Here is a 40,758-nt window from a genome sequence, read left to right on the forward strand (position 1 = left end):
ATTCACAATGCAGGTCGATACATTCACAATGCAGGTCGATACATTCGCAATGCAGGTCGATAAGCTAGGTAATTAAAAATTTTTTGATACACAAAAAGTGTTAATTATTTATCTGAAAAAAAGAGGTTGCTTATATATGAATAAATATCATTCTATACTACAAAAATTATGCAACCGAGAGTTTGGGCTTGTAGCATTGGATTGGCTTTGTCTTGGCTGATATCACCAGTTATGGGTGTAGAAGCACTCAAGCTTCCCAGTAGACAAGCACAAAATTCTACAATTGCGAAACCAATTATTGTCAGTAAAGCAGAATTTGGGGTTCTCAGGGTTGAAAAAGGTGGGGAGACTACCCTCATCCCCACAAAAAAAGTGCCATTTCAAGAGGGAGTTGCATATGGTTGGCGGATTCAACTTAAGGACTACAAAGGTGAGGTAACATGGCGAGAAGTTCTTCAGTTGCCAAAACCTCCTGAAAGTTGGGCTACAAGTAACACTGAAAATTTCTCATTGTCACCTGATGGTAGAGCAGCAAATATTCAACGCACAGATAAAATCAAAGATGGTCTGATCAAGAACTCTTGGACGATCGCCAACGGTGATCCTATGGGTAAGCATAAAATAGAAGTCTATATTGGCGATCGCAGTATTGCTACTTTTGAGTTTGAGATAGTTCCTCCCATCAGACCACAAAAGCCAACTCCAAAATCCAAAATCGAGTGACCGGAATTTGAAAAATGATTGCGACAGATAGATTTATTCTCATATTAGTTGTCGCATTACTTGGAGCAACGGCGATCGCCAAACTTTTTTTGATCAAGACGCGCAAGCCATAAACCAAACACTGGGAAAAAGTTTTTTCCTCTCTGATCGAGCTAATTAAGACTTAGAATCTAAGCTGTAGTTTTAGTAGTTAGTAGTTGTCCGTTGTTTGTTGGTAGTTATTTGTCCTAACCATCAGCAAACAACCATCAACAAAGAACTAACCACCAACCATTTAAAACTCTATACTTTAAATTCCAAGTTTTTTAGGTACTTCTGCATGGCATTGGATATTTCCGCTTTGCCCTTGGCGTTTCTATTTACATCTCCTGGCCCGATATTTGTCAAACTAGGGCCAATCACTATTCGTTGGTATGGTTTGTTAATTGCTTCAGCAGTCTTACTTGGCGTGACTCTTTCGCAGTACTTAGCAAAACGCCGTAATGTGAATCCAGAGTTATTGAGCGATTTGTCAATTTGGCTAGTTATTGGGGCGATTCCAGCAGCCAGACTGTATTACGTTTTGTTTGAATGGCCAGAATACGCTCAACATCCGGAGCGGATTATCGCCATTTGGCAAGGGGGTATTGCTATTCATGGGGCGATTCTGGGAGGTCTGTTAGCAGCTTTAATCTTTGCCAAAATCAAGGGGATATCTTTTTGGCTATTGGCAGACTTAGTGTCTCCTTCGCTAATTTTAGGGCAAGCGATCGGACGTTGGGGAAATTTCTTTAATTCAGAAGCGTTTGGCGCGCCCACCAATTTACCCTGGAAACTTTATATTCCGCCAGAACGCCGTCCACCAGAATTAGCTAATTTTGAATATTTTCATCCCACCTTTCTGTATGAATCAGTGTGGAATTTAATGGTATTTGCCTTACTGATGATATTGTTTTTTAGAGCTTTGCGAGGTAAACCACGTTCAAAAACAGGTACGCTATTTATGGTTTACTTGGTAACTTACAGTTTGGGGCGCTTGTGGATTGAAGGTTTGCGAACAGATAGCTTAATGCTTGGACCTTTGCGAATAGCACAAGTGGTTAGTTTAATCGGCATTATTTTGGGGTTGAGTGGTTTAGCTTGGCTATATATTACTAAACGTCCATTACCAGATGTAGTTTCGACTTCTCAAGAGTGAGGGGATCGGGGATTGGGGATTGGGGATCGGGGATCGGGGATCGGGGACAAGGGGAGGTGGGGACAGGTCGAATATTTTTCATAGATTCACCGCGTCTACCGCTCTTCCTTGTCACCGCGTCTGTTCCCGATGCTCAACGACTCATGACTATTGTACAGACGCGAGGAATATCGCGTTTCTAATAATGACCAATGACCAATGACTATTGTACAGACGCGAGGAACATCGCGTCTCTACCAATGACCAATGACACTTGACCAATGATTAAAAATAAAAAATGCCCCAGAGTTTTCTCTAGGGCTTAACCAGGGTGCATCTACCATTCATATCTACTAGATAGGGAGAGTCGATCCGGAAAGATACTGAGAAAATCTCAAAAAAAATTTTTTTTATGATTTATCTGATTATTTTATGCATAATTTACCTATGAATTTAAGTAATAAAAATAACTTGTTAAAATTAAATTCATGTGTGTATATTGTCGGAGCAGGTCCTGGAGATCCTGAACTTTTAACCATTAAAGCGCAAAAAATCTTGATGGCTGCTGATGTAATTTTATTTGCTGATTCTTTAGTGCCTCAACAAATTTTGCAATTCTGTCGCCAAGATGCAGAGATTATTCCAACTGCGAACAAGACTTTAGAAGAGATTTTGCCACTGATGATAGAACGAGTGCGATCGCACCAGTCTGTTGTCCGTCTTCATTCTGGTGATCCTAGTCTCTATAGTGCGATTCAGGAACAAATGCAGTTTTTAGCTGAAGCAGAAATCCCTTTTGAAGTTATACCTGGTATTAGTGCTTTTCAGGTTGCTGCTGCGAAACTGAAAGTAGAACTCACGGTTCCTGGTTTAGTCCAAACAATTATCCTGACACGAATTAGCGGACGCACAGAGGTTCCCACAAAAGAAGAATTAAGTTCTTTAGCTGCACATCAAGCTAGTTTGTGCCTTTACCTGAGTGCGCGTCACATCGAAGCAGCCCAAGCTAAATTATTAGAACATTACCCACCTGACACACCTGTGGCTATTTGCTATCGTCTGGGCTGGCCTGATGAAAAAATTTTGGTGATTTCTCTTGACAAAATGGCTGATTGTACTCATCAAGAGAATTTAACCCGTACCACACTCTATGTGATTAGCTCTGCACTCAAACAAGGTATTGGGCGATCGCGCCTATATCATCCTGAACATACTCATCTATTTCGTCCTCAAGAATAATAAAACTTCTGGTTGAAACTTGAGGGATATGTGAATGGGGAAGAGTAAGGGGAATTGAAAAATCTTTTCCCCTTTACCCTAAAGATGCACCCCAATTCACATCAATTATACCTTTGGCAAGAGGTTTATTCTCTTCATAAAAATATACCTGTACTACAGTTGCTTCTGTTCGTTAGACTTAGCAGTGTAGAAAAAATATTAGGTAGATTAACCGATGCTTGACGAACAGGCAAAAAAAACCATGCTGTTGAAAATACCCCACGGACTCTATATCTGTGGTGTTAAAGATGGGGAACAAATCAATGGTTTCACAGCTAGCTGGTTAATGCAGTCCTCATTTAAACCCCCATTAGTTGTAAATTGTGTCAACCAAAAGTCTATTTCTCATCAGATGATTAAAAACAGTGGGGTATTTACAATTAGCTTCTTGGAAGAAGGACAAAAAGACTTAGCACAAAAGTTCTTCAAACAAATGCGTCGTGTGGGCAATAAATTTGAGGATGTAGAATTTTATCTAAGCGAAACAGGTTGTCCGATTATTTCCGATTCTTTGGGGTATATTGAATGTCAAGTTGTTGATGCAGTGATGAAAGGCGATCATACTGTATTTATAGGTGAAGTGATAGCTGCTGGTGTACATCGTGAAGGTAAACAGATACTACTGGAAACAACAGGTTGGCAGTATGGTGGTTAGTGGTTAGTAGTTTATAGAAAAATCATCAACAATCAACAATCAACAAAATCCCAAATTTGTGTTATGCCTTTGATTTAAATCCCCGACTTCGCAGGAGAAGTCGGGGATCTTCTATCTCAGGAATAATTTAAGAAAGCTATAACAACTAATTAGAAAGTGAAGGTGGTACGAAGTGTACCAACATAAACTGTCTCGTTGTTGTCATTATGCTCAGGATTTAAGATGACCAGCAAACCAGGAGTGAAAGCGATATTGTCGTTCAACTGGTAACGATAGAGTGCTTCTATGTGGTAAGAATTGTCATCATCTTCACGCGCATCGATATCATTATCGGTAACTTTAGGTGGTTGACCAAACTGAAAACCAAGTAAGTTACCTTCTTTACCGAAGTCTTTGAAAGCTACGTTCGCCATCCAATAGAAAGCATCCGCATTGTCACCTTCATTAGGACCACTCTTAGCTTCCGCGTTGGTGAAACCAGCCCAACCACCAACAGTCAACTTAGAACTGGGCTTGAAGTTAAGTTCTGCACCGTAGTGGTTTGCAGCAGTAGCAACATTACCAAAAGGTTGGTTGGCATTTCCACTACCTGTAGCTCCAAACAGGCTAACACCGCCAACACTATTTTGATAACTACGGGCGTAAGTCAAACCAACATTGAATGCTCCATTTGGTTGGAAACCAAGTTGAGCAAGGGCTGCATAATTACCATCAAATAGACCTGCTCCATCAAGAGGACTACTAGCTACGTTATTATTTCCACCAGCTAGATAACCCACAGACGCACTGAAAGCAGATCCTTCAGGTTTAAAATTAACGGTTATACCTGCACCACCGGAACCTTGGCGGTAAATGGGGCTGAAGCGACCATAGCGGGAAATCGCACCTTTTCCTGAACTAGCAAATTCAGAGAAGTTAGGAACGTTTTCAAAGAATTCACCGTTATTGGCGTCTACTTTGATACGAATAGAATCACTGAGGTTGAAAGCGTAGTTGATTTTATCGATTTGAACTTCATTGCTAGTGTTATTGTCATAGGCGAGGCGCGCCATGTTAGTACCGGTTGCTGTTCCAAAGTTAGGTACATTGCCAGCCTGTAAACGAATTTGCAATTGGTCTGTGCCGATGAAGCTACTGTTCAAACTTAGGCGAACCCGGTTTGAGAAAGTAAAATTGTCATCTACATCATCACCAGTACCGTCAGCTTTCTCATCTCCAAAACCTGCACCGAAGTTGAAGATAGCTTCCCCAACTAACTTTGTAGTAGTGGAAAACTGATTTGCTTCCAACTCAGCAGTGCGAGCTTCCAAAGCGTCTACACGACCGCGCAAAGTAGCTAGTTCCGCAGAAAATTCTTCTTGCAAACGCTGTAGGGTAGCCAAGTCTTCCTTTGTTACCAATTCAGCTGTTGCTGTAGCAATCAGTTCATTAACCCGATCCAAACAAGCATTCAAACCTGCGGCAAATTCATAACGGGTCATGGGACGGTTCCCACGGTAAGTACCGTTGGGATAACCTGCAATACAACCGTAGCGCTCTACTAAAGACTGCAATGCTTGAAATGCCCAGTCTGTAGGCTGTACGTCAGAAAACTGAGAAACAGATGTTACTTGGCTCATGCCCTCAGTTGATCCTTGGGATAACCGAGATACAGAAGTCACATCTTGACTAATTTCTTGGTTTACTTCTGCTGCAAAGGCGTTATTGGCTGCAAATAATGTGGCCGCAAAAACAAGCGGACCCAGCTTTAGGGCATTCCAGAATGGTTTTGTCATTTTGTTAGTCTCACTCACACCTACTGGTTCAATCATGGTATATTTGCTCAAAGAAATTCTTAATTAAATTTACTTGAGTTTTGAACCATGATTTTCAGTAACAATTGTACCAAAAAAAGCGGTGATTAACGCAAGTACCGACCGCTATTTTTAATAGTTATTTCATTACTTTATTTGGTAAACATAAAATAATTCTGCGTTTATGACGTAACAGATTACCTTCTTCCTCAAATTGTTGCAGAAGGCGAGTTACTGTGACTCTTGTTGTATTTAATACTTCTGCCATTTCTTGATGAGTCACGTTGAGTTCAATCAGCTTACCTTGTTCTACATCCCGGCCAAATTTTTCACTTAACCAAACCAAAAATTGCCACAAACGTAGAGAAATTGGTTTTCTATGTACAATGCTTAAAAGTTCCTCTGCTTGTTGAATATGAGTGATGAGAGCATTAACATCTTGATTCCAATGATGCGGTGGCACTACACTGACTTCCACACTGGTTAAACATTCTATTTGGTAAGGCTTGACTCTAGAAAGAGGATAACCAATTAAATCCCCTGGTCCCCAATAACCCAAAGTAATGAATGTTCCATCTTCACTCCATGTCAAGGTACGCACTGCTCCACGCTCGACTCGCCATAACACATCATTACGAACTGGTATCACTTCTCTGCGAGTAAAGATTCTTTGGGGTAAATTTGATGATAAGCTAGACTTATGTGATGCAATTGGGTTTTGTGTGCGACTGCTAGAATAAACCATTGGTGTTGTTGGGTTAGGATTATGATCAAGTTAAAGAAATTAGATAGGTAACTAAAAGTTAGTGGCTGTGTCATATGTTATTTGCCACAGACGTAAACTCTTAGCAAAAGTCATGAAAAATTGGCAAGCCAAACTAGTTAGTATTAAAAATCATAAATTTAGACCAAAAGATAGGTGTCAGAGGTGATAAATTTTTGTAACCTCAAAAATGCTTGCTAGATTTTGAAACAAAATACATATAAATTACTCCGAAAATAATTTTTGTAATATGGCTTATAACCATGCAGTTGATTGATTCTCCATCGCTTAGTGATGATTTTAGGGTTGTATGTCATACAAATTTGCTTGCGTATATAAAGTTAATAAAAAACGTTGTTTGGTAAACTTTGTACTTTTGTAACTAATCTGTTAAGTTAATTTGAAGGCGTGAATTAAGTGCTTACTACAAAGTTTACTTGTAAAGACGCAGCAAAATTAATCAAATGTGCTGTTAATTGCTTAATTCTTGATTAATTATTATTGCATTCTATATTAATTGAGAATTATTATCAAATAATTTTGCTTATAGCAATGATAACAACCGCAAAATCGGGAGACGTATCACTCGTCTTTGTAAACTAATCCCAGTAAGTTGAAACTTCACGAGTTTGCAAGAATACTTCACAGGAATTAACTAATCAGGGGTTCAGGGAGCTATCAGTCCCGCGCTGTATGCGAAGCAGCATCAGCGTCGGGATACATTAACTCCCCGCGCTTGTCGATGGGGTACCTTGCGGTAAGCAAGCTACGCTACGATGCCCCTGAGACAAGCATTTACCATCAGCTAGAGCTTGTGGTAAACCATACCTACGCTGACAATGAACTACACAAGCCACTGTTTAGATGACAAATACGATTATGTGGTACTTGGTTAATGTAATATTCAAAGTTTAAGAACAGGTAAGCTTTACATAAAATGTAAGTTAGATTACAAATCATCTACTGTTCTTGAAAAGTTGGTTTAGGCTAACGTTATGGTTATCGTTAACTTTGGAAGTAATAAGAACTCAAATTCCTGCTTTGTCATCCATTTTTGACAATACGCCACTTCCTCAGATAATGAAACTTTTGTTTTTTTTTATGCCTATTCCCGCACCAGTCCATATGAATTCCCCTTCCACTGAACCTATAGATACTGAAGAACCGACTTTTTCTCATATTCCTGTCTTACCTCAAGCAGTGATTGAGGGTTTAGCGGTATGTCCTAGTGGACATTATTTAGATGCAACAGTGGGAGGTGGAGGTCACACTCGTCTAATTTTAGAAGCTGCAACCGATGTGCGAGTCACTGCTGTTGACCAAGATGAGGATGCTTTGGCGGCGGCACAGAAGGAATTAGCTGAGTTTGGAGAACGTGTGACATTCATCCACAGTAATTTTGCTGCTTACGAATTTCCATCTAGTAGTTTCGCTGGTATTCTCGCTGATTTGGGAGTGAGTTCTTACCATCTGGACACAGCAAACAGGGGTTTTAGCTTTCGCCATGAAGCTAATTTGGATATGCGAATGAATAAACAACAATCTCTGACAGCAGCAGATGTGATTAATGATTGGGATGAAGCTGAATTAGCAGATATTTTTTTTAAATACGGAGAAGAAAGACTCTCACGGCGCATTGCTAAACGCATTGTCGAACAGCGTCCGTTTGAGACGACTACACAGTTAGCACAGGCTATAGCCTACAGTGTTCCGCCTAAATACCGTTATGGCAGAATTAATCCTGCGACTCGTGTTTTCCAAGCGCTGCGAATTGTGGTCAACGACGAGTTAAAGTCTTTAGAAACCTTAATAGCCAAAGCACCACAGGCACTTGTACCTGGTGGCAGAATTGCGATTATCAGTTTTCATAGCTTGGAAGACCGTTTGGTTAAACATGGTCTGAGGAACTCACCTTTTTTGCAAGTTTTGACAAAAAAGCCAATTACTGCACAAGAAGAAGAAATAGTCAATAATCCTCGTTCTCGTTCTGCGAAATTAAGGATAGCTCACAAGGTGAATAAGTAAACAAATTATCAATAGTATTTGAGATTGTTCAAAATTTGCTCAAATATGTATTCATTGATAGTTTTTGCTACTTTTTTTCACAATCTTGTAGCGGTAATTACTTAAAAAATTAACATGGGATTTATACTTTAGACATATGTAAATCAAGCCTTCAAAACAGTAATTTCTTAAAAAGAACAACATCATAGAAGCCTTTATTGGTTCCGATAACACAAACCAGCCTGCATTTTTGGGGTGCAACTAGTGGATGAGAGAATTCAATAATTTCTTTTTGGCTTAGCGACGCCTTTATAGGGTATCCCTTAAAAGAGGCTGGTCTTCCATTTCTTTATTTACTCAGTATATGGACATAATTCAACGTGAAAGATATGATATTTTTAGTTTGTAGTAAGTGCAAATTTTACTCATTACTAGAAACTTTTGTTTGTTTATGTTCATCTACTTATTTCTGAACCCAACAAAAAAATTTAGGTAAATACTCAGTAATGATGAACAAAAAATGGGCAACCAAGCGAATCACACTGAACCTAGCTTCAGGTGAAGCCGAAAAGCTGGAACGATACTGTCAACAAACTGGAAGACCAGCAACAGATGTGATTCGGGAACTTATTCGAGGATTACCAATACAATTGCAAACTGATTTAAACCCCATTGAACAGAATTACTCAACTACAATCGGGCAACTGCGAATATAATTTATAATTCATAATTCATAATCAAAAATTATGAATTATGAATTACTTCTCATGGATGATTGTTCTGAATGACCCTTGGTAACTCAACACGAAAAGTGGAACCTTCGGCGATTTTACTTTCCACAGTAACACTACCTTTCATCAAGCGAACTAATTGGTCTACAATTGCTAGTCCCAAACCAGTACCACCGTGTTTGCGTGTGAGACATTGGTTCACTTGCCGAAATTCTTGGAAAATATTCTTTAAATCAATTTCACTAATGCCTATACCTGTATCTTTGATGATTAGCATTACTCTGTCTTGAATTTCTAAGACTTCAACATTTACATTACCTACATCCGTGAATTTAATCGCATTGGAAAGCAAATTAACTAGAATTTGGCGAACGCGATCGCTATCATTAATAATTTGAGTATCTGTGAGGTTAATATAAACATCTATAGTAATATTTTTCTGCTGGGCTAAACAATGTAATTCTTGAACTGTTGTTGTTACCAATTCAACCAAATTAAATTCTTCCAGATTCAACTCCAGCCGTCCAGCTTCCAGCTTAGAGAAATCTAGTATATCCTCAATCAGCACTAGCAGGCGTCTAGCACTGGATAAAATACGTTCTACCATACTTCTTGCCTGCGGTGGAAACTGATTGTACGGGTGACGTAGCAGTAGTTGGGAAAAGCCCAAAATCGCATTCATTGGGGTACGCAGTTCATGAGACATTACCGCCAAAAACTGTGATTTGAGCCTTGTAGTTTCTTGTAATTGCAAATTTTCATTTCTAATCGCCTGTAACTGTTCTTCTGCTTGCTTACGGGCGGTAATATCCCTAATTAACCAACGCCAACCTTGAGGATTACCCTCGCGATCGCATACCATAGTTACACTAATAGCAGCATGAAATTCATTTCCCTCACGTGTTTGCATATGAATTTCCCAATCTTGAATTTGTTTGAACTGCTGCAAACGAATTAGCTGGAAACGAAACGCACGACGCTGATTTTCGGGAACAAAATTGATTAGTAATTTGCCTTTGATGTATTTTTGTGATATTTTAAATAAACTAGTAGCAGTGCGATTTGCTTCTAATACTTTCCCTTCAGTATTAGTTAATAAATAGGCATCTGGGGCAAAATCAAATAGTTCTTTGTAGCGTTGACGTTCTACTTCCAAGGCATATCGAGTATTTTTTAATTCTTCATTCTGTTGGCGTATTTCTTCTTCTGCTACTCTGAGTTCTTCTAATGCTGTGTTAAGCTCCTCAAGAGAATCATGCAGAATTTCTGATGGCAGTAATTCTGAAGTTTTGGCATTATTTTTTAGCACATCAGCACGTTGACGCACAGCCTTTATTTGTTGTGTAAATTCGGAGGCATTCACAACTGAAACTCCTAGTGGTTCTTGCTGGTTTCCTATTTTTTAATTAAACTATGTAAAATTATCAGATTAATTAGCATTATAAATGCTAAATAAAAGACTCTGAGGTATTAAATTTTTCTGGTGAAACTGATTTATTAATGAAATTCGGGGAGAAAGAGGTAAGTAATGTTGGCATATTCAAGTAAATTGAGTTAAAAAAATTTGTTAAAGTTTTTTGATGGAATCAGGACTTACGCAAGATGTGACCGAAAACTTTATTCTTGCGTAGAGGTAATTCATGAATTACCTCTACTTTCGTTATGTTTTGCGTAAGTCCTGGGAATTTTCGATGGCAGATCTTGCAATAAGAGAATCATAGCTTCTAAGATTAATTATTTAACAAAATTTGCCCCTGTATTAAATCTGGTTTGAGTGTGTAAAGAAGATTTAAGCTTTTTTTAACTTCATGCTTGCAAAATTTTAATTACAAACCGAAAGCTCTAATTTTTGTCACTTTATTTAACATACTAATTGGGTTTTGGCAGCTTCTCACCCCCCGCCCGTTATAAATTATGGCAAAATTTGATCCTCCAAAAGTTTAAATATTGCTCATCAATTTTAATTTGGAAATCAATGCAATTTTTACAAGCAACCTCATCTTTAAAAGATATGTACGCCTTTCAATTGATCAACAGTGACATATATATAATTGCTTTTATATCTTCTTAGCGAATGATAAAAAACAGTTTCTAAAGTATGAGATTGAGACTCTACCAAGACCAATGACAAATGACCAATAGACCTCTTGCAAAAATATTTTTACCCCACCCTAACCCTCCCCGTTTACGGGGAGGGAACTAAATCTTCCCCCCGTTCGCGGGGGGATTGAGGGGGGTTCATTCGACTTTTGCAAGAGGTCTAATGACCAATGACCAATGACCAATGACGACCCCAACTAATAAACTTTTGTTGGGCCGACTTACTTATTCGTTTTTGTCAATTTCCTCCATTAACAAGATTACCCCTTGAATATCTCGTGTGGTCGAAGCACGTAGAGGTGTACAGGAAATTTTGCACAAAATTGCTTTACCACGTCGATTTGTGGCTTCTAGTGTCAGTTCTATCTCTGGCGACTCTCCTAATAAACAGGCGCGGATGGGCTGACGGAGTTGTTGAACTGGTAAACCAATGTCCAGATTCAGGAAGTGTTTATCTTTCACTTCATCAGCGCGGACACCCCAGAAGTCTTCGGCGCGATAGTTCCAAATTTGGATGTGTAGGTCTTGATTGAGAACGGCCACACCGCTGTGCAAACCAGCCAAAATCGATTCTAAAAAAGTGTTGACTTGAACGAGTTCATCACTACGCTGACGCATTTCGTCGTTGAGCGCGTGGAGTTCTTCGTTGGTGGATTGGAGTTCTTCGTTCATTGTCTCCAATTCTTCATTGGTGGATTGGAGTTCTTCGTTGGTGGTTTCGAGTTCTTCGACTGTAGATTGGAGTTCTTCGTTGGTGGTTTCTAGTTCTTCGTTAGTAGATTGGAGTTCTTCGTAAGCTGTTTCTAGTTCTTGGTTCGCGTGTACTAGATCGTTTTGTAATTGTTTGAAGCGGGTAACGTCGGTAAAGACGATTTTTACACCCAAGAATTCATCGCCTTTATTGTCTAGCAGAGGTATGACTTGAACGTCGAAATATCTAGTTTCTAGTTCGGTAATTGACCACTCGATATCTTTCAAAACTACAGCACGACGGTTGGTGCTAACTTGCTCAATGCGCGATCGCAATTCCACTGGTCGGTAAGAAATTTCTAAGTCTTGCAGGGGACGACCAAGATCTCTAGGATTGAGATTAAATAAACTACGCGCTTGTTCGTTAGCTAGCACCAAATGATTGTGAGTATTCACTATCACTTGAGCGATCAGATCGATCTCGAAAGCGGCTTGATGAATACGGCTCATAGGGTCAACAATCTCCGATGTGGATTGCTGAGTATTCAAATGTGTGATGTTCAACAATAGGTCGCGGCGGTTTCCGTTTGGTACCTTTGTAAATACACGGCGTCGCAAATCCAAAGGTGTAAAAGAGTGATTACGGGAAAATAGCATTTCTGCTTTACCCAAAAACAGAAAACCGTGATCGTGCAGAGCAAAATGAAAGCGATCCAGAATTTTTGCTTGGGTTTCAGAATTGAAATACATCAGAGTATTACGACACACTAACATGTCAATTCTGGAGATTGGTGCATCTTGAACTAAATCATGACGACCAAAAATTACACCGCGACGCAATTCTTTCTGCACGACATAGCGACCGCCTACACGCTCAAAATACTTTTCTACTAACTCTGGAGAAATAGGTTGGATTTCCTTGGGGCTATAGTTTGCATGACGAGCGTATTCAAGGGCTTCAGAATCCACATCAGTTGCAAAGACTTTCACTCGTGCTGTGTACTGTTCCATACCAACAGCTTCAGCCAGCAACATAGCTAAGGTATAAGTTTCTTCCCCTGAAGCACATCCCGCACTCCATACTCTAATAGGTTGACTGAGGTGTTTATTACTAATAATCTGAGGAATGATTTCACTTGCTATATATTCCCATGCTTCTGCATCTCGAAAGAAACCTGTGACATTAATTAATATGGTGTTGAACAAATCAACAAACTCGTCTGGATGTACCTCCAGATAGTCAAGATATTCATCGTAATCTTCAACACCAATTGTTTGCATACGTCTTTTTATCCGACGGCTGAGACTGGTGCGTTTGTAGCCCCTAAAGTCAAAACCACGGTTGCGTTTGATGTATTCTAAAAGGTTTTCTAGTTCTGGATTAGTATCCGTGGTACTCATAAGTAATGGGCGTATTAGAGCATTTTGATAAAAACAAATTTTTACAAGTTAATTGGCAAATTTTTATCTATAAAAATATAAAATATAGTTTTAGTTTTCTAATTAAAATAATTCTATTTTAGAAGTTACAAAATATTTATAAAGTTACTTTTTAATTAGATCAACTAAAGTACTAGCGATCGCTTCCAAAGGCAAAATAAAATCAACTACCCCAGTTTTGATAGCAGCTTGAGGCATACTAAAGTACTCGGAAGTGGCTTCATCTTGGGCAATTACTGTACCACTCATCTTTTTAATTGCCTGTACTCCAGCTGCGCCATCGCTATCCATCCCAGTCAAGACAACAGCGATCGCCCATTGTTGGAAACTAGTTGCTGCTGACTGAAACAGTACATCGCCTGCGGGGCGGACATGACGGACTTTTTTCTCTTGCGAAAGCGACAAAGTTGCATCAATATTGACTAATATATGATGGTCGGGAGGAGCAATATACACCGTACCTGGTTGTAATTGATCACCCGCTTCAGCTTCTTTAACTGTGAGAAAACAGTGTCGATTGAGAATTTTGGCTATTTGACTGGGATAGTAGGGGTCTAAATGTTGAACAACAGCAATGGGAGCAGGAAAATCTGGGGGTAAGCTGGATAAAATTTTCCTCAAAGCTTTAAGTCCGCCTGCTGAAGCTACCATTACCACTATGTAGCTATTGGTCATTGATCGTTTATTGCTCCTCTGGACTTGGAACTTCGTTGAATTGTGCTAATTCCTGGCGATTGCTTTTGAGTAGGGCTTCTCGAATCACAGCAGCACGGTTATCGCAATCTTGAGCCTCTTTTCGCAATCGCTCGGCTGATAAAATGTGATTGCGATCGCTCATGCGATCAGCCATACGACGCGCCAGAGAAGATTTTTCCTTCAATGCTCTTATGGCGATCCATAATGCATCCTCTAAAGCATCAGATTGTTCTGCTAAGAGAGTTTCCGCCGAGAAAGCATGACCAGTGCGACACCGGAACCGCAACAAATCTCCCTCTTGCAATTCCCACAAACCACCACCACATTCTGGGCAGACGAAACCTGATGGTTTTCCGGGTCTGCTGTCGTTATTTATTGCTTCCATATCTACTTCTGCGATGTCCGATTCATATTTCATCTGTTCAGAAACGAAATTTTCTTCCTCTTCCACAGCCGTGTTAGCTAGCTCTACCAGGACGCCTGGAATTTCCGCCAATGACAGAATGTAGTCAATGTCATATACGTTTTCAATCGCACTACGTGGCATTCCTGGATACATGGCATTATTGGGGTCTTGAACAACCGCTACACCACCTCGCATTTTTATTGCCTTTAATCCCGCAGTACCATCATCAAGCACACCTGTTAAGATGACACCAACAACTCGCCTTCCGTAGGCTCGCGCTGCGGTACGAAATAGCGGATCTATCGCTGGGCGATGGCTATTTTCTCTCGCTCCACGAGATAAGTGAACGTGTCCTTTTTTTACGAATAGGTGATAATCTGGCGGAGCAACATAGATTTTTCCTAGTAAGATTGCTTCGCTATCTTTAACATGTGATACTGGCAAACTTCCAGCCCGCTTCAAGATGCGGGGCAATACACTTGTACCGTGAGAGGGAACGTGAAGAACGATGAGAATAGCAGCTTTGATGTCTGGAGGTAAATTTTTGACCAGATGAGTAAGTGCTTCAACTCCGCCTGCTGATGTCCCGACTACGATTATATCGTGTCCAGGCATTGATTCCTCCTATTAGCAGCGCAGATGAAATTACCTAACATACACTGCCTTATTTCACCTTACTAGCATCGAACTATTTGCTCACCTAGCTAAGAGTGGATTTATTGGTTAGGTTAATGTAATTGGCGTTGTTGAACTCGTTCGCGACTACCAGTAGGAATTGAAGCAATTAATTTTTGTGTATATTCTTGTTTGGGTTCGCGATAAATTTTTTCTGCGATACCTTGCTCGACAATTTCACCGTTATTCATGACTAAAATGCGATCGCTCATAAATTTCACCACGCTTAAATCGTGGGAAATGAAAATGTAAGTTAACCCAAATTCACTTTGCAATTCTTTGAGCAAATTTAGCACTTGCGCCTGTACTGATACATCCAACGCTGAAACCGATTCATCACAAATAATAAACTTAGGATTCAAAGCCAAAGAACGAGCAATACAAATTCTTTGGCGTTGACCACCAGAAAACTGATGAGGATAGCGGTTAATTGCATCTGCACTCAAACCGACTCGTTCTAATAAATAAGCAGCGCGTTTTTGTCTTTCTTGCTTTTTATTACCAATCGAGTGAATCTGCAACGGTTCCATGATCGCATCCCCTATCTTCATCCGGGGATCAAGAGAACTAAACGGGTTTTGAAAAACTATTTGCATTTCCCGTCGTAGTTTTTGCAATGCTTCTCCTTTGAGGGTTGTAATATCTCGTCCCTCAAAGAGAATTTGACCACTCATCGGTTCGATTAAGCGTAGCAAAGTTCTGCCTAAAGTAGTTTTGCCACAACCAGATTCTCCCACCAATCCTAGAGTTTCGCCTTTTTTAACATCGAAAGAAACTCCATTTACGGCCATATAGTAACGTTTTGTACCACCAAACATACCTTTGATGGGAAAACCAACCTTGAGATCTTTGACTTGCAGTAGAGGTTGTTCGTTTTCTAAATCTGCTAATCTTTGCGCTATTTCTTCAGGTGTGATGTCTGGCGGTTCGGTGGGTTCTTTTCCCTGAATCACCAGTTCTCCCGTTGTTGGTATTTCCTCGACGTGCATGTAGTCGGAAACAGTCAATAGTTTGTGGGGATGACGGTTGAGTGTTGGGCGACAAGCTACTAAACCTTTAGTATAGGGATGTTGAGGATTCGCAAAAATTGTGGCAGCATCGTCGAATTCAACTATTTTACCTCTGTACATCACCGCAACTGTATCAGCAACTTCGGCAATTAAGCCTAAGTCATGGCTGATAAAAATCAAGGCCATGTCGCGACTAACTTGTAATTCTCGCAGCAAATCAATAATAGTTGCTTGCACCGTTACATCTAAAGCGGTGGTTGGTTCATCAGCAATTAATACCAACGGGTTGCAGGAAATAGCCATTGCAATCATTACCCGTTGCAACTGACCACCTGAAAGTTCATGAGGATAACGTTCGAGAATGGTTTCTTTGTGTTGCTGGACTAACTTGAGTAGCTTTTGTTCGTCTAAGCTGGATGAACCAAAAGCTGAATTTTGCCAAGTGTCAATATACTGCTGTCGGATCTTTTCATCGCTGGGAAGCAATTTTACTTCTTGCAGACCTGCGATCGCTAATTGTTTTGCTTCTGCTTCGGAAATATGCTGATGTCGTAAAATTGCTTCTGTCAGTTGAAACCCAATGGTATACACAGGATTGAGTGAACTCATCGGTTCTTGAAAAATCATGGCGATATCGCCACCCCGATGTAGTTGTATTTCTTTAGGAGACAAATCTACCAAATTAATGGGTTGACTATTTTCAGTAACACGAAACCAAATTTCTCCACCTGCTATTCTTCCCGGAGACTGCAACAAACCCATCACTGCTAAAGCTGTGACTGATTTTCCACTCCCCGACTCTCCTACGATTCCTAGAGTCTCACCTCGATGCAATTGAAAAGAAATTCCATCTACAGCTTTCATGACTTTGCGATCGCCAGCAAATTCCACCTGTAAGTTGCGAACATCTAGGACTGTTTCTTTCATAGGAAGTCGGGGTTAAACGGGAATTGAAAATAAACAGGATCTTAACACTCACTAGGGAAAGTAGGGGATCGGGGAAAGGGGATCGGGAATGAATCAGTTATCAGTTATCAGTTATCAGTTATCAGTTATCAGTTATCAAATTAAACTGTTCACTGTTCACTGTTCACTGATTAGTTGTCCTCCTTGTCCCCCTCTTGTGTTTCCCTTTCCCCTTTCCCCAATTCCCTTTCCCCGATCCCCAATCCCCGATCCCCAATTCCCTTTCCCCTTTCCCCTTTCCCCGATCCCTCCTAAAACGGAATGTCGTCAACATCTGGTTCTGGGTTTGGGGCTGTGGGAGGATAGGAAGTACGTTCCGGTTTTGAAGTTTGGGGAACAGGTTGGGAGTAATTATTTTGGGAAGCGACACCAGCATGACTGGTTGCTGGAGTTGCTGTTGGAAGTGGTGGTTCGTAACTAGAAACTGATTTTTGAGGAGTTGAAACTGGTGCTGGGGGTGATGCTGTGGTTACAGGAGACTCACCCATGTTGAAATTTGCAACTAAAGGATAAATTTTTTGTACTGTCAATTCCGCACGTTTTTCTTTAAAACCTTCTGGACGGTCAATGGTATGCATACCTAAACGTCCTTCTACAAGGATGCGATCGCCAATGTGGTAGTTCTGCTGGATGTCTTTAGCCATATTGCCCCAGCCTACCACTTTTAAGTTTGCTGCTGGTTCACCTTCTCGCAACCCAGAAAATTGCACCAGCATTTCTGTTATTTCCAATCCATCTGGTGTAAAACGCAGTTCTGGTTCTTTAACAATTTCTACCATTAAAATACAGCTGTTCATTAAAATTCTCCTTGAAAGTAGGTATTGGGGGTTGGGGAAAGAGGGACAAAACAATTAAAAATTAAAAGTTAAAAATTAAAAACGGGTAGAAGGGACACTCTGGACACGGGAGTGTGGGGAATGTGGAAAGACAAGTCTTCCCAATAACCAATGACCAATGACCAATGACTACCCTGACTTAATCTTGGCTTAGAGACTGTTTTAACATAAAAGCCAAGGCTATTCCAGGACGCGATCGCACCATAAATGTTGTCTCGAAAAACCTATAAAATCGTTGGGGTGAGGGATTAGACTCATTGGTCAGCTACATCCGCAGAAGTTGTCGGGGATCTGGGTCTGTCAATATTAGCACTTACGCACACTCTACCGATTCTTGGCTTCCTACCTTACGGTAGACACGTAGTGACTTCAAGGTAGAGTAGGGCGGTTTAATAAGTAAAGCTTTTTGGCAATTTTTGCGTAAGTCCTGAATATAAAGATGTTCTTAAATAAACCGTACAGACGGCTACATTAACAATGTAAGCCAATACATTAACAATGTAAGCCGATACATTAACAATGTAAGCCGATACATTAACAATGTAAGTCAATACATTAACAATGTAAGTCAATACATTAACAATGTAAGCCGATACATTAACAATGCAAGCCGATACATTAACAATGTAAGTCAATAAGTTATCCCAATTAAAAAAATGCAACAAATAGACCACTTGTAGAGACGCGATTTATCGCGTCTTTACTTTACCCAAGAATGTGTTGCTACAATATTTTAGTACAAAAGTACCACATATGTTTTTAAATTTTGACATGGGCAGGGAAAAGACCGTAGGCGACTAACTTTGCTGGTAGCTCTCGTAACCAAGGTAAACGTAACCAAACGGGTAGTTGTAATAACTGGTTTGAGTTGAGAACACGGGCAAATATGCGCTGTTGGATAAAAGACTGAAATGCTTGGATGACGCGGGTTGGTAATTCTCTTTGACGTTGTACTTTCGCCAGTTGCTGTAATTCCACATGTCCTTGCTTCAGTGGTTGACTCAAGACGTTAGCAGTCACAACAGCATCTTGAATCGCATAATTGATACCAACTCCACCAACAGGAGACATAATATGGGCAGCATCACCAATCAACAGTAATCCAGGACGATACCAACGGACTAAGCGGCTGGATTCGACTGAAAGGAAAGCAATCTGTGACCAATCTTGGAGATTTTGAACGCGGTCTTGTAATTCCGGTACTATCTCAACAATAGACTTTCTCAAAGCTTCTATCCCAGCTGCACGAATTTCTTGATATCCCCCCTTGGAAATCACATAGGCCATTTGCCATTGATCGCCGCGATCGAGCATAGCAATAATATGACCACGACCAATACGCCCCATTCCCCCTTCAAAATCTTCTGGTTGTTTGGGTAAACGGAACCACAATACATCCATTGGTGGTGAAGTTTGGATAGATTCAAAACCACCCAACTGACGTAAACGTGAGTGGCGTCCATCTGCACCCACCGTCAAAATCGCTCTAACTTCGTGCCAACCACCATGTCCACGATAGCGCACACCCCGAACTACTCCATCTTCTTCTATCAATTCTTGGACATTTGCACCCATAATTAACTGAAAATTTGGGTAATTTTGGGCTTCGGCGGTAATAAACTCCAAAAATCTCACTTGCGGAAGCATCGTGATGTAGGGATAACGAGTTTTGAGGTGACTAAAATCAGCTAAAGTAACACTAGTTTCTGGAGTCCGAATACTAATTTGGCGCATCTTAGCATGAGGAAGTTGTAACAACTTTTCAGCCAAGCCCAATTCCTCCATAATTTCCATCACCGATGGGTGAATGGTGTCTCCCCGAAAGTCCCGGTCAAAATCTTTGTGTGCTTCCAATAACATGACGTCAATACTTTGACGCGCTAACAGTAAGGCAAGAACAGCACCTGCTGGACCACCACCAACAATGCAACAATTTGTAGTTTGTACGTCTAAAATGTCATGGGTAGGAGTCGGCGTCTCTTGAGGAGAAGAATTTGAGGTAAGATGAGAAGCCATAACAAAATTCCCCAATATGCTTTCTTCCAAGGTAGTGTGGCTGCAATCGTAAAAGCTATTTTTTTAACTTTTCGTAGCCACTACAAGCGTGTATCATGAGCGCTAAAGCCTTTTAGTCCAAAGTCAAGAGTCCATAGTCAAAAGTTTTTGACCATTGACCATTGACCATTGACCATTGACCATTGACCATTGCTGAAATACTGTGACGCAAGTAAATTTAGAAAACGTTTATAAAAGTTTTCCTCCTCGTCGGGGAGAAAATGTTACTTCTCAAACCCAACTAGTATTGAATGGGGATAAAAAGGAAACAATCACCTCAAAAGCTGGAGAGAGTGTAAATGTTTTGCGACGAATTAACCTCAGTGTGGCAGATGGTGAATTTATGGTGCTGGTGGGGCCTTCTGGTTGTGGTAAAAGCACATTGCTGCGGTTAATTGCTGGTTTGGAAGCAATGACAGGAGGCAATATTTGGGTAGGCGATCGCTTAGTTAATGATCTCCCCCCCAAGGAACGAGATATTGCTATGGTGTTTCAAAACTACGCCCTCTACCCCCATATGTCGGTGTATGACAATATTGCTTTTGGACTAAGACGGCGACAATTGACGAATGGGGACAATTCCAAATTTGGTGAAAATCTCCTTGTAGGTGTGACAAGAAATTTACCCAAGGGGCTACGTTATATTTCTGAGAAAGAACGGGCAGTAAATGAACAGGTAAAATACGTTGCCCAGTTATTACAAATTGAAGGGTTGTTAAATCGTTTACCCAAACAATTATCTGGGGGACAAAGACAACGGGTAGCTTTAGGAAGGGCGATCGCACGTAATCCACAAGTTTTTCTTATGGATGAACCCCTTTCTAACCTAGATGCGAAACTGCGCGCCGAAACCCGCGCCCAAATCGTCAAATTGCAACGCCAGCTAGGAACGACGACAATTTACGTTACCCACGATCAAACAGAAGCGATGACAATGGGCGATCGCATTACAATTTTGAATCAAGGTCAAATTCAGCAAGTTGCCCACCCCTTAGAACTGTACAATCATCCCGCGAATCTGTTTGTCGCTGAATTCATTGGTTCACCGCCAATGAATTTTATTCCAATTCAATTTCACGCGCCTTTATTAATTACTAACGGCGATTTTCGCCTCACTTTACCCGGATTTTGGGGTAATACCTTACAAAAATACGACGGACGCACTTTGATTTTAGGCATCCGTCCAGAACATTTAATTTTGAGTGTTCCAGCTACCAAAAATCTTCCAGTACAAGTCGAATTAGTAGAAAACCTTGGTAATGATAGTTATCTATCTACAAAAATTATCGGTTCTAATTTCCAACAACCTGTGACTTCTTCTGGTAATTCTTTGCAAGTGCGAGTCCCACCAGAAAGGATAGTAAATGTGGGCGAACAATTATGGTTATCCTTAACACCAGAAAAACTTCACTTTTTCGATCCAGAAACAGAATTGGCAATTTTTCCTTAAATCCAGAAACATTTTTGAACTCGTCACAGATACAAATAATGCCTACATTGATCTCATTAATTGGCTATTTCTTGTAAACGTCTTTACGATGCCCAACTTTAACAACTTTGACTATTAGTAAATCATCTTTTATCTCGTACAAAATGCGATATTTGCCGACACGAACACGGTAAGCATTATCACTGTCTTCTAACTTTACAACTCCATCAGGACGTGGATTTTCTGCTAACTCTTGAATCTTCTCTTCAATTCGTAGCTTGTAGGACTAGCCCTTTCAAGGTGGAGCAAAATTCTCAACAATCAACTCCTCTGTAAGCTCTTATCTCTGTGTTCTCTGTGCCTCTGCGGTTAAATAAATAACTTTTAAACCGCAGAGAACGCAGAGAGCGCAGAGAGGAAAAAAGAGATTTTATGAGTCACCTTGAAAGGGCTAGTCCTAGCTTGATATCTTCAGGCAGCTTTTTTAATTGTTTAGCTGCCCTACTTGTAATTTCTACTTGATAAATCACGCGGTTTCTCGTTTGTATTGTTCCCAAGAAATAGTAGTATCATTTTTTGCCGCATGAATATCTTGAATATCTTGAATATCTTCGCTTTTGCAAATTTTTAATAACTCTAAAACATCTTCTAAAGTATCTTCATAAGCCTGTTCTAATTCCTCGTAAATTGCTTTGAGTAGTGCTTGTCTGGTTTTTGCATTTTCCATTTGTCACCTCATAAATTTTTTTACATTAATTATCCCCTATGCCAGCGTGTACCCTCACGGCTATCGATTAAAGTAATACCTTGGGCTTGCAATTCATCACGGATGCGATCGGCTTCGGCAAAATTCTTTGCTTTTCTGGCTTCTTGCCGTTTTTGAATTAACTCCTCAATTTCAGCTTCTGTAATACCAGATACTTCGGTTGTTTCTTCTGTCAGTTTGGCTTCTAAACCCAAAACCCCAGCTAAGGTAACAAGAGTCTGCCATTGTTTCGCTAATTCTTGGGGTGGTGTTTCAGTTTTACCTTCATGCACCAATAAATTACCTTCCCGCCGTAATTCTTTGGCGAGTTCAAATAATACTGCTAGGCTACCAGAGAAGTTAAAGTCATCATCTCCTGATTCTGCAAACCTTTTGATGATTTCCTTATCTAAATGATTGCCGTTATTATGAAAATCAAGTTTTTTACCGTGTTCGTAGCCAAAGAGTAAACCTTCTTTGAGGGTTTTCCAACTACTTTCAGCAGTGGCGATCGCTTCATCGGTAAAATCTAGTGGTTTGCGATAGTGGGCTTGCAAGACAAAGTAGCGCACCGCCATTGGATCGACTGGACGATCTAATAATTCTCGAATGGTAGTAAAGTTACCCAGAGACTTGGACATTTTTTTCCCATCTACCATCACCATCCCGTTATGCATCCAGTAGTGTGCCAGGGGTTTATTAATAGCACCTTCTGATTGGGCTATTTCATTTTCATGATGAGGGAAAATTAAATCGCCACCACCGCCATGAATATCGATTGTTTCACCCAGTTGCGATCGAATCATCGCTGAACATTCAATGTGCCATCCTGGACGACCTTTACCCCAAGGTGAGTCCCAAGCAGGTTCTCCGGGTTTAGCAGATTTCCACAAAGCAAAATCAAAGGGGTGCTGTTTTTTACTTTCTTGGTCTTCGGCATCTACTCTGCCACTAGCACCAGCTTGCATCTGTTCTAGTTCTCGTCCTGAGAGTTTGCCATAAGTAGGAAAACGCTCAACTCTGTAGTAAACGTCACCAATAGCTGCGTAAGCGTAATCTTTTGCTATTAGGGCTTTAATCATTTCATGGATTTCTGAAATATGTTCCGTTGCACGGGGATATTCATCAGCATCCATGACGTTTAAACGACGGATATCTTCAAAATAAGCATCAATAAAACGATGTGAAACCGCTTCCATCGTTGTACCTTGCTCTCTGGCACGGTTGAGAATCTTATCGTCTATATCGGTAAAATTCTGGATGTAACGCACTTGATAACCGCGCCATTGCAGATAACGACGTATAGTATCCCAAACTATGTAGGAACGAGCATGACCCAAATGGCAATAGTCATACACCGTCACGCCGCAGCAATACATCTTAACTTTTCCAGGCTCAATTGTTTCCAAAGGTTCTTGGCGACGAGTGAGGGTATTGTAAACAGTTAGGGTCATAACACAGTAATACTGAATTGAGATACGCAATAATAGGTTAAAGCAACTGGGACGTTGATCCAGCATCCCTATGCTAATGTTTTATGGACTCTCTACGCTACATTCTCTAGTTTGACTCATTTGATGGCAGTGTTATGCAAGCAGCTACTTCTGAATCCCATGCAATGGAAGCCTCAAAACAAGGATTGCCAGTCACAATTATTACTGGTTTTCTTGGCAGTGGCAAAACAACTTTACTCAATCATATCTTGAGCAATCAGCAGGGTTTAAAAACTGCTGTTTTAGTCAATGAATTTGGTGAAATTGGCATCGACAACGAGTTAATTATCTCTACCGACGATGATAATAATATGGTGGAGTTAAGTAACGGTTGTATATGTTGCACCATTAACAATGATTTGGTTGATGCCGTTTACAAAGTTTTAGAACGTCAAGAAAACATCGATTATCTAGTTGTAGAAACAACTGGACTTGCAGATCCGCTACCAGTTGCTTTAACATTTCTTGGCACAGAATTACGGGATTTAACTCGTCTTGATTCGATTATCACGGTTGTGGATGCGGCAAATTATAGCCTAGATTTATTTAATTCTCAGGCAGCTTATAGTCAAATTGCTTATGGTGATGTGATTCTGTTGAATAAGACAGATTTAGTTTCTCAAACAGAATTAGAAACACTAGAAACTAAAATTCGTGAGGTCAAAGAAGGTGCGAGAATTATTCGTACCAACAAAGCACAAGTACCATTACCTTTAATTCTCAGTGTTGGTCTGTTTGAGACAGACAAGTATTTTGACACCGTCGAAGCACATAATCACGACCATCACCACCACGACCATCACCATCACGACCATTCAGAATGTGGTCATGACCATCACGACCATGACCATGATCATTCAGAGTGTGGTCACGACCACCATGATCACTCTCATGATCATCACCACCATTCCAATCATTTGGAAAACGATGGCTTTACCTCACTATCTTTTGAGAGTGAAAAACCTTTTGCAATCAGGAAATTCCAGTATTTCTTAGATAACCAACTTCCTGAGAATATTTTTCGCGCCAAGGGAATTATGTGGTTTGAGGAAAGTCCCAAGCGACATATTTTTCACCTTTGCGGTAAACGCTTTACTCTAGATGACGAAGAATGGAAAGGTGAAAAGAAAAATCAGTTAGTACTGATTGGTCAAAATCTCGATCATGAAAAGTTGCGAGAACAATTAGAAAACTGTTTATGTATTCCTTCTACAACTCGCGGTAAAGGGTTTGGGAATTAGTCATTTGTTATTGGTCATTGGTCATTGGTCATTTTTGATGAGAATGACTAAGGACTAATGGCCAAGTCCCTTTGGTGTGAGGGAATTCTTAATTAGTTTTTCTGATCTCCACTTTCATCTCTTGATAATTGATAGGACTCTAAAATACCACTGCGAATTATTAATGAGGGCCAGATTATTAAGAAAAAACCCATCCATGTGAGTACAGGAATCGCTATCAACACTGTTAGCCAGACAATTTTAAATATTATCCAACTACCACTAATTAAGGTTAGACCTGTGAGCAGTATTGACCAAGGCTGACACCACCAAGGCTTGAATTTCCAAGGACTAATAGGTTTTGCTTGAGACATTTACTTCAGTTATTCAGTTATCAGTGATTATGCTTTCCTGCTAAGAGTTAAGAGTTCCCTGAATTAATTTTGTTTCCATGCTTCTAAAGATACATAGTCATTCTGGATGATATCTAGAACTTGGATATCACCACTCGGATTCAAAACGCGAAACCAATAAATCGTGTCGATGTAATCTATATGATTTTCATAGATTTGCACTGTGTAGTAAGGTGCTTCTGGAGTTGGAGAACTATCAATCTTCGCTGCAACACGTATTTTTCCCTGTGAAAGTTTTTCGATTTCTCTGGCTTTACGTTGTATTTGTGGTAGTTTCCAAACTAAGTTAAGGGCTGTTTTTTCATCTAGTGTTTGGGTATCCTGAGTAAGCTTGACAGTTTTAGAGATTTTTTGCTCGATCTGAACATGTTTAGTCTGAAAATATTTACTGTGACTTTGAGCAATAGTTGAGTGACATGTTAACCCGATAAGTAAGGAAGCTGTGACAGGATAACATAGCGATCGCTTGATAAAGCTACCCATAAGCACAATTGTTTGCTCTTGTTAAAATTTGGTTTTAATTCGTAACATAAATATTTTCCTCTATTTTTCCACCATTTCCCGAACTAAGTGCGCTAATTTCTCAGCACTATCAGCAGGTGCAATAGTTTTCGCTTTTTCCCCCATTTGTTGTAACTGTTGTGGTGACTGTAACAACTGTAAAACTTCTGTTTGCAATTTCTCAAGAGTCAATTCTGTTTGCTGAAACATCAATGCTGCACCAACTGAGGTAAATACTTTGGCGTTATAGGTTTGATGGTCTTCTGCTGCAAAGGGATAAGGAATTAAAATTGCAGGCGTACCACACACTGCTAATTCTGTGAGACTACCTGCACCAGAACGACTGATGGCTAAATTTGCGCGTTGCAGTAAGGCTGCCATGTTGTTATAAAAAGGCAGAGATATATACTGTGGATGTTTTAAACTTTCCGCTTCCGGATCTTTATCGCCTGTCAAATGTACAACCCAAGCACCAGAATCAAACCAAGCTGTTGCACACTCACGTACCAACTTGTTAATGGCGACTGCACCTTGACTACCACCAAAGATGACGATCACAGGTACATTTTCAGGAATATCTAAATCTAGTGATGCGGCGATCCCCGGTTTTAAAAATTCTGCACGTACAGGAGTACTAGTGTAAATCGTTTTGGCACGGGGTAAATACTTGGCAGCAACTTCAAATCCTAATGCGACTGCATTACACCAAGGGCCGAAAAATCGTGTGACTTTTCCAGGGTAAGCGTTTGATTCGTGGAGTACTACGGGTATACCTAGCGATCGCGCTGCAATTACTGCTGGCCCAGCAATATATCCTCCTGTGGTAAATACTCCCTGAAATTGACCATTTTGTAAAATTTTCCTAACTTTAAGAATGGAACTGATCAGTTTACTTACAGTCACTAGCGATGAGATGCCAAAACCTTTTTGAAATCCTTCAACAGAAATAGTATTCAATCTATACTGTTGGGGGACAAGTTGAGTTTCTAGCCGATTGGGTACACCCAACCATTCAATTTGATAATCTGGCAATTCTTGCGCTAATGCGATCGCTGGAAATAAGTGTCCGCCAGTTCCACTTGCTGCTATCAATAATTTTATTGGTGCGTCTGCCATCTACTCACTACCATGTCAACGCTTAGTTTCACTAAGATAAAACAATTTTCCTACCTTGTTGTAAACTGTTTCGGAACTTAATCTACAACAGCTTTACTCTATGGGTTTAATTTGAAGACGGGAATCTCTTTTGTAGTCAAACTACCAATTTCATACCAATGCGTAGACTGATTATCCTACTATTTCAACGCCAATCACGCTTCCCATCCAGCCGTTGGATACTTTTGTTCCTACTCACTGTTAGTTTTACTGCTGGTTGGAAATGCGCTCAAGCTAGCACGTCACCGAACGCACCCCCTGAACTCAATAACCTATTGACGCAAATTGATACAGCAGCAAACCAGCGTAATGTCAAAGGAGTAATGCAGTTTTACAGTCCTAACTTCAGGCATGGGGATGGATTAAACTATCAAAGCATGGAACAAGCTTTGAATACATTGTGGAAACAATATCCCCAACTCAAATACAGTACACAGCTGCAATCTTGGAAACCTCAAGGTAATGTAATCGTCGCTGATACGGTGACGAAAATAACTGGCTTACCTTCCCCGAACAATAATAATATGGCTTTATCAGCCACAATTACATCACGTCAGCAAATTTCTGGGGGAAAAGTCATTCGTCAAGATATTTTGTCAGAACGTACTCAAGTTACTGCTGGTAGTCAACCACCACAAATTGATTTTAAATTGCCACAACAGGTTAAAGTCGGTCAGCAATACAGTTTTGATGCGATCGTCCAAGAACCTCTAGGCGAAGATTATATTTTGGGAACAGCTTTGGAAGAACCAATCAAAGCAAACAAATATCTCAGTCCTACACCCGTAGACTTGGAATTACTTTCATCTGGTGGTATTTTCAAAGTTGGTAAAGCACCCTTGACTCCTGGTAGTCAATGGGTTTCGGCGGTGATCATGCGCGGAGATGGTATGACAATGATCACTCAACGAATGCGAGTAGTGACAAAATAATTAGTCATTTGTCCACAGTTAAGGGTCAATTGTCCAGAGAATTTTATCTTGACCCTTGACCATTGACCATTGACCNCTTTTGCCAAATGTTTTGGTTATTGCATAGAAATGTGCCTATAGTCCAGTGTCCATAGTCAAGAGTTATTTACTAATGACCATTGATCATTGACCATTGACCATTGACCATTGACCCTTGACCATTGACCATTGACCATTGACCATTGACCCTTGACCATTGACCATTGACCAAAAATGCTTTCTCTACAAAATCAAATTGTTCTAATTACTGGTGCGAGTAGTGGTATTGGTGCTGCTTGTGCCAAAGTGTTTGCTAGTGCTGGTGCAAAATTAATTTTAGCGGCGCGACGTCAAGAACGTTTGCAGGAATTAGCAGATAGTCTTGTAGAGACTTACCATGGCACGTCTGGTCAGATACATTTGTTACAGTTAGATGTGCGCGATCGCTCTGCTGTTGAATCTGCTATATATAGTCTTCCTAGCCCTTGGTCAGAAATTGATATTCTGATTAATAATGCCGGTTTAAGTCGCGGTTTAGACAAACTCCACGAGGGTAAATTTGAGGATTGGGAAGAAATGATTGATACTAATATCAAAGGTTTACTCTATCTCAGTCGCTATGTTGTCCCTGGAATGGTGAGTCGCGATCGCGGTCATGTGATCAATATCGGTTCGATCGCTGGCTATCAAACTTACCCCGGTGGTAACGTTTACTGTGGTACAAAAGCAGCAGTCAGAGCAATTTCTGAAGGCTTAAAACAAGATTTGTTGGGAACTTCGGTAAAAGTCACTTCTGTTGACCCCGGTATGGTAGAAACAGAATTTAGCGAAGTGCGGTTTCACGGTGACACACAACGCGCTGAGAAGGTTTACCAAGGAGTCACCCCTCTCACAGGTGAAGATGTCGCTGATGTGGTCTTTTTTTGCGCTACCCGACCAGCTCATGTCAATATTAATCAAGTCATCTTGATGCCTGTTGATCAAGCTAGCACCACACTCGTAAATCGACGTAGTTAAAATAAATAATTGTTAAGCTCTACTAACAGTCGTTTGAGCGCTTGACCTCAGTTTTTCCATTGTTTTGGCGCACCTCAATACGCGAACACTGCTGCTGTCCTTCGCTAGAACTTGACTGCTCAACCTGTGTTTGCTGTACTTGCTCACTTTGTTGAGTTGCACAGCCTACTAAGGTAGCGATCAGCACGTAAGCCAAAAGTTTGTTCAATAATGTATGCATGGACTAATACTTCTACGAATCAGATAGGCATCATTCTTCTGTTTCTAGACCAAATAAAATTCACAAATGTTTTTTTGTTCACTCCTCACAGCGATTGGATTGGTCTACATAAAGATCTACAGCGTGAGTCCTTGTCTTTCCAGAAACAAATTATTTTCTTGCTTCGCAGCTATTCTCAAAAGCTTTTCGCAAACGAAGTAAGTCGGTGGGAATAAACCTAACCATGTTACGAAAAGTAAACAGCACTAATACCATTTAACAAAAAATCTGATACAAATACAGACCCTGTACCAGACGCGATATATCGCGTCTCTACATTTGTACCGACTTACTTAGCTGAGTCTTTGATAAACGGGGAGCAGGCGATGATCTCCCTCAATTTCAACGTAGCTACCAGGATAGTTGTGAATTGCTCCTAGCTGTGAACTTATATTTTTTTGTCAAAGTTAATCAGACATTCCCCTCTCTAGTTCAAGATTGAAGTATGAAACTTTAGTTAGCAGCAATCTTAAGTGGATTTGGTGAAACCGCAGGAGTTCACATAACTACATTTAAATTTGATATTTCAAATAGGAGAGACTGACATGACACAGAATAATGCAGCTCAACTTTTCAAAGCAGTTAAACAAGATCAAGCATTAAAAGAAAGACTCAAAGCAGCAGCTAACCCAGAAGCCTTTATTCAGATTGCTCAAGAACGTGGGTATGACTTCACAGTTGAAGAACTAGAGACTGAACTGAGTAAATTGTCTTCTGAAGAGTTAGCGGCGATCGTCAATCCAGGGGTGAGGCCTAGACTCCATATTTATCCTAGATAATTCCTGATATGGAACAGTGACATGTTCCCACACTTACACTCATTTGTAAGTGTGGGCTTCAAAAGCCAATCCCTCAAACTATTGACTGAGGTTTTCAGCGTTGTTAGGAGGATTGTCTTTTGTACTGAGATAATTGCTCTACTATGTAGTCTGCTAGTTCTTGCTTGAGGGTGCTACTTGCAGTTCTTTGATAAGTTCTTCCTGTTTCTTGCATAAACTTACGCTTCTCGCGTTCAGAAGATTTGAGTTTATTTCCTGGTTGTTTCAGCCCTTTTTGTAATTCCTCCCACGTCTTTTCACCCACAGCTTCACCTAGCTTTATAAGTGCATTCGGTAGTAATTTTTTTGCCTCTGCTTGAAAATCCTCTTCTGTCTCCAGAGAAGAAAAATCAACATTACTAAAGTCGATATCGATTTGAAAGTTACTCATTGAATCGCCAAAGCTACATTAACGACCATACAAGAATGCAGATACACCCCTACAGTTCAGTTAAAGTTTTGAGTTCTTGGAACAAAGGGTGTAAACGCTTCGCTCAATTAAAAATGAAAAATGAAAAATATAAAATTAAAAATCTTTACGTTGTCACGTATACTCCAAAAAAACCTCGGTGAAACCAACCGAGGCGAAACAGAAGTACGAATAACAATTAGAGATATTGATACAAGAAGCAAAGAAATAAAAACCAGAGTCTTGGTTTTTATTCGACACTAGAGATAAAAAGTGTTGATATTACAGCATAACCAGCCAAAAAAATAACAGCACTAAGCATATGAAACTCCTATGTTTTTATCTAGAAATTCAGTAATGATTAATGCTTTTAATATATGGCTAATATTCAGTACAAACATCTACTTAAAAGACTATTTTGCTGAATATCTCTTGGATGAACTAGTATAAAAAAGTTGATTATTAGGGAAAATAAAATATGTCTAGAGAATTAGAACTAACTACTTGATGTTAATATTGTTACTTGCTTACATAAATCATTTAAATAATTTGCAAGCCCTACAAGGTGATCCAATACGGTTCGGTTAAGAATTTTTCGTCATAATTTCGGACATGTAGAGACTAGCAGGTGCAACGTCTCTGGTGGGTTTAAACGTCAACCTCTAACAGGATTTTGGATTTTGGATTGACCCCATAGATAAATTTGGGGGCTTGTACCATTAAGGAATTATCGGTCAATTGATTTGTTTTATCCGAATCGTATTGCAAGGTGATTAGAGTCACGGTAAAAAATATACAGCAGATTGTAATTTGGTTAAGTACACATTTATCGTAGCGGATAAGGCTGTACTTTAGGAGAAGTAGCTGTTGCGTCTACGCCCTTACACGTATACTTCATTTACCTAAAAAACGCTGTATTTACTATATTGTTTGTATTTTAAATAACAGATCTTGAATCTCTGATTCAATCTTGAGAACTACTCACATAGCCTTCCGCTAGCTAGAGGTAAGGAAACATTTATAAGCTTAGGATAGCGATTGTCAATTTAGTGTGTCATACGGTTTCACTTTTTTAATCATAGCAAATACATGAATAGAGGCATACGGCTGTACATCCTTCCTAATGACATATGAAAAAATCTATTTTCCTGATATTCCCTATTACGTTTATTTTCTTCTCCAACCTTGACGCCCAAGCCCAACAAGTAGAGTCTTTAATTGATCGCCCATACTTAGCTCTGGTTAAAGGAGATACTCCTAACAGTTGTAGCTTTATTTCTGCTGATCTCCTACAAAGGACAGCGGATATTGTTCAAGCTTTAGTTTTCGTCCGCCCTGGTGATTCCCTAGAGGAAGTCAGGTATAAAATGCGGTTTGTTCCCGATCAGCCTAATGCGACTAATACATTGCAATGGACAGCAGTTGCTAATGGAAACTACACAGAGGCGATTGTAAATCTCCGCAACAACAGCGCTCAATCCCGCAGTTTTACCATGGCAATTAATTACAACCAACCAAACGAAAGAAGATGTCAGTGGGTGGTACAAGATCCACAACAGGAAGTTCCATTAAATTCCCCAACTTCACCTACCGAGCAGTAATTTTAGTAGAGCTACCGGGAAATGTCGAACGGTAGCTTACTTTAAGATATTTTCCTATTTTTCGGTTATGCCTGGGTGTATTTATCGATTACCTTGGCTAAGTCTGGTACTGCATCTTCTACGTGTTGTTTGGCTGAACCCCGAAGCTTTTCATAAGTCCCTCGCACAATTGGGCGGTTGACGTTCTTGGCCTTTTCATCGGTGACGCTCAATAGTGCATCTGCTGTGCGATCGCGGCTCGCAACCAAATATTCGACTGGATCACCTTTGTTTACGCCTTCGCTCCAGATAGGATCAAGTGCTTCAAAGCATTGTGGCAAAATCATTTCAACAACATGAGGAATATATCCTGGTTTGACTCCCTTAAGGGCGGCGAAGGCTGTTTTCAAAGCCATACCACTTATACCTGACTTGGAAGCAAGTTGTGCTTCTATCATGTTGCAGCAATCTTCTACAACCATAGCTTTCTTATCTGAGTTTAACAGTCCGTCGCTAAGTTTCATTTCACTCCTCATTTAGTGTTAAATTAAACTACCTGATTTCCATTCCACTCATTTGCCTAACTACCAGGAAATTATAAAAAATGATATGCGAAATGGAAAATTTCCATAGCTTTTAGTTATATCCTGGCAGAAAGAGAGATAAAGCCTTTCAATGGAGGAATTTTGCAATGAGTTCTCAGACAAAGAGAGCGCGAAGAAATTGCTTTCTTGTTCTCCTTGTCTTTGCACTATCAACATCATTTGTTGAGTGCATCTCAAAAATATCTCATGCTAAAGATACCTACTAGCCTGGTCTAAGCGATCGCACACCACAAATACCCGGACTTGTACCAAATCCTATTGATTAACAGAAATTATCTATTCTAATATCGCGCCAAATATCAGAAACTTGCCATCCTGAATTTCCAACCGATTGGATTACAGGATAATCGCCTAGCGAAATATAATTAGTTTCTTGATAACTGCTCTCAATATTTTCTTCTTCAATATCAACAGCAGCGTTGGAAAAGTTTTGCTCTTCTGGTTCCTCTGTTTTCTCTATCTCTTTGAGAATAGGCTTTTCAATGACTTTTATTAGTTGTATATCCATCGGTTTTTTTGAAGTTTTCAGATTGATAAAAGAACAAGGGACTATTAATTCATAGCCAGATTCATGCAATCTTTTTGTGAATTTTCAGAATAAATTACAAAAAGTTTTTATAAAGTCTGGCATGAAAAATTTGATTAGCCAAACTAGAATACAATAAATTCTCTAATAATACGAGTATTTATCCCGAATCGTGTGAGTGTAATAATTACAAAGGATTTTGACTGATGTTTGACTCAATCAACTGGAAACATAAGTTGACTAAGGAGTATGGGCAATCCTCACCACGTCAAAGCATCTGTAATGACTGTGCTTTTCACATTAAGGTAGAAGGAGCAATAGAGTGCATTCACCCAGAAGAATTAGAAATTAATTGTTCTACGGTCATGTTTTGCAATTCATTCCAAAGCGCACAGGAAATTGAAAGTCCCTGTGTGTCTTTCGACGATGATGAAGAATAGCAGCTATGCTCCTAAATTCAACAGAGCGCTTAAGCGTAGCTTAGCCTGCGGGATAGCCGCTACCGCAGTTTGCATGATTACTGATTAATTCCCATTTTACCGAACTTAATATAAATAATGCAGGTATCTGCGAAGTTGTCAGATGTTATATAAAATACAGTACATATACGGTTATTACCGTAATAAATTATTGAATAAGATAAACAATTATTCAAAAATAAAATTTGTTTGCCCACAAGATTGAGTGATTCAGCAAAGTTTAGTTATCAGCTATTTTAAACAATGATATTTAACTCATGGATAAAAATATAACGAGTTTCGCAGAAACAAGTACTTTGTCACAACTAATTGATGAATTCAATACTTGTATACAATTACAATACAATGGTGAATTAAAAATAAAAAATATTAATGGTAAAGTATATACTTTTTTCTATCGTTTAGGTAGGATTGTGTGGGCAACGGGTGGAGAGCATCCTTTCCGGCGTTGGCATCGACAAATGGAACAATATTGTCCACAAATTGATATTGCCCAAATGCGAACGCAATTCATGGATTTGTCAATAGATTATTGGGATTATCAGATTTTAGAAACTTTGTATTCCCAACAAAAAATAAACAGAGAAAAAGTCAACGCTATTACCGAAAATACTATTAACGAATTACTGTTTGACGTCATACAAGAAGCAAAACATAGTGAAATTCATTATGAACGACAACAGCAAGTAATTTTAAATTCGCCAATGAGTTTCACAAATGTGCTGATGGCTCTGCAAGAAATGCAAGAATTATGGCAAGCTTGGTCAGCAGCAGGTTTAGCAAAATTTTCTCCTAACTTAGCACCTGTGGTGTGTCAGCCAGAGCAACTACAACAACAAGTCAATCTGCAAATCTATCAGACATTTACATCTGTTATGACCGGTAAGGATACCTTGCGTGATTTAGCAATCAAACTCAAGCAAAATGTCTTACCAGTAACACGTTCTTTACTACCCTTCATCCTCAAAGGTGTAATCAAACTGATAGAAGTTCCAGACCTACCTATGTTGCAAGTAGTTCATAGTAAACTTAATTCATCATCTGTACCAAAAAGTCCACTCATAGCTTGCATAGATGATAGTCCACAGGTTTGTCAAATGCTAGAGCAAATTTTAGTGAAAAATGGGTTTAGGTGTCTGATCATTCAAGACTCTATTCAAGCATTACCTAACTTGATTCAAAATAAGCCTGAGATCATATTTTTAGATTTGATGATGCCAGTAATTAACGGTTATGAAATGTGTACACAAATACGTCGCATTTCTGCTTTTACAAATACACCAATTATTATTCTTACCAGCCATGATGGTCTTTTGGACAGAATTCGTACTAAAGTAATTGGTGCAACAGAATTCATGCCCAAACCTATTACTGTTGATAAAATTATGGGTGTCATACGCAAATATGTACACTCTGCAAGTTAATAATCTGTCTTAGTAATTAGACAAAAATTTATTGTTATTATTTTTTTAGATAGCTTTTCAAAAATATTGATTAAAAATCAGAATTTGCACGGATACATATTTGATTTTTCAATTGCAATAATTACATTTATAAAACTAATATATTAAATCACAAAAATTTTAGATTTAATATATTATATCAGGTATATCTTTACATAATTTCAACCACAAGCAAATATTCAATTTTGTATTGACAAAAATATTATGATAGATAAACAAAAATAAAATATATGTGTACCTTATTCAATTTATCTTATGGATTTTTAGTCATAATTTTGGGGTTGTAGAGACGCGATATATCACGTCTCTACAGGATTTAAATGTCAATTTATTTGTCTTACCGAGCAGTATTGAAACCACTCTGTTTCCTGTTCCCTGTTCCCTTTTAATGAAAATTCATCGCATTCCTAAATAATTCCTGAACAACAATATCCTCGACTTCTAAGAAAATTCGAGGTTTTGGAATCAGATAGGATTGCTATCTATATATGCTTAGGAGAAAATATAAATGGGCGATTCTAAACAGATGAGTTTGAAGAATTTAATATTAGAAATTCTACACCTTCATCAAACGCAATATACTGGTGCATTAGATATTACGAATAGTTCTAATCATAAATATCGAATTTACTTTCATCAAGGAAGTATTGTTTGGGGAAGCGGCGGTATTCACCCCCATCGGCGCTTACGCAGACATAAAATTCAACATTTTTCTCAAGTAGATTTACAAAGTATCCAATGGCGTTGGCAAAATCTATCAATTAATAACTGGGATTATCAGTTACTGAGAACATTGCATCAAAAGCAGAAAATACAATTGTTACAAGTAAATACAATTGTGGAGAACACAGTCTCAGAAATATTATTTGATATTATCCAGCTAGCACATTGCACGGATGCATTGTGCGATCGCCGTTCAGATGTTGTTTTAGAGGCGCCGATTAGTTTTACAAATACAGAAATTACTTTACGACAAGTATATCAGTTATGGCAGAATTGGGCAAAAGCTGGTTTAGCAACAATTTATCCTGATTTAGCACCCAACTTACATCAACCAGAACAGCTACAACACCAAGTTAATCAAAGTATTTATCAAAAGTTTATATCTTTGCTGAATGGTAAGTATACTTTGCGTGATATTGCCACAAAAATAAACCAAGATATTTTACCTGTTACTAATTATTTATTACCATATATAAATCAAAGACAAATTCAACTACAAGAAGTAACAGACTGGTATTTAAATTTACATCGAGACACCCTCATAGCTTACGTAGATGATAGCCCACAGCTCGGTTATATTCTGGGAAAAATTGTTATTGATCATGATTTGAGATTTATTCATATTCAAGATTCGACACAGGCTTTACTAACTTTGATTGATAAACAGCCAGATTTAATTTTTTTAGATTTAATGATGCCACACACTAGTGGGTATGAAATTTGTGCTCAATTAAGAAGAATTTCTACTTTTGCTAATACACCGATAATTATTTTAACGGGTAGTGATGGTGTTTTTGACAGAGCTCGTGCAAAAGTTGTAGGTTCTACAGATTTTCTGAATAAACCAATTGTAGCGGCTCAAGTAATGGGTATGATAAATAAGTATTTACCAGGAAATTCTCTGGTACAGAATAGCAATGATCAACAATTAATAAGTTGAATCTAAATGTTTAAGACTTAAATAAATATTAATTTTAAATTAATAGAAAATAATTTCTATTTTTGTTAAAAATTGTAATTATTTTAGATTTTACGTATTGATACTGAACCTATTCAACAATAAATATTTCAGAATAAAAAACAAGTATAAATTCGGTGACAATATTTTAATGATACTTGTATTCTGCTAAATTTTTGCCAGAATATAGTGATTTTAATTTATCTCCGAGTTCTACTAACTTGTGTAATTGATAACTTGGTGAAAAAATATTTTGCTATGAATACTGTTTTAGTTGTAGAAGATGGATTAACTGATTTAGAACTGATTAGTTCTTGTTTACAACAAGCTGGATACCGCGTTTTTAGAGCAAAAAATAGTGAAGAAGCGGAAGAAAAGCTGATGCAAATTCAGCCTGATTTAATTTTTCTTGATGTTATATTACCTGGGAAAAGTGGTTTTGAAATTTGTCGAGAAATCAAAAATAATCCTGCAACTAATAAAATTCCTATAATTTTTTGCTCTACAAAGAATAGTGATGTTGATAAATTATGGGGCAATATGTTAGGTGGCGATGCTTATCTGAGTAAACCAATAAATACAGATGAATTGGTTGTGACTGTCAAGCAATTAATTAAGTGATTCAGATAGATGAAAACAGAAAGCAAACAAAAATTATTAAGCTTCTCTTTAAGAGAAAAATATGTTGGAGTCATCACCTTAGAACATGTCCAAGAAATCTTCACAATTGACTTAGCAAATATTTGTCGAGTACCACAAATGCCTAGTTGCGTTGTTGGTGTATACAATTGGCGTGGTGAGATGCTATGGCTTGTTGATTTAGATCTAATGTTTGGTTATTCTCCTTTAGAATCGCAAACAGATTTATGCGCTAAATCAATGGTGATAAAACTTAGTTATGAAAGTAAGCATTTGGGAATTTTGGTAAATGAGATTCGAGATATTGAAGATCTGGATACCAAGTTGATCAAGTCCCCAGATGAACATTTGTTTTCCCCAGAAATGTCAGATTTTGTACAAGGATACTTTATCGATTCCAATGAGGAAATATTAATTAGCTTGGATACAAAATCATTATTCCAAGCTCCGATTTGGATGGGAAGTTAGAAAGAAAGAGAAACTTTGAGAAGTGTAGGTTTTTAATAAAGCATCAAATATAAAGATAAAAATCAAGGATTAAATTATGACAATTACCTATGACAATCATCAAGAAAACGGCTTTATTGTCAACCCAGAAGAAATATTAGAAACAAGAGATATATCTCAGGAATTTAAAAATTGGCGACAAAAATGGCAAGCGATCGCCAAGCAAATGCGCCAAACTACAGATGCAGATACACTGTTTCAAGCCACGACTAAAGCAGTACGCGAAATCATCGCAGGCGATCGCGTCTTAATTTATCGTTGGCACAGTTTAGATACAGGTGTGGTGTTGGCTGAGTCTAAAACAATTGGTTGGACACCTGCATTTGGCGAAAACTTATCCAGCATTGTATTTGGTGTTGATATAACTCCAGATTACTTAGAACCGATCAGAATTACAGACATAAACCAGGTAGAACCGACTCCCTATCAACGCCAGTTGTGGGAAAAATTTCAAGTCAAAGCTAGTGTGTCAGTACCGATTCTTGTAGAAGATGAATTATGGGGTTTATTAACAGTTCATCAATGTGGAATGACGCGTCAATGGCAAGAAGCAGAAATTAATTTACTGACACAAGTGGCGACAGAATTGACATACGCCTTGCAGAGGTTTCAGTTTCAAAAAGAACAGCAACAGCAAGCACAGGCAAAAAAAGCTGTTGGTAAGGTAATTGATAAAATTGTCCGCGTTGCTAACGTCGATCAGTTTTTTCAAACTTCTACTCAAGAAGTGCGTAACTTGCTGCGTTGCGATCGCGTTGCCCTTTATCAATTTAACTCTGACTGGAGTGGTGAATTTATTGCTGAATCAGTAGGTAATGGCTGGGTGCGTTTAGTCGGGCCTGATATCAGAACAGTTTGGGCAGATACCCATCTCCAGGATACTAAAGGTGGACGTTATGCTCGTAGCGAAAGCTTGACAGTTGATGATGTTTACAAGGCAGGATTATCCCAGTGTCATGTTGATATTTTAGAACAATTTGAAGCTAAAGCATATATGATCGCTCCTGTATTTTCGGGAGAAAAATTATGGGGATTGCTGGCAGCTTATCAAAACTCTGGTGTACGGAAATGGCAAGAATGGGAAATCAGCTTTTTAGCTCAGATCGGTATGGGATTTGGTGTCGCCATCATTCAGACTGAGTATTTGGAAAAATTTCAAGAAAAATCAGATCAATTAACCCAAATTGCCGAACAAGAAAAAGCTTTTAGTAAAATTACCAATCGCCTACGGCAATCACCAGATGTAGATACAATTTTCAAAACCACAACTCAAGAACTCCGTCAACAGTTGCGTTGCGATCGCGTAGCTATTTACCGTTTCCGTGATGATTGGAGTGGCGAATTTATTGCCGAATCTGTCGCTAGTGCTTGGGGACGCTTGGTAGGTAAAGAGATGAAACGTTTTTGGGAAGATACCTACTTACAAGAAACCCAAGGCGGACGATTAGCTAAGGGTGAAAGCTTGGCGGTCAGTGATATCCATCAACAAGGATTGTCAGCCTGCTACGTAGAATTGCTAGAACAATTTGAAGCCAAAGCCTATGTAGTTTCACCAATCTTTTTTGGCGAAAAATTGTGGGGTATTCTCGCCGCCTATCAAAATTCCCAACCGCGCCATTGGCAAGAATGGGAAATTAATTTACTCGCCAGAGTTGGTGATCAATTAGGGCTTGCTTTACAACAGGTTGAATATTTGCAACAACTCCAAACACAGTCAACCCAACTTGCACAAGTAGCCGCCAAAGAAAAAGCAGCAAAAGAGTTATTCCAACAGCGTTGTGTTCAAACACTCACAGCGCTTCGCCCAGCCCTGAAAGGAGATTTGACTGTCCGCGCCCCCATCACAGAAGATGAGCTGGGGACAATTGCCGATGTTTACAACAATACCTTGCAAGCCCTGCGACAAATAGTCATTCAGGTACAAAAAGCTGCTCAACAAGTTGCCCAGATTTCCCAAAATAGTGATGCATCCTTAATAGATGTGATCAATTTGGCACAGCAACAATCACAGGAAATCTCTGTAGCCTTAACTGAAATTCAACTGATGGAAGATTCCACCCAAGCAGTTACCACCAGTGCTGATTTAGTCCAAGTCGCTGTAGATCAGGCTAATCAGACTTTAACATCAGGCGATCGCGCCATGAACCAAACTGTTGAAGCTATTCAAGCAATTCGCGAAACCGTCGCCCAAACAGGTAGAAAAATTCAGCGGTTAAGCGAATCTTCTCACAATATTTCTAAAGTAGTCAGCCTGATTAGTAACTTTGCTACTCAAACTAACGTTTTAGCATTGAACGCAGCCATAGAAGCCACTCGCGCCGGCGAATACGGCAAAGGTTTTGCAGTCGTTGCTGATGAAGTACGTTCTCTGTCTCGTCAATCTGCTGCGGCGACTACCGAAATTGAAAAACTCGTGCAAGAAATTCAAACAGAAACCACCGAGGTAGCAATGGCGATGCAAACAGGTATTCAACAAGTACTAGAAGGAACCAACCTAGTTAACAATACCCGCCAAAACCTCAACGAGATAGTAGCAGCCACAACCAATATCACTCAATTAATTGCACAGATTACCGCAGCGACCCAAACCCAAAAAACACGTTCGGTTTCGGTCACCACCTCCATGGAACAAGTTGCTGAAATTTCTCACAACACCGTCGCCCAAGCCCAAGTCTTAGCCACCGTATTCCAACAACTTCTAGCCACAGCCCAAGAATTACTCACAACAGCCAGTCAATTTAAAGTTAGTTGATTGTTGATTAATTGGTAATGGGTGATTGGTGGTTGGTTATTAACCATCCTCAATCCCCAATCCCCGTACTCTATGAGAAGCAGCTGACGCGTCTACGCGAAGCGTCTCCTCTGGAGAATCCCCTTTCCCCAATCCCCAAT

At 39.4% G+C, this 40,758-nt stretch carries 37 protein-coding genes; 18 read left to right on the top strand and 19 right to left on the bottom strand.

Translation table 11 applies throughout. The features are described from left to right. The first annotated feature begins 168 nt into the window (after nt 1-168). From B4U84_RS01485 to B4U84_RS01505, 4 genes are all read left to right on the top strand, one after another. The gene (locus tag B4U84_RS01485; RefSeq protein WP_044450324.1) at nt 169-723 is read left to right on the top strand and encodes a PM0630 family protein; all 555 of its coding nucleotides are present in this window, start codon (nt 169-171) and stop codon (nt 721-723) included. A 319-nt stretch (nt 724-1,042) separates the two neighbouring features. After that, nucleotides 1,043-1,900 carry a prolipoprotein diacylglyceryl transferase gene (gene lgt / locus B4U84_RS01490; RefSeq protein WP_131115147.1) on the top strand — a complete coding sequence of 286 codons (858 nt, stop codon included), beginning with the start codon at nt 1,043-1,045 and terminating at the stop codon, nt 1,898-1,900. 411 nt (nt 1,901-2,311) lie between these two features. Beyond that, on the top strand, nt 2,312-3,118 hold the full coding sequence (gene cobM / locus B4U84_RS01500; RefSeq protein WP_131115152.1) for a precorrin-4 C(11)-methyltransferase: 807 nt from the start codon (nt 2,312-2,314) through the stop codon (nt 3,116-3,118). 214 nt (nt 3,119-3,332) lie between these two features. Beyond that, entirely contained in the window at nt 3,333-3,812 is a 480-nt protein-coding gene (locus tag B4U84_RS01505; RefSeq protein ID WP_131115154.1) for a flavin reductase family protein, read from the top strand. Between the two features lie 149 nt (nt 3,813-3,961). Here B4U84_RS01505 and B4U84_RS01510 read toward each other — a convergent pair whose 3' ends face one another. Then, nucleotides 3,962-5,587: an iron uptake porin gene (locus B4U84_RS01510; RefSeq protein WP_131118655.1), complete on the bottom strand. Its 1,626-nt coding sequence runs from the start codon at nt 5,585-5,587 to the stop codon at nt 3,962-3,964. 157 nt (nt 5,588-5,744) lie between these two features. After that, nucleotides 5,745-6,350 carry a Crp/Fnr family transcriptional regulator gene (locus B4U84_RS01515; protein ID WP_131115156.1) on the bottom strand — a complete coding sequence of 202 codons (606 nt, stop codon included), beginning with the start codon at nt 6,348-6,350 and terminating at the stop codon, nt 5,745-5,747. Nucleotides 6,351-7,493: 1,143 nt separating this feature from the next. Between B4U84_RS01515 and rsmH the strand changes: the two genes are divergently transcribed. Further along, nucleotides 7,494-8,393 carry a 16S rRNA (cytosine(1402)-N(4))-methyltransferase RsmH gene (gene rsmH / locus B4U84_RS01520; protein ID WP_131115158.1) on the top strand — a complete coding sequence of 300 codons (900 nt, stop codon included), beginning with the start codon at nt 7,494-7,496 and terminating at the stop codon, nt 8,391-8,393. A 485-nt stretch (nt 8,394-8,878) separates the two neighbouring features. Beyond that, nucleotides 8,879-9,088 carry a CopG family transcriptional regulator gene (locus B4U84_RS01525; RefSeq protein ID WP_196797834.1) on the top strand — a complete coding sequence of 70 codons (210 nt, stop codon included), beginning with the start codon at nt 8,879-8,881 and terminating at the stop codon, nt 9,086-9,088. Nucleotides 9,089-9,137: 49 nt separating this feature from the next. Here the strand turns inward: B4U84_RS01525 and B4U84_RS01530 are convergent, their stop codons facing one another. The 7 genes from B4U84_RS01530 to B4U84_RS01560 form a co-directional block, all read right to left on the bottom strand. Next, on the bottom strand, nt 9,138-10,466 hold the full coding sequence (locus B4U84_RS01530; RefSeq protein WP_131115160.1) for a sensor histidine kinase: 1,329 nt from the start codon (nt 10,464-10,466) through the stop codon (nt 9,138-9,140). 962 nt (nt 10,467-11,428) lie between these two features. Then, nucleotides 11,429-13,294: a CheR family methyltransferase gene (locus B4U84_RS01535; RefSeq protein WP_131115162.1), complete on the bottom strand. Its 1,866-nt coding sequence runs from the start codon at nt 13,292-13,294 to the stop codon at nt 11,429-11,431. A gap of 144 nt (nt 13,295-13,438) precedes the next feature. Continuing rightward, nucleotides 13,439-14,008 (bottom strand): chemotaxis protein CheB, encoded by a 570-nt coding sequence (locus B4U84_RS01540; protein ID WP_131115164.1) that lies wholly within the window; start codon nt 14,006-14,008, stop codon nt 13,439-13,441. Nucleotides 14,009-14,015: 7 nt separating this feature from the next. Continuing rightward, the gene (locus B4U84_RS01545; protein WP_131115166.1) at nt 14,016-15,050 is read right to left on the bottom strand and encodes a chemotaxis protein CheB; all 1,035 of its coding nucleotides are present in this window, start codon (nt 15,048-15,050) and stop codon (nt 14,016-14,018) included. A gap of 113 nt (nt 15,051-15,163) precedes the next feature. Then, nucleotides 15,164-17,047 carry an ABC transporter ATP-binding protein gene (locus B4U84_RS01550; protein WP_131115168.1) on the bottom strand — a complete coding sequence of 628 codons (1,884 nt, stop codon included), beginning with the start codon at nt 17,045-17,047 and terminating at the stop codon, nt 15,164-15,166. A 290-nt stretch (nt 17,048-17,337) separates the two neighbouring features. Next, nucleotides 17,338-17,883 carry a single-stranded DNA-binding protein gene (locus B4U84_RS01555; RefSeq protein WP_131115170.1) on the bottom strand — a complete coding sequence of 182 codons (546 nt, stop codon included), beginning with the start codon at nt 17,881-17,883 and terminating at the stop codon, nt 17,338-17,340. A 798-nt stretch (nt 17,884-18,681) separates the two neighbouring features. After that, nucleotides 18,682-19,938, bottom strand: a complete 1,257-nt coding sequence (locus B4U84_RS01560) for an FAD-dependent oxidoreductase (RefSeq protein WP_131115172.1) — start codon at nt 19,936-19,938, stop codon at nt 18,682-18,684. A 202-nt stretch (nt 19,939-20,140) separates the two neighbouring features. Between B4U84_RS01560 and B4U84_RS01565 the strand changes: the two genes are divergently transcribed. Beyond that, entirely contained in the window at nt 20,141-21,427 is a 1,287-nt protein-coding gene (locus tag B4U84_RS01565; RefSeq protein WP_131115174.1) for an ABC transporter ATP-binding protein, read from the top strand. Nucleotides 21,428-21,491: 64 nt separating this feature from the next. Here B4U84_RS01565 and B4U84_RS01570 read toward each other — a convergent pair whose 3' ends face one another. The 3 genes from B4U84_RS01570 to cysS all read right to left on the bottom strand — a co-directional run bounded on the left by B4U84_RS01570 (nt 21,492) and on the right by cysS (nt 23,605). Continuing rightward, nucleotides 21,492-21,677 (bottom strand): type II toxin-antitoxin system RelE family toxin, encoded by a 186-nt coding sequence (locus tag B4U84_RS01570; RefSeq protein WP_510650801.1) that lies wholly within the window; start codon nt 21,675-21,677, stop codon nt 21,492-21,494. Nucleotides 21,678-21,932: 255 nt separating this feature from the next. Further along, nucleotides 21,933-22,133, bottom strand: coding sequence for a hypothetical protein (locus tag B4U84_RS01580; RefSeq protein ID WP_044450336.1), 201 nt, complete (start codon nt 22,131-22,133; stop codon nt 21,933-21,935). A 29-nt stretch (nt 22,134-22,162) separates the two neighbouring features. Then, on the bottom strand, nt 22,163-23,605 hold the full coding sequence (gene cysS, locus B4U84_RS01585) for a cysteine--tRNA ligase (protein WP_131115176.1): 1,443 nt from the start codon (nt 23,603-23,605) through the stop codon (nt 22,163-22,165). A 134-nt stretch (nt 23,606-23,739) separates the two neighbouring features. Between cysS and B4U84_RS01590 the strand changes: the two genes are divergently transcribed. Further along, nucleotides 23,740-24,885: a CobW family GTP-binding protein gene (locus tag B4U84_RS01590; protein WP_017312347.1), complete on the top strand. Its 1,146-nt coding sequence runs from the start codon at nt 23,740-23,742 to the stop codon at nt 24,883-24,885. Nucleotides 24,886-24,977: 92 nt separating this feature from the next. Here the strand turns inward: B4U84_RS01590 and B4U84_RS01595 are convergent, their stop codons facing one another. The 3 genes from B4U84_RS01595 to murG form a co-directional block, all read right to left on the bottom strand. Beyond that, nucleotides 24,978-25,238 carry a DUF6737 family protein gene (locus B4U84_RS01595; RefSeq protein ID WP_131115178.1) on the bottom strand — a complete coding sequence of 87 codons (261 nt, stop codon included), beginning with the start codon at nt 25,236-25,238 and terminating at the stop codon, nt 24,978-24,980. A gap of 63 nt (nt 25,239-25,301) precedes the next feature. Then, nucleotides 25,302-25,760 carry a hypothetical protein gene (locus B4U84_RS01600; protein WP_017312345.1) on the bottom strand — a complete coding sequence of 153 codons (459 nt, stop codon included), beginning with the start codon at nt 25,758-25,760 and terminating at the stop codon, nt 25,302-25,304. A gap of 60 nt (nt 25,761-25,820) precedes the next feature. Beyond that, nucleotides 25,821-26,894, bottom strand: a complete 1,074-nt coding sequence (murG, locus tag B4U84_RS01605) for an undecaprenyldiphospho-muramoylpentapeptide beta-N-acetylglucosaminyltransferase (RefSeq protein WP_017312344.1) — start codon at nt 26,892-26,894, stop codon at nt 25,821-25,823. A gap of 158 nt (nt 26,895-27,052) precedes the next feature. Between murG and B4U84_RS01610 the strand changes: the two genes are divergently transcribed. After that, nucleotides 27,053-27,865 (top strand): DUF8623 domain-containing protein, encoded by an 813-nt coding sequence (locus tag B4U84_RS01610; RefSeq protein WP_131115181.1) that lies wholly within the window; start codon nt 27,053-27,055, stop codon nt 27,863-27,865. A gap of 252 nt (nt 27,866-28,117) precedes the next feature. Further along, nucleotides 28,118-28,900: an SDR family oxidoreductase gene (locus tag B4U84_RS01615; protein WP_017312341.1), complete on the top strand. Its 783-nt coding sequence runs from the start codon at nt 28,118-28,120 to the stop codon at nt 28,898-28,900. Nucleotides 28,901-28,922: 22 nt separating this feature from the next. Here the strand turns inward: B4U84_RS01615 and B4U84_RS01620 are convergent, their stop codons facing one another. After that, nucleotides 28,923-29,120, bottom strand: a complete 198-nt coding sequence (locus B4U84_RS01620; protein ID WP_017312340.1) for a hypothetical protein — start codon at nt 29,118-29,120, stop codon at nt 28,923-28,925. 584 nt (nt 29,121-29,704) lie between these two features. On the opposite strand from B4U84_RS01620, the gene B4U84_RS01630 reads away from it, so the two are divergent. Continuing rightward, entirely contained in the window at nt 29,705-29,938 is a 234-nt protein-coding gene (locus tag B4U84_RS01630; RefSeq protein ID WP_017312338.1) for a Nif11-like leader peptide family natural product precursor, read from the top strand. Between the two features lie 103 nt (nt 29,939-30,041). Here B4U84_RS01630 and B4U84_RS01635 read toward each other — a convergent pair whose 3' ends face one another. Further along, complete coding sequence (locus tag B4U84_RS01635) at nt 30,042-30,368, bottom strand: hypothetical protein (RefSeq protein ID WP_017312337.1); 327 nt, start codon at nt 30,366-30,368, stop codon at nt 30,042-30,044. Nucleotides 30,369-31,516: 1,148 nt separating this feature from the next. Here B4U84_RS01635 and B4U84_RS01640 point away from each other — a divergent pair. Then, nucleotides 31,517-31,987 (top strand): hypothetical protein, encoded by a 471-nt coding sequence (locus B4U84_RS01640; RefSeq protein ID WP_017312336.1) that lies wholly within the window; start codon nt 31,517-31,519, stop codon nt 31,985-31,987. 65 nt (nt 31,988-32,052) lie between these two features. On the opposite strand, the gene B4U84_RS01645 is transcribed toward B4U84_RS01640, so the two are convergent. Together B4U84_RS01645 and B4U84_RS01650 are read right to left on the bottom strand one after the other, a co-directional pair. Next, nucleotides 32,053-32,490 (bottom strand): DUF6918 family protein, encoded by a 438-nt coding sequence (locus tag B4U84_RS01645; protein WP_017312335.1) that lies wholly within the window; start codon nt 32,488-32,490, stop codon nt 32,053-32,055. A gap of 343 nt (nt 32,491-32,833) precedes the next feature. Next, entirely contained in the window at nt 32,834-33,079 is a 246-nt protein-coding gene (locus B4U84_RS01650; RefSeq protein WP_017312334.1) for a hypothetical protein, read from the bottom strand. A 224-nt stretch (nt 33,080-33,303) separates the two neighbouring features. Here B4U84_RS01650 and B4U84_RS01655 point away from each other — a divergent pair, with 224 nt between their 5' ends. The 6 genes from B4U84_RS01655 (at nt 33,304) to B4U84_RS01680 (ending at nt 40,618) form a co-directional block, all read left to right on the top strand. Beyond that, complete coding sequence (locus B4U84_RS01655) at nt 33,304-33,537, top strand: hypothetical protein (protein ID WP_071524800.1); 234 nt, start codon at nt 33,304-33,306, stop codon at nt 33,535-33,537. Between the two features lie 296 nt (nt 33,538-33,833). Next, nucleotides 33,834-35,000 carry a response regulator gene (locus tag B4U84_RS01660; RefSeq protein ID WP_131115183.1) on the top strand — a complete coding sequence of 389 codons (1,167 nt, stop codon included), beginning with the start codon at nt 33,834-33,836 and terminating at the stop codon, nt 34,998-35,000. A gap of 547 nt (nt 35,001-35,547) precedes the next feature. Then, nucleotides 35,548-36,702: a response regulator gene (locus B4U84_RS01665; RefSeq protein ID WP_017312332.1), complete on the top strand. Its 1,155-nt coding sequence runs from the start codon at nt 35,548-35,550 to the stop codon at nt 36,700-36,702. Nucleotides 36,703-36,978: 276 nt separating this feature from the next. Beyond that, entirely contained in the window at nt 36,979-37,341 is a 363-nt protein-coding gene (locus B4U84_RS01670) for a response regulator transcription factor (RefSeq protein WP_026082065.1), read from the top strand. Between the two features lie 9 nt (nt 37,342-37,350). Then, the gene (locus B4U84_RS01675) at nt 37,351-37,827 is read left to right on the top strand and encodes a chemotaxis protein CheW (RefSeq protein ID WP_017312330.1); all 477 of its coding nucleotides are present in this window, start codon (nt 37,351-37,353) and stop codon (nt 37,825-37,827) included. Nucleotides 37,828-37,903: 76 nt separating this feature from the next. After that, nucleotides 37,904-40,618 (top strand): GAF domain-containing protein, encoded by a 2,715-nt coding sequence (locus B4U84_RS01680; RefSeq protein ID WP_017312329.1) that lies wholly within the window; start codon nt 37,904-37,906, stop codon nt 40,616-40,618. Nucleotides 40,619-40,758: the final 140 nt, after the last annotated feature.

Origin of the sequence: Westiellopsis prolifica IICB1 (assembly GCF_004323185.1) — a bacterium.
Taxonomy (GTDB): domain Bacteria; phylum Cyanobacteriota; class Cyanobacteriia; order Cyanobacteriales; family Nostocaceae; genus Pelatocladus; species Pelatocladus prolificus_A.

Excerpts from the sequence above, each read along its gene's own strand:
- B4U84_RS01485 (WP_044450324.1), top strand. The coding sequence starts at position 169 with ATGCAACCGAGAGTTTGGGCTTGTAGCATTGGATTGGCTTTGTCTTGG.
- lgt (WP_131115147.1), top strand. The coding sequence starts at position 1,043 with ATGGCATTGGATATTTCCGCTTTGCCCTTGGCGTTTCTATTTACATCT.
- cobM (WP_131115152.1), top strand. The coding sequence starts at position 2,312 with ATGCATAATTTACCTATGAATTTAAGTAATAAAAATAACTTGTTAAAA.
- B4U84_RS01505 (WP_131115154.1), top strand. The coding sequence starts at position 3,333 with ATGCTTGACGAACAGGCAAAAAAAACCATGCTGTTGAAAATACCCCAC.
- B4U84_RS01510 (WP_131118655.1), bottom strand. The coding sequence starts at position 5,587 with ATGACAAAACCATTCTGGAATGCCCTAAAGCTGGGTCCGCTTGTTTTT.
- B4U84_RS01515 (WP_131115156.1), bottom strand. The coding sequence starts at position 6,350 with ATGGTTTATTCTAGCAGTCGCACACAAAACCCAATTGCATCACATAAG.
- rsmH (WP_131115158.1), top strand. The coding sequence starts at position 7,494 with ATGAATTCCCCTTCCACTGAACCTATAGATACTGAAGAACCGACTTTT.
- B4U84_RS01525 (WP_196797834.1), top strand. The coding sequence starts at position 8,879 with ATGATGAACAAAAAATGGGCAACCAAGCGAATCACACTGAACCTAGCT.
- B4U84_RS01535 (WP_131115162.1), bottom strand. The coding sequence starts at position 13,294 with ATGAGTACCACGGATACTAATCCAGAACTAGAAAACCTTTTAGAATAC.
- B4U84_RS01540 (WP_131115164.1), bottom strand. The coding sequence starts at position 14,008 with ATGACCAATAGCTACATAGTGGTAATGGTAGCTTCAGCAGGCGGACTT.
- B4U84_RS01545 (WP_131115166.1), bottom strand. The coding sequence starts at position 15,050 with ATGCCTGGACACGATATAATCGTAGTCGGGACATCAGCAGGCGGAGTT.
- B4U84_RS01550 (WP_131115168.1), bottom strand. The coding sequence starts at position 17,047 with ATGAAAGAAACAGTCCTAGATGTTCGCAACTTACAGGTGGAATTTGCT.
- B4U84_RS01555 (WP_131115170.1), bottom strand. The coding sequence starts at position 17,883 with ATGAACAGCTGTATTTTAATGGTAGAAATTGTTAAAGAACCAGAACTG.
- B4U84_RS01560 (WP_131115172.1), bottom strand. The coding sequence starts at position 19,938 with ATGGCTTCTCATCTTACCTCAAATTCTTCTCCTCAAGAGACGCCGACT.
- B4U84_RS01580 (WP_044450336.1), bottom strand. The coding sequence starts at position 22,133 with ATGGAAAATGCAAAAACCAGACAAGCACTACTCAAAGCAATTTACGAG.
- cysS (WP_131115176.1), bottom strand. The coding sequence starts at position 23,605 with ATGACCCTAACTGTTTACAATACCCTCACTCGTCGCCAAGAACCTTTG.
- B4U84_RS01590 (WP_017312347.1), top strand. The coding sequence starts at position 23,740 with ATGCAAGCAGCTACTTCTGAATCCCATGCAATGGAAGCCTCAAAACAA.
- B4U84_RS01595 (WP_131115178.1), bottom strand. The coding sequence starts at position 25,238 with ATGTCTCAAGCAAAACCTATTAGTCCTTGGAAATTCAAGCCTTGGTGG.
- B4U84_RS01600 (WP_017312345.1), bottom strand. The coding sequence starts at position 25,760 with ATGGGTAGCTTTATCAAGCGATCGCTATGTTATCCTGTCACAGCTTCC.
- murG (WP_017312344.1), bottom strand. The coding sequence starts at position 26,894 with ATGGCAGACGCACCAATAAAATTATTGATAGCAGCAAGTGGAACTGGC.
- B4U84_RS01610 (WP_131115181.1), top strand. The coding sequence starts at position 27,053 with ATGCGTAGACTGATTATCCTACTATTTCAACGCCAATCACGCTTCCCA.
- B4U84_RS01615 (WP_017312341.1), top strand. The coding sequence starts at position 28,118 with ATGCTTTCTCTACAAAATCAAATTGTTCTAATTACTGGTGCGAGTAGT.
- B4U84_RS01620 (WP_017312340.1), bottom strand. The coding sequence starts at position 29,120 with ATGCATACATTATTGAACAAACTTTTGGCTTACGTGCTGATCGCTACC.
- B4U84_RS01630 (WP_017312338.1), top strand. The coding sequence starts at position 29,705 with ATGACACAGAATAATGCAGCTCAACTTTTCAAAGCAGTTAAACAAGAT.
- B4U84_RS01635 (WP_017312337.1), bottom strand. The coding sequence starts at position 30,368 with ATGAGTAACTTTCAAATCGATATCGACTTTAGTAATGTTGATTTTTCT.
- B4U84_RS01640 (WP_017312336.1), top strand. The coding sequence starts at position 31,517 with ATGAAAAAATCTATTTTCCTGATATTCCCTATTACGTTTATTTTCTTC.
- B4U84_RS01645 (WP_017312335.1), bottom strand. The coding sequence starts at position 32,490 with ATGAAACTTAGCGACGGACTGTTAAACTCAGATAAGAAAGCTATGGTT.
- B4U84_RS01650 (WP_017312334.1), bottom strand. The coding sequence starts at position 33,079 with ATGGATATACAACTAATAAAAGTCATTGAAAAGCCTATTCTCAAAGAG.
- B4U84_RS01655 (WP_071524800.1), top strand. The coding sequence starts at position 33,304 with ATGTTTGACTCAATCAACTGGAAACATAAGTTGACTAAGGAGTATGGG.
- B4U84_RS01660 (WP_131115183.1), top strand. The coding sequence starts at position 33,834 with ATGGATAAAAATATAACGAGTTTCGCAGAAACAAGTACTTTGTCACAA.
- B4U84_RS01665 (WP_017312332.1), top strand. The coding sequence starts at position 35,548 with ATGGGCGATTCTAAACAGATGAGTTTGAAGAATTTAATATTAGAAATT.
- B4U84_RS01670 (WP_026082065.1), top strand. The coding sequence starts at position 36,979 with ATGAATACTGTTTTAGTTGTAGAAGATGGATTAACTGATTTAGAACTG.
- B4U84_RS01675 (WP_017312330.1), top strand. The coding sequence starts at position 37,351 with ATGAAAACAGAAAGCAAACAAAAATTATTAAGCTTCTCTTTAAGAGAA.
- B4U84_RS01680 (WP_017312329.1), top strand. The coding sequence starts at position 37,904 with ATGACAATTACCTATGACAATCATCAAGAAAACGGCTTTATTGTCAAC.